This window comes from Pseudomonas sp. (assembly GCF_049300855.1).
Lineage (GTDB): Bacteria > Pseudomonadota > Gammaproteobacteria > Pseudomonadales > Pseudomonadaceae > Aquipseudomonas.
Genome location: NZ_JBAQKH010000016.1, coordinates 115,344 through 173,014, shown reverse-complemented (window position 1 = coordinate 173,014; position 57,671 = coordinate 115,344). Strand labels below are relative to the sequence as shown.

44 protein-coding genes and 4 pseudogenes (1 of these 48 only partly in view) are annotated in these 57,671 nt (G+C 60.6%); 12 read left to right on the top strand and 36 right to left on the bottom strand.

What is annotated here, in order from left to right; genetic code table 11:
* Nucleotides 1-10: 10 nt before the first annotated feature.
* A complete protein-coding gene (locus WA225_RS05885; RefSeq protein ID WP_007909445.1) occupies nt 11-913 on the top strand; it encodes a LysR family transcriptional regulator in 903 nt (300 codons plus the stop codon).
* A 103-nt stretch (nt 914-1,016) separates the two neighbouring features.
* Here the strand turns inward: WA225_RS05885 and WA225_RS05880 are convergent, their stop codons facing one another.
* From WA225_RS05880 to WA225_RS05775, 22 genes are all read right to left on the bottom strand, one after another.
* Nucleotides 1,017-1,454, bottom strand: coding sequence for an excinuclease (locus tag WA225_RS05880; RefSeq protein ID WP_422607217.1), 438 nt, complete (start codon nt 1,452-1,454; stop codon nt 1,017-1,019).
* Between the two features lie 160 nt (nt 1,455-1,614).
* Nucleotides 1,615-2,058, bottom strand: coding sequence for an excinuclease (locus WA225_RS05875; protein WP_422607216.1), 444 nt, complete (start codon nt 2,056-2,058; stop codon nt 1,615-1,617).
* Between the two features lie 20 nt (nt 2,059-2,078).
* Complete coding sequence (locus tag WA225_RS05870) at nt 2,079-3,314, bottom strand: beta-ketoacyl-ACP synthase (protein WP_422607215.1); 1,236 nt, start codon at nt 3,312-3,314, stop codon at nt 2,079-2,081.
* Nucleotides 3,314-4,042, bottom strand: coding sequence for a 3-oxoacyl-ACP reductase FabG (gene fabG, locus WA225_RS05865; protein ID WP_422607214.1), 729 nt, complete (start codon nt 4,040-4,042; stop codon nt 3,314-3,316). The genes WA225_RS05870 and fabG overlap by 1 nt, the downstream gene beginning before the upstream one ends.
* Nucleotides 4,035-4,499: a hotdog family protein gene (locus tag WA225_RS05860; protein ID WP_422607213.1), complete on the bottom strand. Its 465-nt coding sequence runs from the start codon at nt 4,497-4,499 to the stop codon at nt 4,035-4,037. The genes fabG and WA225_RS05860 overlap by 8 nt, the downstream gene beginning before the upstream one ends.
* Nucleotides 4,496-5,692: a beta-ketoacyl-[acyl-carrier-protein] synthase family protein gene (locus WA225_RS05855; RefSeq protein WP_422607212.1), complete on the bottom strand. Its 1,197-nt coding sequence runs from the start codon at nt 5,690-5,692 to the stop codon at nt 4,496-4,498. The genes WA225_RS05860 and WA225_RS05855 overlap by 4 nt, the downstream gene beginning before the upstream one ends.
* Nucleotides 5,689-6,156 carry a hypothetical protein gene (locus WA225_RS05850; RefSeq protein ID WP_422607211.1) on the bottom strand — a complete coding sequence of 156 codons (468 nt, stop codon included), beginning with the start codon at nt 6,154-6,156 and terminating at the stop codon, nt 5,689-5,691. The genes WA225_RS05855 and WA225_RS05850 overlap by 4 nt, the downstream gene beginning before the upstream one ends.
* Before the next feature lie 140 nt (nt 6,157-6,296).
* Nucleotides 6,297-7,022, bottom strand: a complete 726-nt coding sequence (locus WA225_RS05845; RefSeq protein ID WP_422607210.1) for a class I SAM-dependent methyltransferase — start codon at nt 7,020-7,022, stop codon at nt 6,297-6,299.
* Entirely contained in the window at nt 7,019-8,266 is a 1,248-nt protein-coding gene (locus WA225_RS05840) for an NAD(P)/FAD-dependent oxidoreductase (protein WP_422607209.1), read from the bottom strand. Before WA225_RS05840 ends, WA225_RS05845 begins: the two co-directional genes overlap by 4 nt.
* Entirely contained in the window at nt 8,253-9,416 is a 1,164-nt protein-coding gene (locus WA225_RS05835) for a sodium:proton antiporter (protein ID WP_422607208.1), read from the bottom strand. The genes WA225_RS05840 and WA225_RS05835 overlap by 14 nt, the downstream gene beginning before the upstream one ends.
* On the bottom strand, nt 9,413-11,752 hold the full coding sequence (locus tag WA225_RS05830) for an MMPL family transporter (RefSeq protein ID WP_422607207.1): 2,340 nt from the start codon (nt 11,750-11,752) through the stop codon (nt 9,413-9,415). Before WA225_RS05830 ends, WA225_RS05835 begins: the two co-directional genes overlap by 4 nt.
* On the bottom strand, nt 11,736-12,338 hold the full coding sequence (locus tag WA225_RS05825) for an outer membrane lipoprotein carrier protein LolA (protein WP_422607206.1): 603 nt from the start codon (nt 12,336-12,338) through the stop codon (nt 11,736-11,738). Before WA225_RS05825 ends, WA225_RS05830 begins: the two co-directional genes overlap by 17 nt.
* On the bottom strand, nt 12,335-12,760 hold the full coding sequence (locus WA225_RS05820) for an acyl-CoA thioesterase (protein WP_016983876.1): 426 nt from the start codon (nt 12,758-12,760) through the stop codon (nt 12,335-12,337). The genes WA225_RS05825 and WA225_RS05820 overlap by 4 nt, the downstream gene beginning before the upstream one ends.
* Entirely contained in the window at nt 12,753-14,297 is a 1,545-nt protein-coding gene (locus WA225_RS05815; RefSeq protein ID WP_422607205.1) for an HAL/PAL/TAL family ammonia-lyase, read from the bottom strand. The genes WA225_RS05820 and WA225_RS05815 overlap by 8 nt, the downstream gene beginning before the upstream one ends.
* Nucleotides 14,278-15,225, bottom strand: coding sequence for a glycosyl transferase (locus tag WA225_RS05810; protein ID WP_422607204.1), 948 nt, complete (start codon nt 15,223-15,225; stop codon nt 14,278-14,280). The genes WA225_RS05815 and WA225_RS05810 overlap by 20 nt, the downstream gene beginning before the upstream one ends.
* A complete protein-coding gene (locus WA225_RS05805) occupies nt 15,222-15,956 on the bottom strand; it encodes a glycosyltransferase family 2 protein (protein WP_422607203.1) in 735 nt (244 codons plus the stop codon). The genes WA225_RS05810 and WA225_RS05805 overlap by 4 nt, the downstream gene beginning before the upstream one ends.
* Before the next feature lie 59 nt (nt 15,957-16,015).
* Entirely contained in the window at nt 16,016-17,695 is a 1,680-nt protein-coding gene (locus tag WA225_RS05800) for an AMP-binding protein (RefSeq protein WP_422607202.1), read from the bottom strand.
* Complete coding sequence (locus tag WA225_RS05795) at nt 17,692-18,237, bottom strand: hypothetical protein (protein WP_422607201.1); 546 nt, start codon at nt 18,235-18,237, stop codon at nt 17,692-17,694. The genes WA225_RS05800 and WA225_RS05795 overlap by 4 nt, the downstream gene beginning before the upstream one ends.
* A complete protein-coding gene (locus tag WA225_RS05790) occupies nt 18,234-18,488 on the bottom strand; it encodes an acyl carrier protein (RefSeq protein WP_064388843.1) in 255 nt (84 codons plus the stop codon). The genes WA225_RS05795 and WA225_RS05790 overlap by 4 nt, the downstream gene beginning before the upstream one ends.
* A gap of 9 nt (nt 18,489-18,497) precedes the next feature.
* Nucleotides 18,498-18,773 carry a phosphopantetheine-binding protein gene (locus WA225_RS05785; protein WP_422607200.1) on the bottom strand — a complete coding sequence of 92 codons (276 nt, stop codon included), beginning with the start codon at nt 18,771-18,773 and terminating at the stop codon, nt 18,498-18,500.
* Complete coding sequence (locus tag WA225_RS05780) at nt 18,751-19,563, bottom strand: lysophospholipid acyltransferase family protein (RefSeq protein WP_422607199.1); 813 nt, start codon at nt 19,561-19,563, stop codon at nt 18,751-18,753. The genes WA225_RS05785 and WA225_RS05780 overlap by 23 nt, the downstream gene beginning before the upstream one ends.
* Complete coding sequence (locus WA225_RS05775) at nt 19,539-20,264, bottom strand: beta-ketoacyl synthase chain length factor (RefSeq protein WP_422607198.1); 726 nt, start codon at nt 20,262-20,264, stop codon at nt 19,539-19,541. The genes WA225_RS05780 and WA225_RS05775 overlap by 25 nt, the downstream gene beginning before the upstream one ends.
* 356 nt (nt 20,265-20,620) lie before the next feature.
* Between WA225_RS05775 and WA225_RS05770 the strand changes: the two genes are divergently transcribed.
* Nucleotides 20,621-21,391: a ParA family protein gene (locus WA225_RS05770; protein WP_038360142.1), complete on the top strand. Its 771-nt coding sequence runs from the start codon at nt 20,621-20,623 to the stop codon at nt 21,389-21,391.
* Between the two features lie 131 nt (nt 21,392-21,522).
* On the opposite strand, the gene trxC is transcribed toward WA225_RS05770, so the two are convergent.
* The gene (gene trxC, locus WA225_RS05765) at nt 21,523-21,957 is read right to left on the bottom strand and encodes a thioredoxin TrxC (protein ID WP_422607197.1); all 435 of its coding nucleotides are present in this window, start codon (nt 21,955-21,957) and stop codon (nt 21,523-21,525) included.
* Nucleotides 21,958-22,168: 211 nt separating this feature from the next.
* Here trxC and WA225_RS05760 point away from each other — a divergent pair.
* Nucleotides 22,169-22,357, top strand: a pseudogene (locus tag WA225_RS05760) (helix-turn-helix domain-containing protein); the annotation flags it as partial.
* 6 nt (nt 22,358-22,363) lie between these two features.
* Here the strand turns inward: WA225_RS05760 and selO are convergent.
* The 5 genes and pseudogenes from selO to WA225_RS05735 form a co-directional block, all read right to left on the bottom strand.
* Entirely contained in the window at nt 22,364-23,827 is a 1,464-nt protein-coding gene (gene selO, locus WA225_RS05755; protein ID WP_422607196.1) for a protein adenylyltransferase SelO, read from the bottom strand.
* A gap of 48 nt (nt 23,828-23,875) precedes the next feature.
* Nucleotides 23,876-27,229 carry a mechanosensitive channel MscK gene (gene mscK, locus WA225_RS05750; RefSeq protein ID WP_422607195.1) on the bottom strand — a complete coding sequence of 1,118 codons (3,354 nt, stop codon included), beginning with the start codon at nt 27,227-27,229 and terminating at the stop codon, nt 23,876-23,878.
* A 34-nt stretch (nt 27,230-27,263) separates the two neighbouring features.
* Entirely contained in the window at nt 27,264-29,006 is a 1,743-nt protein-coding gene (locus WA225_RS05745) for a potassium/proton antiporter (protein WP_422607194.1), read from the bottom strand.
* Between the two features lie 544 nt (nt 29,007-29,550).
* Nucleotides 29,551-30,150, bottom strand: a pseudogene (locus WA225_RS05740) (methyl-accepting chemotaxis protein); the annotation flags it as partial.
* A gap of 303 nt (nt 30,151-30,453) precedes the next feature.
* Nucleotides 30,454-31,110, bottom strand: a pseudogene (locus tag WA225_RS05735) (MCP four helix bundle domain-containing protein); the annotation flags it as partial.
* A 345-nt stretch (nt 31,111-31,455) separates the two neighbouring features.
* Between WA225_RS05735 and WA225_RS05730 the strand changes: the two are divergent.
* From WA225_RS05730 to WA225_RS05715, 4 genes and pseudogenes are all read left to right on the top strand, one after another.
* Nucleotides 31,456-31,686 carry a hypothetical protein gene (locus WA225_RS05730; protein ID WP_016987570.1) on the top strand — a complete coding sequence of 77 codons (231 nt, stop codon included), beginning with the start codon at nt 31,456-31,458 and terminating at the stop codon, nt 31,684-31,686.
* Nucleotides 31,683-31,985, top strand: a complete 303-nt coding sequence (locus WA225_RS05725) for a cell division protein ZapA (protein WP_064117128.1) — start codon at nt 31,683-31,685, stop codon at nt 31,983-31,985. The genes WA225_RS05730 and WA225_RS05725 overlap by 4 nt, the downstream gene beginning before the upstream one ends.
* Nucleotides 31,986-32,084: 99 nt before the next feature.
* A pseudogene (locus WA225_RS05720) lies at nt 32,085-33,155 on the top strand (HAMP domain-containing protein); the annotation flags it as partial.
* Between the two features lie 21 nt (nt 33,156-33,176).
* Nucleotides 33,177-34,022 (top strand): methyl-accepting chemotaxis protein, encoded by an 846-nt coding sequence (locus tag WA225_RS05715; protein ID WP_422607436.1) that lies wholly within the window; start codon nt 33,177-33,179, stop codon nt 34,020-34,022.
* Nucleotides 34,023-34,223: 201 nt separating this feature from the next.
* Here WA225_RS05715 and WA225_RS05710 read toward each other — a convergent pair whose 3' ends face one another.
* A complete protein-coding gene (locus tag WA225_RS05710; RefSeq protein ID WP_422607193.1) occupies nt 34,224-36,026 on the bottom strand; it encodes an acyl-CoA dehydrogenase in 1,803 nt (600 codons plus the stop codon).
* A 258-nt stretch (nt 36,027-36,284) separates the two neighbouring features.
* Entirely contained in the window at nt 36,285-40,238 is a 3,954-nt protein-coding gene (gene putA / locus WA225_RS05705) for a trifunctional transcriptional regulator/proline dehydrogenase/L-glutamate gamma-semialdehyde dehydrogenase (protein WP_422607192.1), read from the bottom strand.
* A 458-nt stretch (nt 40,239-40,696) separates the two neighbouring features.
* On the opposite strand from putA, the gene putP reads away from it, so the two are divergent.
* From putP to WA225_RS05685, 4 genes are all read left to right on the top strand, one after another.
* Nucleotides 40,697-42,181, top strand: a complete 1,485-nt coding sequence (gene putP, locus WA225_RS05700) for a sodium/proline symporter PutP (RefSeq protein ID WP_422607191.1) — start codon at nt 40,697-40,699, stop codon at nt 42,179-42,181.
* Nucleotides 42,182-42,533: 352 nt separating this feature from the next.
* Nucleotides 42,534-44,549 (top strand): type VI secretion system tip protein VgrG, encoded by a 2,016-nt coding sequence (locus WA225_RS05695; RefSeq protein WP_422607190.1) that lies wholly within the window; start codon nt 42,534-42,536, stop codon nt 44,547-44,549.
* Nucleotides 44,539-45,249: a DUF4123 domain-containing protein gene (locus WA225_RS05690; RefSeq protein WP_422607189.1), complete on the top strand. Its 711-nt coding sequence runs from the start codon at nt 44,539-44,541 to the stop codon at nt 45,247-45,249. Before WA225_RS05695 ends, WA225_RS05690 begins: the two co-directional genes overlap by 11 nt.
* 332 nt (nt 45,250-45,581) lie before the next feature.
* Nucleotides 45,582-45,902: a hypothetical protein gene (locus WA225_RS05685; protein ID WP_422607188.1), complete on the top strand. Its 321-nt coding sequence runs from the start codon at nt 45,582-45,584 to the stop codon at nt 45,900-45,902.
* A gap of 54 nt (nt 45,903-45,956) precedes the next feature.
* Here WA225_RS05685 and WA225_RS05680 read toward each other — a convergent pair whose 3' ends face one another.
* Nucleotides 45,957-46,412 carry a hypothetical protein gene (locus tag WA225_RS05680; protein ID WP_422607187.1) on the bottom strand — a complete coding sequence of 152 codons (456 nt, stop codon included), beginning with the start codon at nt 46,410-46,412 and terminating at the stop codon, nt 45,957-45,959.
* 419 nt (nt 46,413-46,831) lie between these two features.
* Here WA225_RS05680 and WA225_RS05675 point away from each other — a divergent pair, with 419 nt between their 5' ends.
* Nucleotides 46,832-47,671, top strand: coding sequence for a 23S rRNA (adenine(2030)-N(6))-methyltransferase RlmJ (locus tag WA225_RS05675; RefSeq protein WP_422607186.1), 840 nt, complete (start codon nt 46,832-46,834; stop codon nt 47,669-47,671).
* 50 nt (nt 47,672-47,721) lie between these two features.
* Here WA225_RS05675 and msrA read toward each other — a convergent pair whose 3' ends face one another.
* The 5 genes from msrA to aceE form a co-directional block, all read right to left on the bottom strand.
* On the bottom strand, nt 47,722-48,387 hold the full coding sequence (msrA, locus tag WA225_RS05670) for a peptide-methionine (S)-S-oxide reductase MsrA (RefSeq protein ID WP_422607185.1): 666 nt from the start codon (nt 48,385-48,387) through the stop codon (nt 47,722-47,724).
* Nucleotides 48,388-48,540: 153 nt separating this feature from the next.
* Entirely contained in the window at nt 48,541-51,237 is a 2,697-nt protein-coding gene (locus tag WA225_RS05665) for a putative bifunctional diguanylate cyclase/phosphodiesterase (RefSeq protein ID WP_422607184.1), read from the bottom strand.
* 243 nt (nt 51,238-51,480) lie between these two features.
* Nucleotides 51,481-52,878, bottom strand: a complete 1,398-nt coding sequence (locus WA225_RS05660) for an alkaline phosphatase D family protein (RefSeq protein ID WP_422607183.1) — start codon at nt 52,876-52,878, stop codon at nt 51,481-51,483.
* 278 nt (nt 52,879-53,156) lie between these two features.
* Complete coding sequence (gene aceF, locus WA225_RS05655) at nt 53,157-55,121, bottom strand: dihydrolipoyllysine-residue acetyltransferase (protein ID WP_422607182.1); 1,965 nt, start codon at nt 55,119-55,121, stop codon at nt 53,157-53,159.
* Between the two features lie 11 nt (nt 55,122-55,132).
* Nucleotides 55,133-57,671, bottom strand: the 3' portion of a protein-coding gene (gene aceE, locus WA225_RS05650; RefSeq protein WP_007915682.1) for a pyruvate dehydrogenase (acetyl-transferring), homodimeric type. 107 nt of this gene lie beyond the right edge of the window; only the last 2,539 of its 2,646 coding nucleotides appear in the window; its start codon lies beyond the right edge, outside the window; the stop codon is at nt 55,133-55,135.

Here is a 57,671-nt window from a genome sequence, read left to right as displayed (position 1 = left end):
TGGGGTTTCCATGGAATTGCGTCATCTGCGCTACTTCATCGCCGTCGCCGAAGAACTGCACTTCGGCCGCGCCGCACAGGTGCTGGGCATTTCTCAGCCGCCGCTGAGTCAGCAGATTCAGGCGCTGGAGCAAGAGGTTGGTGCGCGGTTATTCGAACGGACCAATCGTCGGGTCGAGCTGAGTGAGGCCGGTCGATTGTTTCTCGAAGAGGCGCGATTGGTGCTGGCGCAGGTTGATAAAGCGGCGGATGTGGCCAGGCGTGCGCAACTCGGGGAGTTGGGGGAGTTGAAGATTGGTTTCACCTCGTCGGCGCCTTTCAATTCGACCATTCCGCAGGCGATCTTTTCCTTTCGTCAGCGCTTTCCGGCGGTGCACCTCAACCTGCGTGAGATGAGCAGCACGCAAGTCGCCGAAGGTCTGGTGGATGAGTCGATCGAGGTCGGTATCATGCGTCCGCTGGGCCTGCCGGATTCGTTGAGTGTGGTGGAGTTGATGCGTGAGCCATTGGTCGCGGTGCTCGGTTCCAAGCATCCGCTGGCGCAGGGCAGTGAAGAAGGGTTGTTCCTCTCGGCGCTGGCGCTGGAGCCGTTCGTGTTCTTTCCGCGCAGTTACGGCAGCGGGTTGTATGCGCAATTGCTCAGTCTGGCGCGCGACGCAGGGTTCAGCCCGCACTTCGCCCAGGAGGCGGGCGAGGCGATGACCATCATCGGTCTGGTCGCAGCGGGGTTGGGGGTTTCGGTGTTGCCGGCGTCCTATCAAAGAATGCGCATCGACGGCGTGGTCTATCGACCGCTGCTCGATCCGGAGGCGGTGTCGGCGGTATGGCTGGTGCAGCGCAAGGATCAGAAATCACCGATGGCCAAGGCGTTTGTCGAATTGCTCACGCGCAAGGTGGAACCTTCAAAGGTGTGATGGCTGCGCAATCAATTCGCGAGCAGGCTCGCTCCCATAGGGGGAACGCATTCCAGGGTGGGAGCGAGCCTGCTCGAAGGCGTCCGCTCAAACACCACCGCCCTCAGGGCAACCGCACCAGATCCCCCTTCAACACCACCCGCGTGACAAAAATCCCCGCCCGGCACTCATACGTATTCAAATCCTTGCGTACATGCTGGTCGTAATAACTGACGATATTGACCACCGCATTCGCCCCGACCCGCTTGGCATCGGCCTGCAACTTGATCAGATTTGACTGCAATACCCATTCGCAGGAATCGTGATCGCTCTTGTTGAAACCGTTGGTACTCAGATCGCTAATCACATCCCGGCGCAGCAACTGCTGAGTGCCCTGGGGCCCATTGCCGAGCAGATAAAACTTCACACTGCCATCCAGTCGGCCGGCGCGAATCGCGTCTGACAGCACGTTTTCGAATGGCATGTACATGAGGTTGGTGGCATGGCTGGCGCTCGGCAACAGAGCGAAAAGCGCGGCGGCGATCAGGGCTTTCACTTGCATGGTCATCTCCTTGACGGTGAAAGGGAACCGCGAGTGCTCGACCGATTGGGCTCGCTGTTCTGGCAGGCGGCGTGTGATGGCCGGCTCCAACGAGTGTAGATGCTGCTTGATCACCACAAATAAAAAGGGCGCCGAATGGCGCCCTTGTCTTTTCTGGCGGTTACTGAACCTTGGCCAGATCACCCTTCAACGCAACACCGGCCATGATCGCGCCCGCGTGGCATTCGTAGGTCTGCGCATCCTTGCGCTCGTTGCTCTTGTAGAAGCTGACGATGTTGGTCACGGCGTTGGCGCCGGTGTTTTTTGCCGCTTGGTGGAGGCTGATGATGGCCGACTGAACGACCCATTCGCAGGCCTCTGTGTCGGACTTGTTGAAGGCGTTGGTTTTCTTGTTGGTCACGGCGCCGGGGCTGACCACGGTGACTTTGCCGGCCGGGGTGTTGCCGGCCAGGTAGAACTTCACGCTGCCATCGATTTTGCCCGAGCGGGTCGCTTCGGCAACGGCTTTGTCGAACGGCAGGTAAACCGCCGTGTCACGGGCCTGGCTGACCGCAGGCAGGGCGCAGAGCAGCAGGGTGGCGACAGCGAGTTTTTTGAAGTGCATGGAGGTCTCCTTGACCTGGATTAATTCGGTTGCGGCCAGCGGCGGAAAATCAACGAGGTGTTGACGCCACCAAAGGCGAAATTGTTGTTCATCACGTAGTCGTGGTGCATCTGGCGGAATTCGCCGCGCAGGTAATCGAGTGGGCCGCAGTGCGGGTCGACCTCGTCGAGGTTGAAGGTGTGCACGTACAGGTCGCGGTTCATCATCTCGATGCTGAACCACGACTCCAGCGCACCGCAGGCACCCAATGTGTGGCCGAGGAAACTCTTCTGCGAGCTGATCGGCATGCGGGCACCGAACAGGCTGCTGGTGGCCAGGGTTTCGGCGATGTCGCCTTGTTCGGTCGCGGTGCCGTGGCCGTTCACATAGCCAATCGCGTCAGGCGTGAGCCCGGCGTCTTCCAGCGCCAGTTCCATTGCGCGGCGCATGGTGACTTGCTCCGGGCGGGTGGTGTGCTGGCCGTCGGCGTTGCTGCCGAAACCGACGATCTCGGCGTGGATGTGCGCGCCGCGTGTCAGCGCATGCTCCAGCTCTTCAAGCACCAGCATGCCGCCGCCTTCACCGATCACCAGACCGTCGCGGCCCTTGTCGTACGGACGTGGACTGGTCTGCGGCGCATCGTTTTTCAGGCTGGTGGCATAGAGCGCATCGAAGACCATGGCCTCGGTCGGACAGAGCTCTTCGGCGCCGCCGGCGAGCATCAATGGCAGACGACCGAACTTGATTGCCTCGTAGGCGTAACCGATGCCCTGGCTGCCGCTGGTGCAGGCGCTGGACGTCGGGATCAAGCGCCCGGTGAGGCCGAAGAAGATGCTGATATTGGCGGCGGTCGTATGCGGCATCATCCGCACGTAGGAGTTGGCGTTCAGCCCTTCGGCCACCGAGTTAAGCAGCATGTTGCCGAACGCCTTGATCTCGTCGGTGCTGCCGGTGGACGAGCCGCAGGCCACGCCCATGCGGCCATCCTTGATCGATGGATCGCCGAGCAGGCCGGCGTCGGCGAGGGCCTGTTCCGCCGCACCAACGGCAAGACGCGACACCCGGCCCATGCTGCGCAGTTGCTTGCGCGTCCAGTGCGCCGGGACGACGAAATCATCGATTGGGCCGGCCAGGCGCGTGTTGAGTTCGCTGAAGCGATCCCACTCGTCCATCCGGCGAATGCCGCTGCGGTTGGCCGCGAAGTTGCCGGCGATGGTCTGCCAGTCGCTGCCCAGCGAGGTGATGCCGGCCATGCCGGTGACGACGACGCGCTTCATCAGCACAAGCCTCCGTTGACCGCCAGGACCTGGCGGGTGATGTACGAGGCTTCCGCCGACATCAGGAAATTCACCGCACTGGCCACCTCTTCAGGCGTGCCCATGCGTTGCGCGGGGATCATCTTCATCAATTCCTCCACCGGCACGTTTTCATCGAGCATCGCCGTGTCGATCAGGCCCGGCGCGACGCAGTTCACCGTGATTTTGCGCTTGCCCAGCTCGATCGCCAACGCCTTTGCCGCGCCGATCACCCCGGCCTTCGAAGCGCTGTAATTGACCTGGCCGCGATTGCCGATCAATCCCGACACCGAAGTGATGCAGACAATGCGACCAGCGGCGCGGCGGCGGATCATCGGCATCATCACCGGGTGCAGGACGTTGTAGAAACCATCGAGATTGGTACGCAACACCACGTCCCAATCGTCGTCGCTCAGCGCGGGGAACGCGCCGTCGCGGGTCAGCCCGGCGTTCAACACCACGCCGTAATAGGCGCCGTGGCTTTCAACGTCGGCTTCGAGAATGGTTTTGCAGGCTTCGCGGTCGGCGACGTCGAATTGCAGAATGCGCGCCTTGCGCCCCAACGCTTCGATTTCAACCTGAACGCTTTGCGCTTCGGCTACGCCGCTGCGGCAATGCAGGACGATGTCATGCCCGGCCTGAGCCAGACGCAAGGCAATGGCGCGGCCGATGCCTCGGCTGGAGCCGGTGACCAGTACCGATTCAGTCATCCTTCGACTCCTTTTTTTGCACAAGATAATCAGCCGCTGCAGGCGGCCGGAACACATTCAACCGGGCAGTCGCTTCGATGCCGGGGGCGTTGATATGGCATTCGAAAACGCCCATGCCATTGTCATCTTCCAGCGAGCGAATGCCATGAATGGTCAGTTCGCTGCCGGCGGGAAACGCGTCGACGTTGCACTGGAATTTGCGCGTGCCGAGCAGGAACCCCAACGCCACCGGATTGCCCTGCTGTCGCGCGTGACAACCGGCAAACGCGGCGACGCTCTGCGCCATCAGCTCAACGCCGACCCAGGCTGGCAAGCTGCCGTCGGGCAGATTGAACAGGCCATCAGGCTTGACCGTGAGACGCGTGTAAATCTGCTCATCGTCGAAACTGAGGACGTTGTCGATCAGGATCATGTCGCCCGCGTGGGGCAGCAGTTCGGCGAGCGGCCAGGTAGTCATGGGGCGTCTCCGATAATCAGGCTGACGTTGTTGCCGCCGAAGGCAAACGAGTTGCTCATCAGGTAGCGGGGTGCAATGGACGTCAGGCGTTCGCCGGTGGTCACCCATTTCAGCAGCGGCAGGGCGGGGTCGGCCTGGCCATCCCAGAGGTGCGGTGGCAAGGCGTGAGCTCGGTTGGCGGCGCTCAGACTCAACCAGCAAAACGCCGCTTCCAGCGCGCCGGCCGCGCCGAGGGTGTGGCCGGTCATGGGTTTGGTCGACGAGCAGGCCACGCCCTCGGGGAACAGCGTGGCAACGGCCAGACTTTCCATGGCGTCGTTGTGTTGGGTCGCGGTGCCGTGCAGGTTCAGATAATGGATTTGCGCGGCTTGCAGTTGTGCACGGCTCAAGGCTTTGCGCATCGCTTGCAGGGCGCCACGACCGCTGGGTTCCGGCGCGGAGATGTGGTGCGCGTCGGAGCTGGCACCCGCCCCGAGCAGAGCGATGGCCGGGCCTTCACCTGGCTGCTTGCTCATCACGAACAACACCGCCGCTTCGCCGATGTTGATGCCGTTGCGGTTGGCTGAAAAAGGGTTGCAGCGTTCGTTCGACACGGCTTCCAGCGAGGAAAACCCATTGAGTGTCAGCTTGCACAGACTGTCGACACCGCCACACAGCACGGCATCGCACAGGCCCAGGTCGAGCAGGCGTTGCGCGCTCATCAGGGCGCGGGCGCTGGACGTGCAGGCCGTGGAAATCACATAGGCCGGGCCGCTCAGTTGCAGCCAGTCGGCGAGGAAATTCGCTGGCGCACCGAGCTCTTGCTGACGGTAATCGTATTGCGCCGGAAACCGCTGGTCACGAATGTAGTGCGCCAGGCCTCGGCTGGCCTCGTCGATACCCGAAGTGCTGGTGCCGAGCACCACGCCGATGCGTTCGCGGCCGTAGGTGCGGATCGCTTGATAGATGTCGTCGCGAATCTGCAACGCGGCTTCGAGCAACAGCTGGTTGTTGCGGCTGCTTTGCTCGGCGAGCTCGGCGGGAATCGGCGCCAGATCACCGCGTACGGCCGCTACCGGGATTTCACGTTCCGCCACCCAGCCGGACTCGCGGCGCATGCCCGAACAGTCGCCGGCGAACAGGTTTTGCGCGACTTCTGATTTGTCGCGGCCCAGCGAGCAGATCACGCCGAGGGCATTCAGGTAAGCAGTCATGGCGTCGGCTCACCGAGCGGGGAAACGCGATAGTGCGGGCCTTGGGGCAGGTTCAATTCGAAGCTCAACGGTTGTGCATAGTGGATTTCCCAACGCGCCGGCAGGGAGCGTTGCCCGGCCTGTTGTTGCGCGCCGGGATAGTTGCGCAGCAATTCGCCGGCCGGGGTCAGGGCGAACAACAGCGCGGCGAACAGTTCCCGCGCCTCCGGATTCGGTGGCAGCAGGCCATCGGCTTGCCAACGGCCGTCGATCAATTGTTGGCGGGCCTGCGGGATGCCCAGCGGGTCCATCATCGACCAGCGGATGCCGGGGCCTTCGCGTTGAATCACCAGTAGCCAGTCCTGACGTTGGTCGGCTTGCTGGCGTTCGATGTGCAGTTGCAGCGGCAGCGGGAGTGTTGGATTGCCCGCCGGCAACGGCGCCTGGCTGGCGCATGCGCTCAGGAGGACAAATACCACCAACATTAGCCACGTCACAAACCTTGTGGGAGCTGGCTTGCCAGCGATGGCGTCGGCACATCGAGCATTTTTGTTGACTGACACACCGCTATCGCTGGCAAGCCAGCTCCCACAGGGTTTCGGGTGTGCAGGTCGATCGCTGTGCATCAGAAAGTACCTTGCAGCGGTTTGCGCGCGACCACGTTGACCAGCGTTTCCTCACGCTGCCCGAACGGTTTCGGCTTGCGCAACCCGAACCGCTCCAGCAACCCAAAATCCTTCGAGCGGCTCCACCACAGATACGGGTAGGAGACATTCTTCTCGGCGAACTCAAACCCCTGCCCGCGAATCATCTCAAGATACTGCCCCGCACTCTTCTGCACATGCATCGGATGACGGAACAGCCAGCGGATCACCCAGGTATCAATGTATGCCTCGGTGGACTCGGCGAACAGCAGATAACCACCCGGTTTCAGCACCCGATAAAACTCGGCCAGGGCCTTTTCCTGCTCGACCAGATGATGAAAGGTCTGATGACAGAACAGCAGATCAACGCTGGCGTCCGGCACATTGAGCGTCGCGCAATCACTGCCGATCAGTTCCACATCGAGGCCCAGACGCGCCGCTTCCTCGGCACTGAGTTCAAGGCTGTGCGGGTCGGCATCAACACCAATCAGGTGCTGCGGGGCGAAGGTCTGGCGCAGATGAGCGAACGACTTGCCCTGACCGCAGCCGGCATCCAGCAGCACCGGGTTTTGCGGCAACGACTCGCTGAACAGCCCGCGCAAATCATTGATTGCCACGCGCAATACATGGTGCTGCCAGGTGTGGCTGCGCAGGAACCAGAAACCGAAACGGGTCTCCTCGACATAGCTGTCGCTCAAGTAATTCATGGGGCGTCCTGTGCACAGAGTTCGGAAATCATCTTCAAGCGGCGACGCGCTTCGCTGACGAACGGGTTGCGTTCATCCCAGGCGTAACCGGCGAGGATCGAGCAGATCATCCGACGGATTTCCGCCTGGCTGTCTTCGTAGAAAATCACGTCCTGAAAGGTGCCGGCGTACCAGCCCTCGACGTAGCAACGGAAGGTGTCGACCCCGCGCTTCAATGGCTCGGCGAATTCGCTTTGCCAGTCGACCGTTTCACCCTGCAACTGACGGTGCAGCACTGCCGCGGCCATGCTCGCCGAGCGCATGGCGATGGTCACGCCGGAGGAAAACACCGGGTCGAGAAATTCCGCCGCGTTACCCAGCAGCGCGAAGCCTGGGCCGTGCAGGGTTTTCACATTGGCCGCGTAGCCGCCGAGGGTGCGCGCCGGGGTGTCCCACACAGCATTGTTCAGCACGCCGGCAAGGCTTGGGGTCTCGGCGATAAAGCTGCGCAGGCAGGCATCCAGATCGCTGTCACGGCCGTTGAAATGTTCCTCGGCGGCGACCACTCCCACCGAGCAGCGACCGTTGCTGAACGGGATCGTCCAGAACCAGATGTCGCGATGTTCCGGATGGGTAGTGACGAGAATTTTTTCGCGGTCGAATGCCGGGTTGTTGATGTGATCTTCGACGTGGGTGAACACCGCCTGACGCACCGGGAAATTCGATGGCGCTTCCAGATCCAGCAAGCGTGACAGCACACGACCGTAGCCGCTGGCATCGAGGACGAAATCCGCTTCGACGCGATACTCGCTGCCATCCTCGCTGCGCACATCCAACTGCGGTTTCGTCCGCTCGAAATCGACGCTGACGATGGCATCGCCGTAGCGGATTTCAGCACCTTGCAATGTCGCTTGATCGGCCAGCAGTTTGTCGAAGTCGGCGCGTTGCACCTGGAACGTGGTCGGCTTGCCGCCGGTAAAGGTGTCACCGAAATCGAAGGCGCTGTAACGCTCGCCCCAGGCGAATGCGGCGCCGGTCTTGCGCTGGAAGCCGGCGGCGTTGACGGCGTCGAGCATGCCGGCTTCTTCGACGAAATCCAGGCAATGGCTGAGCAGGCTTTCACCGATGGAAAAGCGCGGAAAATGCTGACGCTCGATCACCAGCACATCGTGGCCCTTGCGCTTGAGCAGCGCGGCGGCGATGGCGCCGGACGGACCGGCACCGATGATCACGACCTGACGGGATTCCATTTCAACGATTGGCACGTGAACTCCGGGGCAAAGGATGTTGCAGATTCAAAGGTGCGCGATGCAGGCCGATCAGGGCCGGTAGCAGCGTCGCGATCAGGCCCATCAACATCAGCGCGAAGTACAGCGCCGGGGTGATGAGTTGTTGTTGCAAGAGCAGATTGAGAAAGACGATTTCGCTGAGGCCACGAATGTTCAGCAACACGCTTTCGCGCCAGCGGCTGGCGCCCTCGAACGAGGCGCCAGCCCAGCCGAGACCGAGCCAGTTGCCGAGCAGTTTACTGGCAATCGGCAACAGCAACAGCGCCGCCCATTGCGCCGCGCCGAGGCTGGCGAGTGCGCTGTGCACATCGATCTGGACGATGCCGAACGTGAGGATCAGCGGAATGGCGATCCACGTTTGCAAGCGGCTCATCCAGCGCGCCGGCAGCGGCAGCATCAGCGGCACTTTCAGCGCGGCCATGCACAGCAGATAACCGATGCCGAAGATCAGCGCGTTGAGTTTGTAATGCTCGGCCATCACCAGCAGCGCGAAGAAACTGAGGCTGTAGGTCAGCGGTCGGCGCACACGCAACAGATGCAGCAACACTGGCACACAGGCGAGGCCCAGCGGCAACAGCAAACTGCTCAAGTGCAGGCTGCCCTGCGCCAGACCGAACAGCGTCCAGCAGGTCAGATCGATCAGGATCGCGGTTTGCACCAGACGCCGGGTGGCGGCGGGCGGGTAATCGATGTGGCGCAAATACAGGTACAGCACCGGGATCGCAGTGATCGCGAACACCAGGCCTATGGCCAGCGAGTTGAGCCACGGTTGCGTTGGCAGTAGCCAGTAAGCCGCCGCCAAGCCGCAAGTGAACGGCACGGCGAAACTCGGCACGGCGATTTTCACACTCTGCCGATCCAGTTTCAGATCGATCACATCGCTGAGAATATGCCCGAGCAGCAAGGCGAAACTCAGGCTGTAGAGGTTTTTCAGCCAGTCTGGCGCGATCAGTTCAGCGCCGCTGAGCTGCCAGCCCGGTTCGACCCAGAAGTACATCAGCAGCGGCAAACCGAAGCTCGCCAGCAGCAATTGGCTGACAATCGGGATCAGGCCGAAGTGGCGACCGACGCGTGTGGCCACGGCGAACAATGCCAGCGCCATCAGCCAGAAGGCGACGACCATCATGCTGCCGGCTCCGCAACTGTCGCACGGTGTTCGTGGCGCCCGGCCCACGGTGCGAGCATGAAGCTGAACGCGAGGCCGAGGCTCACCGACAGGCCGAAATTACTCACCGCCGGTGTGCTGGACACCGCCAGCAACCCAAACGACAACCACGTCGTCACAGCCGCGAGCAAGGTGCCGAGCAGGCTCACCGCCGCGCCGCCAACCTGTTCACGCATGAGAATCGCGTAATCGACGCTGATCGCCGTCACCAGCAGCAGGCCGAACAGGCTGAACAGCGTCAGCGGTTGACCGAGCCAGCCCAGACTGGCGAGGCTGCACAACGCGGCGAGCAACGGCAGGGCGACGATGCGCAGCGCACCGCCGAGACCGAACGGCAGCATCAGCACCAGTACGATCAACGCGCAGGAAGCGAGTTTCAGTTCAGCGGCGCTGATCTGCGTCGCGGCGAAAACCTCGTTCAATTCACCGAGACGATCGACCAGCATTACCCCCGGCAAGTCCAGCGCTTGCACGCGCAACAGCGCCGGGTTGTTCAGGCCTTGCAGACTGGTCATTGCTGCCACGCCGTCTTCGGTGGCGCCGAGCCAGAGCGTGCGATACGGCTCGCCGAGTGGACCGGCCAATGCTGCGTCGATGTCTTCGGCGGGCACGGTCTGCAACTGTTGCAGTTCGCTTTGCAGGGCGGCGAGTGGCACGCCGAGGTCGAGCAGTGGCTGCCAGTACTGCGGCAGTTTGTTCAGCGCCTGCCGCACCTGTTCTTGCTGATTCGGTGGGCTGACCAGTTGATCGAGGGCCAGATAGCCCTGCAACTTGTCGAGGTTGACCAGTTGCTGCAGACGCTCGCTCAGCGCGGCCTGACGCTCCAGCAATTGTTGCTGATTGTCGGCACGCACGAGGAAGAACTGACTGGTCGGCTGATAGCCGGTGATACGCGCGATGGTTTGCGCTTCATCGGTCAGATGCTGCGGCGCACCGACCCATTGGCGAATATCGTTTTTGCTTTGCAGTTGCACCAGGCCGCCCGCGCAGAAGGCGATCAGCAGCGCCAGCAATACCGGCGTGCGTACGCGTTCCAGAAGTTTTTCGCGCAGGTTGACCAAGCGTTCGGCCAGACGCAACGGCCATTGCGCCGGCCGCAGTTCAAGGTTGTTCAGCAGTGCCGGCAACAGGCACACGGCCGACAGATAGGCACCGAGCAACCCGGCGGCGGAGAACACGGCGATTTGCGTCAGTGCCGGAAACGGCGTCCACGCCAGCGCCAGATAACCGATGGCGCTGGTGATCAGGCTCAGGGTCAGCCCGGACACGGTCAGGCGCAAGGCTGGCCAACTGCGCCACGGTTTGAGGCTCCAGCTCTTCGACAGATAGTGCAGCGGGTAATCCACGGCCACGCCGATCAGGCTGGAACCGAGCACCAGCGTCATCACATGCATGTGGCCGAACAGCGCCACGCACGCCACCGCGCCGAATAACATGCCGACCAGCACCGGCACGAACGCCAGCAACACGCGCCAGCGGCGAAACGCCAACAGCAGTAACAGCAGAATGCCGACGGTGGCGCCACCACCGACCCAGGTCATCTCGCGAGTCGCTTGCTGCTGACCGTTGGCCGCGTACAGCAAACCGCTGGCAGCCAGCAACTGTACGTCGGATTTTGCCGCTTGCTCACGGCTATGCTGAAGAAGGTCCGCCACTTGCAGCGGCAGGTTCATATCGAAGGCATTGCCGGTGGTGCGTGCCCGCAGCAACACCCAACTCTTGCCGTCGGCATCGGCGATCAACGCGCCGCTGCCGATGTCCAGTTGTACCGAACCGTGCTGCGGCTGACTGTTCTGGATACGCCCGGTCAGGCCCAGCCAGTCGTCCTGGCTCGGCACCAGGCTGAATCCGGTGAACGGGTCAAACAAGGCTTGCACGCGTTGTTGGATGAACGCGTCGGGATGCTCGACCAACAGTTGCCGATCATCGGCTGACAACATCGCCAGTCGCCCTTGCAGCAGTTGCGTGCGCAGGGCGGGGAGGTCCGCTTGCAGGTTCCACTGGACTTTTTCGAACAGGCCGCTGGCCTGCCATTGCTCGCCCAGCGTCTGCGCCATGGCCACGGCTTGCTGGCGCTCGGCATGACCGACCAGTACCAGCATTTCGCGGTTGAGCGGCTCCTGCATGCGCTGTTCGGCGCGCTGTTCGAGGGCATCCGGGTGAGTACCTGGGACCAGCTCCATCAAGTTCGCCGACAGCGGTGCACCGTCGCGCCATTGCCAACCGGCCAGCGCGCCGACGGCCAGCAGCAGAATCAAGAACAGCCAGGGCAGCCTGCGTTCACTCGGCAAAGTCATGTTGCTCCGCGTCACTCAACGGTTGGCCAGCGGTGCTGTCCTGCATGCGCAGCACAGTGCTGTCGCCCTGGGTTTCCAGCAGTTCGATGGTTTGCACCAGCGTGCCGCCGTCGATGTTGATCTGATTGAACACCTGCTTGAGCAGCAGCGAACGCGGGGTCAGGGTCAGTTTCCACTGTTGTGCATCGCCGCTCAGGGCCAGTTCGAAATCGCGCTGCAAGCCACTGCTGTCACCTTGCAACACGGCGAGGAACAAACGGTTTTGCTCGGCACCGGCACTCTTGTTTGGCAGCAATTGCCAGCCGTTGTCGTTACGCCGGGCGATGCCTTTGGCGGTGATGCGGTAATCCTGCTTCAGCGGCGTTTTCAGCAGCCAGAGCAGGCCATGGTTTTTCGCGAGAACGAAACTGCCCTTGCTGAGCAGCGGCTGCGGCAGGGCGCGCAGGTGTTTTTCCTGGATGAACTGGCCGTGAATCACGTCCGGTTTCGCCAGTTGTGCGCTGAGCTGTTGCAGGTCGAAGGCGTTGGCCAGCGCTGACATCGTCAGCAGCGCCAATACGCTCAGGCTTTTAAGCAAAACATTCATCGCAGCATCCTTTCCACGGCATCGGTGAAGACCTTCGGCGAAGCCAGTTGCATCTCACGGCTGCTGACTTCGACGGCGACTTGCACTGAGCTGGCGCGGGTCAGCCGCTCGCCGCTGTGCAGGTCGGTGATCAGGTAATTGATCTTCAGACGGTTTTCCCACTCGACCAGACTGGCGCGCACATTCAGGCGCTGACCGAACACCGCGCCGCGCACGTAACGCAGTTGCAGATCGATGATCGGCCAGGCGAAACCGGACTCGACCATGTGCGTGTAGTTGTGGCCGATCTTGTCGAGCAGCGCGCAACGCGCCACTTCCAGGTATTTGACGTAATGGCCGTGCCAAACCACGTGCATGGTGTCGACGTCGAAAAACGGCACGAGGATTTCCGTGTCAGCGTGAAGCACTCCGGCGCTACGCATGCAGCCTCCAGTGTTGCGCGGCGATGCGTTGCAGGCACAGGCGCAGTTCGCCTTCGAGCGCGCGATCTTCGATGACCGGCGGGAAATCTGTGGCCAGCTCTGCGTGCATTGCCGCCAGCGATGGCGGCAACGGCCGGGCATCTTCGGCCTGAGCACGCAGCCACACGCCTTGGTTGGCGGCGAGCAGGGTAGCGGCGGCGACCTGTTCGGTCAGCTCCAGCACACGGATCGCATCGCGAGCAGCGATGGTGCCCATGCTCACTTTGTCCTGGTTATGGCATTCGGTGGAGCGCGAGAACACGCTGGCCGGCATGGTGTTTTTCAGGGCTTCGGCGGTCCAGGCACTGGTGCCGATCTGCACGGCTTTAAAGCCATGGTTGATCATCGCCCGATCCGCCGGGGCGCCGGACAGATTGCTCGGCAAACCGTGGTTGTAGCGCTCATCCACCAGCAAGGCGAGTTGCCGGTCGAGCAGGTCGGCGACGTTGGCCACGAGGTTTTTCAGGCTGTCCATGGCGAACGCGATGTGGCCGCCGTAGAAGTGCCCGCCGTGCAGCACGCGTTCGGCTTCAGCGTCGATGATCGGGTTGTCGTTGGCGCTGTTCAGTTCGGTCTCGATGAACGAACGCAGCCAGTTCAGGCTATCAGCCAACACGCCGAGCACGTGCGGCGCGCAGCGCAGTGAATAGCGATCCTGCAAGCGATGCAGCGGCGCGGTTGGCGCGTCGATGGCCAGATCCTTGCGCAGCCACGCGGCGACCTGGATTTGCCCCGGGTGCGGTTTGGTGGCGAACAGGCGTTCGTCGAAGTGCTCCGGATTGCCTTGCAGCGCGACGACGTTGAGCGCGGTGATGCGTGTGGCCAGTTGCAGAAGGTAATCAGCGCGAGCGAAAGCGAGGCAGGCGAGACCGGTCATCACGGCTGTGCCGTTCATCAACGCCAAGGCTTCTTTCGGGCGCAGCACCAGCGGTGTCCAGCCGAGTTCGCGATGCACATCGGCTGACTGACGACGTTCACCTCGGAACATCACTTCACGCTCACCGGACAGTGTTGCGGCGACGTAGGACAGCGGCGTCAGATCGCCGCTGGCGCCGACCGAACCTTCTTCGGGAATCAACGGCAGAATGTCGTATTCGAGAAATGCGTGCAGACGCTCGAGCAGTTCCACGCGCACCCCGGAGACGCCGTGGCACAGCGACTGCAAACGTGCCGCCAGCACCGCGCGGGTCGCTTGTGCGTCGAGCAGTTTGCCGAGGCCGCAACCGTGGAAGGTGTAGAGGTGACGCGGCAGCGCCTCTACGTGATGCAGCGGCACCGCGACCACGCAGGAGTCGCCGTAACCGGTGGTCACGCCGTAGATCACGCCTTCCTTGTCCAGCAACGAATCGAGGAACCGCGCGCCTTTGGCAATACGCTCGCGATAGTCGGCGTCGCTCTGCAATTGCACGGGCGCCTGACGGTTGGCCAGGGCCAGCACGTCTTCGATGCGCAAAGGGCGTTCGCCGAAGGTTACCGGCTCATGGGTTGGCGTCGTCATCGGTCTTCCAGAAAGGGTAAAAGTTGAACCATTGCTGCGGCGCTTCGAGGCAATAGTGACTCAGGCGCTGCGCATAGCGGGTGGCCCACTGATGAATGACCTGCTCACGCTCGCGGCGTGTCCACACCACGGCGTCAGCGAAGGGTTCGAGGGTCAGGCGATAGTGGCCGTCCGGCTGTTTCAGGCACATCAGCAGATTGACCGGGCATTTGAGCAAACCGGCGAGCAGCCACGGACCTTGCGGGAACGGCGCCGGGTGGCCGAGAAAGTCCACGGTCACGCTACGTCCGCCGTGCAGCGGCACGCGGTCGCCGGCAATCGCCAGCCACTCGCCGCGCTCAAGGCGTTCGTGCAGTTGCAGCATGATCACCGGGTCGAGTTCGCTGACCTGAATCAGGCGCAGATTGGTCGCCCCGGCTTCACCGAGCAAGCGGTTGAATTGCTCGGCGTGCTTGGTGTGCACCAGCACGTTCATGGTGACCTTTTCGCCGATCTCGGCCAGTGCGCGGCAGACTTCGAGATTGCCCAGGTGCGCGCCGACCAGCAATTGCCCGCGACTGCCGCGCAACTGATTGCGCAGCAGCGCCGGGTCAATGATTTCGATCTGCTCGATGCGCAGCTTGCCGTTCCACACGTCGAGCTTGTCGAGCATCGAATCGGCGAATGCCATGAACTGACCGAACACCCGCCAATGAGTAGGGCGCAACGCATCGCGCTGACTCCATGCGGCCAGGCGCTGCTGGTATTGCCAGGCACTGCGCCGTGCGGTGCGGCCGAACAGGAAAAAGTACAGGACGATGCCGTACAGCAACGGGCTGAGCAGGCGTCGGCCGAGGACTTTGGCGGCGAGTGCGGTGAATTTCATCAGCAGGAAACTGCCGCGTTCCTCGCGGTCGGCCCAGTGCTTCTTGTCGGTCTCGCCGGTCATGCGCGCCACCGCCGCCAGAGGATCGCCGGGAAGCGCAGCAACATGCCGAAGAACAGCCGCGTGTGCATGCTGGAAATCAGCGCATTGTCGTGGAACAGGCGGAAGTGCGACACGCCGTCGAGCGGGTAATGCACGCTGGTTTGCAGCCAGCGCATCGGCTGGTTGCGCCACGCCAGACGCACGAGAATGTCCGAATCGAAGTCCATGCGTTTGCCGATTTTTGCCGAATCGATGAGCGCCAGCGTCGGGGCCAGCGGATAGACGCGAAAACCGCACATCGAGTCGCGGATCTGCAACGACAGCGTGTTGATCCAGACCATCACGTGGGTCAGGTAGCGCGCGTACAGACGGCCTTTCGGCACGCTCTCGTCGAACAGCGGATAACCGCAGACCATCGCCTCGGGATGCGCGCGGGATTCGGCGACAAAACGCGCCACATCGTGCAAGTCGTGCTGACCGTCGGCATCGACCTGCAACGCATGGGTGAAGCCCAATAGCGAAGCTTCGCGCAGACCGGTCATCACCGCGCCGCCCTTGCCCTGATTGGCGGTGAGACGCACCAGATGCACGTCATCACGCTCGGCCAGTGCGTCGAGGACCTTGGCGCAGGACGGTTCACTCGCATCGTCCACCAGAATGCACGGCAGGTGTTGCGCAAGCAGGGCGTCAACCACGGTGCCGATCGCGGTTTCGTGGTTGTAGACCGGGATCACTGCACAAGGATTATGCATGCCGGTAATTCCTGTGGGAGCGAGCCTGCTCGCGATTGAGTGCGCAGCACTCACCAAGGTCAATCATGCTCTACATCCAAAAGGATTCGGCCGCTGGAACAGGTTGCCGTGTCATTGCGATAGGCAAAGTAGAGCTTGCTGCGCTCCGGATCGAAACGCAGGTGCAACTGGATTTCATCGCCGGGCCGCACCAGTTGCTGAAACTTCAGCACTTCCATCCCGGCAAACGGCCCGTTCAGATTCAGCAACTGCCGCCCAAGATTCAGCGCCCATTCCACCTGCACCACGCCCGGCAATACCGGCGCTTTGGGAAAGTGACCACTGAAATAAGCCAGATCCGCCGGCACGCTCAATTGCAAGCTCCATTCACCCTCAGTCTCGACCTGCGACAGCACTTCCGGCGCTTTCGGACGCGGCGCCAGCAGCAGCGCTTCAACAGTGGCCTGAGGCAGTTTGCCCTGACTGTTCAACGGCAATTGCCGGACCAGACGCCAGCGCCGTGGCAAAGCCAATGCCTCGCAATGCTGACGCAGGTGCTGGCGCAGGGTTTCAGTCAGGCTGCGGCGGCCGTGCTCACGCAAGGCAAACAACCCCGATTCGCTGAGCACCAGCAGAGCACCGAGCGAGGCACGGTTTTCCTGCACCACGCCCAAGCGCGCTTCAGCAACCCAGTCGTGGGCAATCAAGGCTTGTTCAAGCATGGGCAGAGAGATGCGTTTTTCTTCGAGTTTGACGATCCGGTCCAGACGCCCGAGCAGTTCGAAGCGCCCGTCGGCGGCAATGCGCGCAGCATCGGCGGTGTGTTCGACATGGCCGGCGGGCAGGTAGGGCGAGGCGATCAATAGCGCACCGTCGCTGTCCTGATTCAGTTCGACACCGGCGAACGGTTGCCACAGGGGTTCGCCCTGACGCCAGGCGATGCCGCCGGTTTCCGAGCTGCCGAGAATTTCCGTCGGCCATTGCTGCAAGCGTTGTTGCAGGCTCTGCGCGGCTTCAAGCGGCAACGCGCCGCCGGAGGAAAACACCCGGCGCACAGCGCTCAGCGCCGGCCAGTCGAGGTTGTCGCCCATGCGTTTGAGCAGCGCCGGGCTGGCAACCCAGGCGTAAGCCGGATGCTCGCGGCTGGCGCGCTGCAAATCTTCCGGGAAGGCCAGTTGCTTGCTTACAAACGAGCGTCCGGCGCACAACGGCCATAGCACGCGAAACAGCAAACCGTAGATATGCTGGGTGGCGACGCTGCCGATGATGCAGGCCTCACCGAGATCCGCGCCCCACAACTGCTCCAGCGCCTCGACTTCATTGGCCAGTTGGCGCAGGGTCTTGTCGATGCGCTTGGGCTCGCCGCTGGAGCCAGACGTGCACAGGCTCAATTGGCACTGATCGAGATCCAGTTCGGCGGCGAGTAATGGCGACAGCCGAAGGTCGTTCAGTTGAGTGTCATCGGTTTGATCCGTCAGCCACAGGTCGACTTCAGCCGACCAGCGCTGGCGGGTTTGCACTTGCAAGTCCGAGGGCAACAACACACTGACGCCCGCGCGCCATGCACCCAGCAGCGCGATGGCCAGCGCAGTGGCATCTTCCAGGTGCACAGCCACACGCTTCACGCCTCGCGCTTGCAGGCCGGCGGCAACACTCAATGCCTGTGCGCACAGTTGCGCGTGATCGAGTGCCGGTGCAGCGCAGATCGTCCGTGCCGGCACAGCCTTGAGCAACAGCTGCTCAAGTTTTATCCAATTCATGTACGGCCTCTTACCCGTTGTCGTATCAGCCATTCAATGGCAAACATCAGGCCGATCAATCCATAGGAGATCAGGCCGGTGTACAACATCCACCAATTCAGCGGCGCCCACAGGGTCAGGAGGGCGGCGCACAAACCGTTGCAGAAGAAAAACACGCTCCAGGCCACGGTGACCTTTCGCGTATAGCGAACCGCAATGTCCGGCAGCTCCGGCTCACGCAAGCGCGCCAGGCGCTCGACCATCGGCGGGCCGTATTTCAGGCTCAGGCTGAACAGCGCCAGCATGAAGCCGCTGATCAGCACCGGGTACCAGCGCAGCAACAGCGGGCTGTCGAACAGCGCCAGCAACAGACAGAACGCGATCGCCACGCACGCCATCCACAGGCTGCCGGGCTTGCGCTCGCCGGTCAGCGCCCGCGCCAGCCACAAACTGCCCAACAGCAGACCGAACTGCCATGGAGCGAAGTGCTCCATGCCGAAATACACCGCAAAGGGGTACAGCAGACCGGCCAGCAGCAGGCCGAGGCCGATCAATCGGCTCATGCGGCCGGTTGAACCAGACGGTAGACCGCCTCGACCACGTCACCGACGGTGCGCACCGATTTGAACTCCTCGGCGGCGATTTTCTTGCCGGTCTGGCGTTTGATGTGATCGATCAGGTCGACGGCGTCGATGCTGTCGATTTCCAGATCCTGATACAGGTTGGAATCCAGGCTCACACGGGCCGGATCCAGTTCGAACAGCTCGACCAGGGCATCGCGCAGGGTGTTGAAAATGTCGTCACGAGTTTGCATGGTCCGGTCTCAAGCTGCCTGTTTTGCCGTGACGAAAGCCGCAAGGCTCGCCACGTTGGTGAAATGGTTACGGGTGTCTTTGGCGTCGGCATCGATCTTGACGCCGTATTTTTTCTGGATCGCCAGACCCAGTTCCAGCGCGTCGACGGAATCCAGGCCGAGGCCTTCGCCGAACAGCGTCTGCTCGTCGCCGATGTCGTCGGCGCTGATGTCTTCGAGGCCGAGGGCGTCGATGATCAGCAGTTTGATGTCATGCATCAGGCTATGAGTGTTCAGATCGCTCATCTTCGGCGAGCTCCTTAATAAAGTAAGAGTGCAAATAATCGTTTAGCTTGCGCGAGGCTTGCGGGGCGGGCCCCAGCGCGGCAAAGGTCTGTGGGTCTATATCGGCCCCAACGCGAAAACTGAAGTGCACGCGGCGGCTCGGGATCCGATACCACGGCTCGGCCTTGGTCAATGTGGTCGGGCTGACCTTGATAATCACCGGCGTGAGGATTTTCGCACCACGCAGGGCAATCGCCGCAGCCCCCCGATGAAAGGCCGGCGCCTGGCCCGGCTGGGTGCGGGTGCCTTCGGGGAAAATGATCAATGTCTGGCCGTTTTGCAGGGACTGCGCGGCGGCATCGAGCATGTCCATGCTGCCGTCGTTGCTGATGTACTCGGTGCTGCGCAACGGGCCGCGCGTGAAGGGGTTTTCCCACAGGCTTTTCTTCACCACGCAATTGGCCTGGCGCACCAGGCCGATCAGAAACACCACGTCGATCAGCGACGGGTGGTTGGCGATGATCATCTGCCCCGGTCGGCCCAGGCGTTCAGCGCCCTGAATGTCATAGGTCAACACGCCGGTGCGGGCCATGAACCGCACGAAAAACCAGAACAGCCGACTGACGGTCTGCCGCGCGCGCTGACGATGCACGAGGGCGTCACCGGGCAGGCAACTCAGCAGCGGAAACACCAGCACGCGCAGGCACAACCCGCCAAGCCCGAACAGGGCGAAGCTTGCGGCGGTGGCCAGCAAGCGCCAGTAATGGGCGTCGCGGTTTTTCTCGGTCACGGGTTGCGTTGCCAGGTCCATACACGATTTTTCCAGGCATGTTGGCAAAGGGGTTGCTGGCCGAGCAGGGTGCGCAACAGATTCAGCGCGTGGGGCCAGTGCGCTTTTGACCGTGTTTGTGTGGTGCTGTTCAGGGTCAGCCGCCAGTCGGTACCCGGGGTGAGCAACAGGCCGAGCGCGTAAGGAAACGGCACGTCGTCGATCCACGCCGAGTACGCTGCGGGCGGCTGCTCTTCGGTGATCACCAGCAACACTGCCGGCGCGCCTTCATTGAGCAGGGCCGCGGCTTCGAGCATGCCGTTTTCGAGACCGTCGCCGGCGGCGGCAATGGCGGTCATTTCACTGGTTTCGCCGCGCATGATCGACCACAGGCCGATGATTGCGTTGTGCACCGACAGGCTGAACTGCGTCGGTGACAGCGGTTGTTCGTTGGCCAGATCGCTGAGGATCTCGTAGGTGCGCGGGGTTTCGCCGTGGCGCGAGACAAACACCAATGGCAGATTGTCCCGTCCGTCGGCGAGCGGCCAGCCAACGCTGAATGCCATGCGCGCCAGGCGGCTGAGGCGGCGCCGCTGCATGGCCGGCAAAAACGACACATCGGGCGCGGCATCACTGCTCTGGAGCACGACCGGTTGTCGGCTCCAGGCCTGCCAGGCGTCCACGCTGTCGAGCCCCGGGGCCCACGCGCGCCATTGGGCGATGTTGAAGTTGATCACGGACATTCATCCCGCCCCTGCGGGCATTTGTTGACGCGGTGAACCGCCAAAGCCGCGGCAGGCTTGACGTGACGCTTGGCGCCGGGTGGCGCGCATTATCCCGGTGCGAGGAGTGTGTAGCAAATGCTGGTTACATTTTGTGCAATGAAATGTACCGACTGGTTCGCCGGGAAACTGTCACTTGGCCATTATCCAGATTATCAGCGGGCTGTCTGTCGGCTATCTCGGCGATTAGCGGCGGTTTTTGCAGCGGCTGTCCGTGGATATTTGCACCTGACTCTGTAGTCCATGTCCATGAAGGTAGCGAAGCGAGGCTGAGCGCATCTACACTCGGTCATTCTTTGATACACGGAGGTTTGGTCATGCGGCGCGTGGTGTTCAATCAGAAAGGTGGCGTAGGCAAATCCAGCATTGCCTGCAATCTGGCAGCGGTCAGTGCCAGCGAGGGTTATCGCACGTTGTTGGTGGATCTCGATGCCCAGGCTAATTCCACTCAATATCTGACGGGGCTCACCGGCAACGACATCCCGATGGGCATTGCCGACTTCTTCAAGCAGACGCTGTCGTCGGGGCCGTTCTCGAAGAAGAATCAGGCGGATATCTACGAAACCCCCTTCGACAATCTCCACATCATCACGGCGACCGCTGAACTGGCCGACTTGCAGCCCAAGCTCGAGGCCAAGCACAAGATCAACAAGCTGCGAAAGTTGCTGGATGAGCTGTCCGAAGATTACGACCGGATTTACCTTGATACACCACCGGCGCTGAATTTCTATGCGGTGTCGGCGCTGATTGCCGCTGATCGCGTGTTGATCCCCTTCGATTGCGACAGTTTCTCCCGTCAGGCCCTGTACGGCCTGATCGCGGAAATCGAAGAGCTGAAGGACGACCACAACGAAGGCCTGGAAGTCGAAGGCATTGTGGTCAACCAGTTCCAGGCCAGGGCCAGCTTGCCGCAGCAGATTCTCGATGAGTTGATCGCCGAAGGTTTGCCGGTGCTGCCGGTGTACCTGACCAGTTCAGTGCGCATGCGCGAATCGCACCAGGCCAGCATGCCGCTGATCCACCTCGACCCGCGCCACAAGCTGACCCAGCAGTTCGTCGAATTGCATAACTTGCTCGAAGATCACTGATCTCTTGAGCTATCCATGAACACCTGTGGGAGCGAGCTTGCTCGCGAATGCGTCAGTTCAGTCGACATCTTCGTTAACTGATCCACCGCTTTCGCGAGCAAGCTCGCTCCCACAGGGGGTTTTGGGGTGTGTCAGATGCCCTGGCTACGCAACCACGCCATCAACTGCGGCAGCGGAAATGCACCACTCTGCCGCGCCACTTCCTTTCCGTTCTTGAACAGAATCAGACTCGGAATCGAGCGAATCCCCAACTGCGCCGACAACTGCTGATTCGCTTCACTATCAAGCTTGGCCAAGCGGCACTTGCCCGCCAACTGCGCCGCCGCTTGCTCGAACACCGGCGCAAATGACTTGCACGGCCCACACCACTGCGCCCAGACATCCACCAGCAATGGCAGATCACCCTTGATCTGACTGGCGTAATCGCCTTGCTTGAGTTCGAAAGGCTTGTTCAGCAGCACGGCGGATTTGCAGCGTCCGCACTTGGGCTGGTCGGCGAGGCGCTCGGCCGGGATGCGGTTGAGGCCGTTGCAGGAAGGGCAGGGGATGAGGAGTGGGTCGGTCATGATGGGCTCTCAGGCAGGAAGTCTATGAGACTGATCTGGAGGCAAAGTCGCGATTATCAAGGAATTGATCTGTAGGTCATTACCTTCCTCAGTTGAGGAAAGGGCCTACGCACGTCTGCGCGGAGGCTGACTATCTGTATTTCATCTAATCGGTCATCTTGTGCAGACCTGAGCGAAATGCCATTCCTATGACCGCCAAGACAGTTAAACGCCCCAGGCAAGTGGCGAAGAGGTTCTCGGTTACATGATGCGTGAGCACGTCCTGACCCAGAGCGATTTACCAGGTGTTGGTACTCAATCGGTTGTCTCGGAGATTTTGAGCGGCAAGCGCAAGCTCAACTTGCGCCAAATTCGCTGGTTGGCCGAACGTTTCAATGTGCCGATCGACGTGTTTACCTGACCTTACTCAGGAAGAACAACTGATCTCCAAATGCTTGCCCCACTCCGGCGGCCGCTCGGCATAACCGTCCATCCCCGGCTGTTCCTCAAACGGTTTGCTCAGTACCGCATGCAGTCGGCGCACCTCTGAGTAATCCCCTTGCTCAGCCGCATCGATGGCTTTTTGCGCCAGATAGTTGCGCAGGATGTATAGCGGATTGACCGCATGCATCCGCGCTCGGCGCTGTGCCTGATCGCCATCACCATCGCGGGCAACCCGGGCGACATAGCGTTCGCCCCAGGCGTCGAAACCCTTGATGTCGACGAAATCGTCACGCAAACGGGCGACGGCTTGTTCGGCGGATTCTTCACCGAGTCGGCGGAAGAACAGCGTGTAATCGACGCCGCTGTTCTGCATCAGTTGCAACAGGTCTTCCAGCAGCTTCTGGTCATCGTCCTCGGCCGTGGTGAAGCCGAAGCGGCGGCGCATCAGGTCGAGGTAATGCGCCTGGAACAGGGGCAGGTACAAGCCAAGGGTTTCGCGCAAGGCTTCAACGCTGATGAACGGCGTCAACGCCTGGGCCAGCGCGCTGAGGTTCCACTGGCCAACCGGCACCTGATTGCTGAACGAGTAACGACCCTGATCATCGGAGTGGTTACAGATGAAGTTGGCGTCAAAATCGTCGAGGAAGGCGAACGGGCCGAAGTCGAAGGTGATGCCGAGGATCGACATGTTGTCGGTGTTCATCACGCCGTGGCAGAAACCATAGGCCTGCCACTTGGCGATCAGTTCGGCGTTGCGCTCGACGATTTCGCGGAACATCGCCAGATACGGCTCCGGCTGCTCCAGACATTCAGGGAAGTGCATCGCCAGCACGTGCTCGCCGAGCTGCTTTTGCTGCTCGGGGCGCTTGGTGTAATAGAAATACTCGAAATGACCGAAGCGGATGTGGCTCGGCGCCAGACGCAGGACCATCGCCGCGCGTTCCTGCTTTTCGCGCCAGACCGGGGTGTCGGAACCGATCACGCACGCCGCGCGCGACGAAGGAATGTTCAGCGCGAACAAGGCTTCGGAGGCGAGGAATTCGCGGATCGACGAACGGAGTACCGCGCGGCCGTCACCCATGCGCGAAAACGGCGTCTGCCCGGCACCCTTCAGGTGCAAGTCCCAGTGCTCGCCGGCAGTGTTGTAGACCTCGCCGAGCAGCAGCCCGCGACCATCGCCGAGTTGCGGCGTGTAACCGCCGAACTGATGCCCGGAATAGACCATCGCTCGCGGCTCGGCATCGGCCCACAACTTGTGGCCGCCAAACAATTCGGCAAATTCTTGAGTTTCGGCTGTGGCCGGATCGAGATCGAGCAGGGCCAAGGCTGCCGGACTGGCGACGACCAGACGCGGATTGTCGATCGGCTCGGGCAGCACGTGGGCGCAGAACGCGTCGCCCAGGCGGGCGAAGCGATTGTCGAAGGTCAGTTCGTCGAGGGCTTTCAAGGGCCGGCTCCAGCAGAATGTCCGAGCATTCTGCTGGGAATAGACCGGTTAGTCGAGTTTGGCCGGCGGCGGCTCTTGCAGTGGTTTCTGGTCGTCGGCGATCGGCACGATGGTTTTCGTTTCCGGTTCGATCGGCACCATCTTGTATTCCTGGCCCTGGAGGTTCTTCAGATAAACCTCCATCTGGCGAAACGAGATGTTGATGTGCTGCTTCTTGAACTCGCGGTTGATGAAGCGGTTGACCTCATCGAGCACCGGGTTGCGGTCACCGAGGTCGCGCACGTGCATGCGCAACTCGTGGTCGAGGGTGCTTTCGCCGAAGTTGAGGAAGTACACGTGCGGCTCGGGTTCTTTCAGCACACGCGGATTCTCGCGGGCAGCCTTGAGCAGCAACTCCTTGACCAGATCCAGATCGGAACCGTAATCCACACCCAGTTTCAGCGTGACGCGGGTGATGGTGTCGGTCAGCGACCAGTTGATCAATTGCCCGGTGATGAACGTCTTGTTCGGGACAATGATGTCCTTGCGGTCGAAGTCGGTGATGGTCGTGGCGCGGATGCGGATCTTGCTCACCGTGCCCGACAGGTTACCGATGGTGATGGTGTCACCGATCCGCACCGGGCGTTCGAAGAGGATCATGATGCCGGAGATGAAGTTGGCAAAGATCTCCTGCATGCCGAAACCGAGACCGACCGACAGCGCCGCCACCAGCCATTGCAACTTGTCCCAGCTGACGCCGAGGGTCGACAGGGTCGAGACGAAACCGACACCGGCGATCACGTACGACAGCAACGTGGTGGTCGCGTAGGCACTGCCCTGCGCCAGATTCAGTTTCGACAGCACGAACACTTCGAGCAGGCCGGGCAGGTTGCGCGCGAGGGCGAAGGTGATGCCGATGATGATCAGCGCGCCGAGCATGTCGCCGATGCTGATCGGCACCATGCTCATGTTGGCGCCGGTGCCGCTGGTGTATTCGTAGAGGGTGATGTTGTCGAGGTACGAGAACACTGAAATCAGGTCCGACCAGACCCAGTACAGCGCGGCGATGAAGCCGCCGAGCAGGGCCAGACGGATCAGGCGCAGGGACTGTTCGTTGACCTTTTCGATGTCCAGGGTCGGCTCTTCGATCACCGCCTCGCCATCGCCAGCCTCTTTCGCTGCCTGCCGTTTGGCCAGGGCGCGCTGGTAGGCCAGACGACGCGCGGCAACACTCAGACCACGGACGAACGTCGCTTCGATCACCAGCCAGAACATCAGCAGATAAAGCGTGTTGATCAGGCGGTCGCTGAGTTTCAGTGCGGTGTAGTAGTAGCCGAAGCACACGGCGACGAACAGCGCGATCGGCAGCAACGTGAACATCACCCCGACGGCTTTGCGGAACAGCGAGGTGTTCTCGTGGGCCGGGCTGCTGATCAGCAAGCGGCTGAGCAGCCACGCCATCAAGGCGTAGCAGGTCAGCACCACCGGCATGCCGAGCACGTCGTCGGCCAATGCTGCCGGTTGCAGTTCGGCCACGGCGACAATGGTCACCAGCGCCATCACCACCAGACCGAGCCGACGGATCCAGCCCTGGAGGAATTCGACCTGCGGCTTTTCCCAGCGGAAGTGCAATTCCGCCACGCCGCCCGGCGCGAGAATCCGGTAAGCGGTGTAGAACACCAGCCATGCCTGACCCATTTGCAGCAACGCCGCGCCCATGTTGGCGTTCTGCCCGCGCGCATCGATCTGCAACGCCAGGCCACACAAGGCCAGGCCCAGGGCCACCGGCATCGCCAGCAGAATATTGATCAGAATCGCCTGCGGTGTGTGCCACTGGCTGTCACGCTTGAAGTGACCGATGTCCTGGTGAACCTTGTTCAGCCTGCCGTACAGACTCTTGCGCCGCCATAACAGCGCGCCGATCAACAGCGCCAGCGGCAGGAACAGCAACGGACGCTGGATCAGGCCGTCGGTCAGCTCACTGAGGCTGGAGGCCCATGGCAGGGTGTCGACCTGACGCTTCAGGCGCTCCGGTACCGCGCGCATCCATTCCAGATCCAGCGGCTTGTTGCTCGGGATCCAGAACATCTGCTCATCCAGCGTTGCGCGCAGGCTCTGCGCGGTGCTCAGCAGTTGTTTCTGGTTGAGTTGCAGGGTGATCGACTCGTTGAGCATGGCGCTCAGTTCGCGGTTCAACCGCTCCAGCAGATCGGCGCGGGTGTTGGCCAGATCCAGCAGGTTTTTGCGCAATTGCGGTGTGACCTGCTCCGGCGGCTGCGTGGAGAGCAGGTTGTCGACATAGGCGGCCGGATTGCTCAGTTGCTCACGCTGCTGGCTGACGTCGAATTGCCACAGGCGAATGTCGGCGATCTGATCCGCCAGATCGCGGTCGACCTTGAGCCGCGGCAGGGCTTGTTTCTGCTTATAGAGAATTTTCGACAGCAGCAGGCTGCCCTTGAGCACGCTGATCTGCTCGTCCAGCGCCGAATCGCTTTGGGTCAGGCTGTCGAGTTGTTGCTTGGTCTGCAGATTCTGCTGGGTGACTTCATTGAGGCGGTCGGTGCTTTTGAGCAGGTAGTCGGAAAGCTTGAGGTTCGCTGTGCTTTCGATGGCCAGCAGACTGCTGCTCCCGGCCTTCTGCGCTTCGATCGACTGCTGCGTTACGGTTTCCTGTGACTGCGCCAGACGCTTCTGGTTGATCAGGGTTTGCAGTTCCTGGATCTCGCGGTCGAGGCGGTCGGATTTCTCCGAGAGCAAGTCGTGCTGAGCATTGCCCAGATCCTGCAACTGGCTGTTGCCGGCCAGCTCCTGGCGACGCAACGGGATCAGCGCATTGAGCGCCGCCAGTTCGGCGTTCAACTGATCGCGCTGCTCGGCGGTGACGGTTTTACCCGCGTCCTTGCCGGACTTGAGGATGTTGTTGATCTGCTGGATGCGCGTCTGGCTGGCGGAAATCTCTGCCTGAGCACGCTCCGGGCGGGTCTGCGCAGTGATGATCAGGCTGTTGGCGTCGGCGAGGGCTTTTTGCAGGTCACTTTGCTGGGTCGAGCGATCGGTGAGGATTTGCTCAAGTTGCTGAATCGACTCCTTGGGAAAACGCTGCGCCACCGGCACCACGGCGTTGGCCTTGAGGCGCGTCAATTCGCGGGTGTTCTCAATGGTCTGCTTGGGCGCAGTCGCCAGTTGCTGCTTGAGATCGATCAGCTTCTGCTCGTAATCACGCTGATTGTTCAGCTGATTGAGCGTGTTCTGCAGGACCGTTTGCAGGCTCTTCTTATCGGCATCCGGCAGTTTGCTGTCGGCGAGTTTGTCCAGGCTGGCCTGCACGGCATCGCTGGACGGCGGTTCGGCGGCGTACAGCGGGCCGACAGTAAGACTCAGGCCCAGCAGGGCCGCGGCGAAAAAGGAGCGCAGGGTAGGCATAGAGACCGGTCAAGCAAGTGAGAGTGGACGCAGTTTAGAGGAAGAGCCCGGGGCCCGGGCGACTTCCTTCGGGGAATCTGACGCCCACTTTGCCGATCTTGTTCCCGTCCATGACCGCAACCGTCCAGTGGGTGTTGTTCCATTCCACCTGGTCGCCGACGATGGGCGCACCGCCAACTTTGTGGGCGATGAAGGCGCCCAGGGTCATGTCCGGGTCGATGCCCTCGGCTGGCAAGCCATAGAGTGCCGCAACCGCTTTAAGCTGGGCGTCTCCTTCCAGCACGAAATCACCGAAGAAGCGCAGATCGAGACCCCGTTGCGGCGCCTGGCTGAAGAGTTTTCCGAGGGCGCCGAGGTTGTGTTCATGGCCGATAACACACAGTAAATCATCGACTTCCAGCACCGTACTACCCGACGGATGGAGCAGTTGCTGGCCACGAAACAGGGCCGCGATGCGTGTGCCTTCGGGCATTTTCAGTTCGCGCAGGGGTGAACCGATGCACCATTTCTCCGCGCCAAGCTTGTAAACGAACAACTCCCATTCACTGGTGACGTGGACTTCCAGCGCCGCGCGGGAAATCGGCGCAGGCTCCGGCGGTACGGTCACCTTCAACAGCTTGGCGACCCACGGCAGGCTCGTGCCCTGCACCAGCAGCGACACCAGCACGATGAAGAATGCGAGGTTGAAGTACAGCTGCGCATTCGGCAGCCCGGCCATCAGCGGGAACACCGCCAGAATGATCGGTACCGCGCCGCGCAGGCCGACCCAGGAAATAAACGCTTTCTCGCGGCCATGGAAGGCCTTGAACGGCAGCAGGCCGACCATCACCGACAATGGCCGCGCAAACAGAATCATCCACAGCGCCAAGCCGAGAGCGGGCAGGGCGATCGGCAGCAAATCATGTGGCGTTACCAGCAGACCCAGCACCAGGAACATGCCGATCTGCGCCAGCCACGCCATGCCGTCGAGCATGTGCAAAATGCCGTGGCGACTGCGCACCGGACGGTTGCCGATGACCAGACCGCACAGATAAACCGCGAGGAAGCCGCTGCCGTGCAAGGCGTTGGTCAGGGCGAACACCACCAGACCGCCGGCGATCACCAGAATCGGATAGAGGCCGTTGGCCAGATTGATTCGGTTGACCAGTTGCAGCATGACCCAACCGCCGCCAAGACCGATCACGCCGCCGATGCCGAACTCGCGGATCAGATGGGTCAGCAGGCTCCAGTGCAGGCCGGTCTGGCCGCTGGCAAGCATGTCGATCAGGGTCACGGTGAGAAACACCGCCATCGGGTCGTTGCTGCCGGATTCGATCTCCAGGCTGGCGGTGACCCGTTCGTTCAGGCCTTTGCCGCCGAGCAGCGAGAACACCGCCGCAGCGTCCGTCGAGCCGACGATGGCGCCAATCAACAGGCCTTGAATCAGATTAAGGTCGAACAGCCAGGCAGCGGCCATGCCGGTCAGCCCGGTGGTGATCAACACGCCAACCGTGGCCAGCGACAGTGCCGGCCATAACGCCACGCGGAAACTGGACACTCGCGTGCGCAAGCCGCCGTCGAGGAGGATCACCGCGAGGGCGAGGTTGCCGACCAGATAGGCCGTCGGGTAGTTATCGAAAATGATCCCGCCGCCATCGACCCCGGCGGCCATGCCGACCGCGAGGATGATGACCAGAATCGGAATGCCGAGACGGGAGGAGAGGGAGCTGACGAGAATGCTTGCACCTACCAGCAACGCGCCGATCAAGAACAGGCTGTTGATGGTCGTCGCATTCAAAGGCAGTACTCCAGAAGCGTAAAGACGGGCACAAACTGACCATGCAGTCTGCGTGCCAGCGATTCTAACCTGTTGAAATGTGATGCTGTCAAAAAGGTTTTTACGCTGGCGTGTTCGGGATTTTGGTTCGGCTGAAGATTGCTGCCCTCACCCTAGCCCTCTCCCGGAGGGAGAGGGGACCGATCGCGGTGTTTGTGCGAGGTACGCCGACCTGAAATTGCGAGTCGAACTCAGGTTTTGAACAGCGCGCAAATCTGCTCCCTTTCCCCCTCTCCTGGGAGGAGAGGGGACCGATCGAGGTGTTTGTTCAAGTTACACCGACCTGAAATATCGCGCCGAACTCAGGTTTTGAAAAACACGAAGATCTGCTCCCTTTCCCCTCTCTTGGGAGGAGAGGGGACCGATCGAGGTGTTTGTGCGAGGTACGCCGACCTGAAATTCCGAGTCGAACTCAGGTTTTGAAAACACGAAAATCTGCCCCCTTTCCCCCTCTCCCTCTGGGAGAGGGCTGGGGTGAGGGTGCTTTTGATCTTGATCTACTGAATCACAGGCTAAACCGCCCAACCATGTTGTTCAGGTCCAGCGCCAACCGCGACAGCTCATTACTCGCCGCACTGGTCTGATTCGCCCCGGTCGCCGATTGCACCGACAAATCACGAATATTCACCAGATTGCGATCGACTTCCCGCGCCACCTGCGCCTGCTCTTCGGCGGCGCTGGCGATCACCAGGTTGCGCTCGTTGATCTCGACGATCGCGGTGTTGATGGTGTCCAGCGACATACCCGCACCACGGGCGATGTTCAGGGTCGACTCGGCACGCTCGGTGCTGTTGCGCATCGAATCCACGGCGTGTTCGGTGCCGCTCTGAATGCTGCCGATCATCCGCTCGATTTCGCTGGTCGACTGTTGAGTGCGGTGCGCCAAGGCACGGACTTCATCCGCCACCACGGCAAAACCACGACCGGCTTCACCGGCACGCGCCGCTTCAATGGCCGCGTTCAATGCCAGCAGGTTGGTTTGATCGGCCAGACCACGAATCACGTCGAGCACCTTGCCGATATCACGGGATTCATTCGCCAGATCACCGATCAGCGAAGCAGTGCTCTGCACATCAGCGCTCATGCGTTCGATGGCGCTGACGGTCTCCTGCACCAGATCACGCCCGTCACCGGCCGAGGTGGTGGCGTTCTTCGAAGCTTCCGAAGTGCTCACGGCGTTGCGTGCGACTTCTTCCACGGCGCTGGTCATTTCGTTGACCGCAGTGGCCGCCTGTTCGATCTCGTTGTTTTGCTGGGTCAGGCCACGCGCGCTTTCGTCGGTGACGCTGTTCAGCTCTTCAGCCGCCGAAGCCAACTGAGTGGCCGAGCCGGAAATGCGCTGCAAGGTGTCGCGCAGTTTCGATTGCATCTTCGCCATCGCTGCCAGCAGACGTCCTGCCTCGTCTTCACCGTCAACGTGGATCGGTTGGGTCAGGTTGCCTTCGGCGATGGTTTCCGCAGCGTCCAGTGCTTTGGAAATCGGCTTGGTGATGCTGGCGGTCAGCAGCCAGGCGAAGAGCAACGTCAAGCCAGTGGCGATCACCAACAACGTGACCACAAGGTTGAAAGACATCGAAAACTGATCGCTCGCGCCTTTATCCGTCTCGGCGATTTGCTGGGTGTTGATCTCCAGCAGGCGCGCCAGTGCAGTGTTCACCGCTTCCGAGTTGCTCAGCAAATCCGAGTTGAGCATCTGCCGCAGTTCATCGATCTGATTGTTGCGCGACAGGGTTTTCATCCGGTCTTCGAGTTGACGGTATTGACCCAGGAGCTGCACGTACTGGTCGTAGGCTGCACGTTCTTGCGGGCCGTCGATCAACGGTTCGTAGGTACGTTGAGCGTCGGCGATCTGCCGATTGCGCAACTCGAACAGCTCGATGGTTTTTTGCTGCACGTCGGGTTCGCGGTTGATCAGCAACCGGTACGACAGCACCCGCAGGCGCAGCGTCAATTGAGTGAATTCATCGAGGGCCTTGATCGACGGCACGCTTTGAGTAGCGATGTCTTCGCCCGCTGCGCGGATTTTGCTCATCTGGTTCAGGGCGAACACGCCGAGAATCAGCATCAGGCCGCCGATCAGGGCGAAGCCGGTAAACGCCCGTGGGGCGATATTCATATTGCGAAGGGACATGGGGCGGATACCAAGAGAGGGCCGCTTCCATGCGGGCTGAGACTGCGATATGGATGACTTATCGGTCATACGACTAAAGTCTTGAGGCACTGTGCGGATTTGTCGCATAAGGCCTGGGGCGACGAAGTGCAGGAACCAGATCGGCAGATCACAGTCTTTAAAACTCGCAGGAACGGTCCGCCACCAGGAAAATCAAGGCCTTGCGCCGGTTTAACCCTGGCATCCGTGGTGACTTTTCTTTATCGTACGCGCCCTTTGAAAAACGCTTGGAAGATCAAAATGTTGGAAGCATCCCTCAGCCAATTGGAACAGCTCGTCAGCGACCTGGTGCAACAGAACCAGAGCCTTGCGCAAACCAACCAGACCCTGTCCACGGAACTGGCCCAGGCCAAGGATGAAAACGAAAGCCTGCAACTGAACCTGATGGAGCAGGAAGAAAAGCACGGCGCCACCGCTGCCCGCATACAAGCGCTGGTTGATCGCGTCAACGCAGGTCCTGTCAGCGCATGAACCACCACACAGCAGGGGTAAAAGTCGTCTCCATTCTCGGGGAGGACTATTCGATCAAGGCACCGGCCGGGGAAGAACAGACCCTGCTGGACGCGGCCATGATGCTCAAGGCAGCGCTGGATGACACCAAGCGCAAATACCCGACACTGATCGGTGACCGCTTGCTGGTGCTGGCGGCGATGAATCTGTGCTCGCAGCAGATCGAAATGAAGAAACAGCACAAAGAAGAGCTCGACCGTTACCAAGAGCAAGTCAGCGCCACGGTCGACACCATCGCCAAGACCATCAACCAGGGTTGATGGAGCTGCGCACAACCAAAGAATAGATTGTCGACTTGGTTGTATACAATCGGCACGGCTGTTGCATTGTTTCGGCCACTTATTCTTTGGGGGTGCTCCATGCAGTTGTGGCGACGCAGTATTCAATGGCAGCTGATTCTCAGCATGGGCACCGCCCTGCTGGTCAGCATCCTGATCGTGGTTGGCATTTATACCCTGGTGGTCAACCGCCTCGCCCAGAGCTATCTGGTCGAACAAGCACTGCCGTCGAGCATCGAAGCGACGCGCAACGATATCGAACGGATCCTCGTGCAACCGCTGACGGCGGCCAAGGATATTGCCAGCAACACAATGGTCCGCGACTGGCTCGCTACTGGCGAAGACAGCAGCAAAACGGCGGGCTTCGCGCAGTATCTGGAAGGCATCCGCGCCGAACACAAGGCGTTTACCGCTTTAATCATCGGCACCGAATCCAATCACTACATCACCGAAAAAGGTCTGGATCGCACCCTCAATCGCGCCAAACCGGCGGATGCCTGGTTCTACTCTTTTCTCGACAGCAATCAGCCGCGCACCCTGAACATCGACAACGACGGGGCGACCGGAGAATTGGCGCTGTTCATCGATTTGAAGGTCGAACAGGCCGGCAAAGTGGTCGGCGTGGCGGGGCTCGGTTTGAGCATGAAAGAGCTGTCGGAGCTGATCCACAACTTCAGCTTTGGTGAGCGCGGCAAGGTCTATCTGGTGCGTTCCGACGGTTTGATTCAGGTGCATCCCGAGGCGCAGTTCAGCGGTAAACGCACCTTGAGCGAGCAGATTGGCGCCAATGCGGCGCAAGCGGTCCTCGGTCAAAAAACTGCCGTCAGCAGCAATTTCCAACGAGATGGCGAAGACTTTCTCGCTTTCAGCCTGCCTCTGCGTGATCTTGGCTGGACTTTGGTGGCCGAAGTGCCGCAATCGCAGATCTATGCCGAGGCGCGCAAAGCCATGTGGATGAGCGGCGGTATCGGTCTGGCGGTGGCGCTGGTGTGCCTCGCCTTGGTGGTATGGCTGGCGCAAGGTCTGGTGCGGCCGATTCGGCAAGTAACAGCCGCACTGGTAGCAATCGGTAGCGGTGGGGGAGATTTGACCCACCGGTTAGATTCCAGCCGTGCTGATGAGCTGGGCGACCTCGCTCGCGGCTTCAATCGTTTCCTCGACAGCCAGCGCGGGATGATCGGCGAGGTGCTGACCACCAGCGAACGTCTGCGCACGGCCGTGGGGCAGGTGGCGAAGGTAGTGGAGAACACTGCTGAGCGTTCTGGCCGTCAGCAGGAAATGACCGATATGGTTGCGACGGCGGTTCACGAGATGGGCCTGACCGTGCAGGAGATTGCGCAAAACGCCGGTAATGCGGCACTGGCCTCGCAAACCGCGCGGGATGAGGCGATGCAGGCGCGGGAAGTGGTCGGTGGCTCGATCAAGCATATTGAAAGCATGTCGGATGAGATTGGCGTAGCGGCGGGCGCGGTGGCTGAGCTGGCGCATCAAGTGGCGTCGATTGATTCGGTGTTGGCGGTGATTCGCGGGGTGTCCGAGCAGACTAACTTGCTGGCGCTCAATGCTGCGATTGAAGCTGCGCGGGCCGGGGATATGGGGCGTGGTTTTGCGGTTGTTGCTGATGAAGTACGTACTTTGGCGCGCAGGACCCAGGCGTCCACCGACGAAATCCAGCAGATGATCGGCAGCCTCAAGCAAGGCGCGGAAAACGCTGTGTCGTCGATGCGCACCGGTCAGGCAGCGACCGGCACCGGGGTGGAGTCGAGCCAGCGTACCGGGGCGTCGTTGACGGCGATTACCGGGCAGGTCGAACGCATCAGTGACATGAACCATCAGGTGGCAACGGCGACCGAGGAGCAGTCGGCGGTGACTGAAGAGATCAACCGTAATGTGCAGGGGATTTCCGATCTGGCGCGGGCGACGGCGGGGGAGGTTCGGGCCTGTCGCGAAGATTGTCAGATGTTGCAGAAACTGGCGGATGATCTGGCGCGGCAGATGGGTGGGTTCAAGTTGAGCTGAGTGTTGAAGCAGAAAAGCCCCTCACCCTAACCCTCTCCCAGAGGGAGAGGGGACTGACCGAGGTGTCTTACGCTATACATCGACCTGAAAACGACAGTCGATTATGGATTCGGTGAACCTCTTTCATGTCGACGGAGTACTCAGGCATCCCCCGGTCGGCCCCCTCTCCCTCTGGGAGAGGGCTGGGGTGAGGGTAGCGTTTCAGAACCACGCATCCTGCATCGCCAGACACGTATCATCCCGCGCCTCCAGCAACGCCAGTTCATGGTGACAACCCGGCACTTCCCACGTCAGGAAATACCGCGCCGCCTGCAACTTGCCCTTATAGAAGTCAGCATCCGCCGCGTTACCCTTGGCCAAGCCTTCCTCGGCACGAATCGCCTGCTCCAGCCAGCGCCAGCCAATCACCGTGTGGCCGAACACCTTCAGGTACAACGCTGAATTCGCCAGGCTGCTGTTGACCTTGCCCTGTGCCAGATCGGTCAGCAGGCCGATGGTTACCGTTTGCAGACGCGCGACCAGTTTTTCCAGTGGTTCACGCAGGGCGGTCAGCGATTCATATGCCGTCGCGCGTTCAGCGGTGTTGGCGATCAGACGAATCAGTTGTTTGAGCCCCGCGCCACCGTTCTGCGCCAATTTGCGCCCGAGCAAGTCCAGCGACTGAATACCATGAGTGCCCTCGTGGATCGGGTTCAAACGGTTGTCGCGGTAATACTGCTCCACCGGATACTCACGGGTATAACCGTGGCCGCCAAGAATCTGGATCGCCAGTTCGTTGGCCTTGAGGCAGAACTCCGATGGCCAGGATTTAACGATCGGCGTCAGCAAATCGAGCAACTCATGCGCCTGTTTGCGCTCGATTTCGGACTCAAGCGTCGTGGTGTCATCGAACAAACGCGCCGCGTACAGGCCAAGGTCGAATGCACCTTCGACGTAGGACTTTTGCGTCAACAGCATGCGTCTTACATCCGCGTGCTGAATGATCGCCACCGGTGCCGTCGTCGGATCCTTGCTGTCCGGCACGCGGCCCTGCGGACGCTCGCGGGCGTATTCCAGTGAATACAGATACCCGGCATAACCGAGCATCACCGCGCCCATACCGACGCCGATCCGCGCTTCGTTCATCATCTGGAACATGTAGCTCAAGCCGCGATGCGGCTCGCCCACCAGATATCCGACGCACTCGCCGTTATCGCCGAAGTTAAGCGCCGTGGACGTGGTGCCGCGCCAGCCCATCTTGTGGAACAGTCCGGCCAGCAGCACGTCATTACGTGAGCCAAGGCTGCCGTCATCGTTGACCAGAAACTTCGGCACGATGAACAGCGAAATGCCTTTAACGCCCGCAGGTGCATCCGGCAGCTTGGCCAGGACCATGTGCACGATGTTTTCCGAGAGCGGGTGATCGCCGCCGGAAATAAAGATCTTGTTGCCCTTGAGGCGATAGGTGCCGTCGGACGCAGGCTCGGCGCGCGTACGAATATCCGCCAGCGATGAACCGGCGTGGGGCTCGGTCAGCGCCATGGTGCCGAAGAAGCGCCCGTCGATCATCGGTTGCAGAAAGCGCTGTTTCTGCTCGTCGGTACCAAAGCTCTCGATCAGGTTCGCCGCGCCCATGGTCAGGAACGGGTAGGACGTCGAAGCCGCGTTGGCCGACTGGAAATGCGCGAAGCAGGCTTGCGACAGCAATGTAGGCAGTTGCATGCCGCCGGCGTCGAAACTTCTCGCGGCGTTGAGGAATCCGGCTTCAAGGAAGGCATCCACCGCCGGTTTCACTTCGGGAATCAGAATCGCCTTGCCGTCTTCGTAGCGTGGCTCGTTCTCGTCACCCTTGCGGTTGTGCGGGGCGAAGTACTTTTCGGCGATGTTGCGCGCGGTGCCGATGGCGGCGTCGAAGGTCTCGCGGTTGTGCTCGGCAAAGCGCTCACGCCGGGTCAGGCCCTCGGCATCGAGGACTTCATACAGCTCGAAAGCCAGATTGCGGGAACTGAGCAGCGTCTCGGACATGGCGGCCTACCTGAAATTGGGGTTGGGCCGAGTCTAGGCGTGCTGATAAAGACTGAACAGGATGATTGATAAGCGTGATGTTGGAGCCGCGCAGCAACTTTGCAAACACCACAAACCACTGTGGGAGCGAGCTTGCTCGCGAAGAGCTCGGCACATTCAACAGATGAGTTGACTGGCAAACCGCTTTCGCGAGCAAGCTCGCTCCCACAGGGATTGTTGCTATGCCGGGCACCTATGCAGGTGCCCGGTTTATCGGGTTTAGCCGATAGTCATCAAGCTCGCATTACCACCCGCCGCAGCGGTGTTAACGCTCAACGCGCGCTCGATCACCAGACGCTCCAGGGCAATGTTGGTCTCGCCCTGGGACAGGCCCTGAACCCCAACGATCGCGCCGGCACGCTTGGCAATTTGCTGGCAAACGCCGCGTAACTGGTCGGAATGGCCGTGATGCAGAACCGCATCAAACACCACTTCGTCTTTGTTCCAGTCGGCAACCAACTTGATCCGCGCCTGAATCTCCTTCGGCAGGCGTGCGAACAATGCCTTGCTGATGTCGGACTCTGGCCATACCGCCGAACCGCCTACGGCCAATACCGCAGCCAGTTGCGTCAGCAGATCACCTTCAACCTCGGCCAGGCACAGTACGTGCTCGCGCGGCAGGATCGCGTAGCTGTTTTTCTCGCCGGTCGGGCCAGCCAGTACGCGGGTGATGCCGCTCTGCGATTGCGCAGCGTACTGCACGCACAGGCTGCTCAGCTCGGCAAACTTGTTGCTTTCGGCCCAGGCTTTCAGGGCGTTCAGCGGTTTGCTCATGGCGTCGCGCAAACGAACGTCCGGGGCGATAACGGCATCACCGCGAGCGAAGGATTGTTCGATGGCATCGGTAGGACGGGTCGCCAGCAAGCGGTACAGGTACAGCGGGCCACCGGCCTTCGGACCCGTACCCGACAGGCCTTCGCCGCCGAATGGCTGTACGCCGACCACGGCCCCAACGATGTTACGGTTAACGTAGACGTTACCGGCGTTGACGTTGTCGATCACCTTGGCGATGGTTTCGTCGATGCGCGTGTGCACGCCCAAGGTCAGGCCATAACCGGAAGCGTTGATCTGGCCGATCAGTTGGTCGATCTCTTTGCGCTTGTAGCGCACCACGTGCAGCACCGGACCGAAGATCTCGCGTTGCAGCTCGTCGAAGCTTTCCAGTTCGATCAGGGTCGGCATGACGAAGGTGCCGCGTTTGACTTCTTCGGTGTCGGCGATCGCCACCTGGTAGACGTTGCGACCTTTGTCGCGCATGCCCTGTATGTGCTTGTCGATGCCAGCCTTGGCTTCGGCATCGATCACCGGGCCGATGTCCACGGACAGGCGCTCCGGGTTGCCGAGACGGCTTTCTGCCATCGCGCCTTTGAGCATTTCGATGACGCGATCGGCGGAATCTTCCTGCAGGCACAGTACGCGCAGGGCCGAGCAGCGCTGACCGGCGCTGTCGAAGGCCGAGGACACCACGTCGATCACGACTTGTTCGGTCAGCGCCGAAGAGTCGACGATCATCGCGTTCTGGCCACCGGTTTCGGCGATCAGCGGAATCGGACGGCCCTGGCTGTCGAGACGGCCAGCGATGTTGCGTTGCAGCAGACGCGCGACTTCGGTGGAACCAGTGAACATCACACCTTTGACGCGCTCATCGCCGACCAGACCGGCACCGACGGTTTCACCGCGACCCGGCAGCAGTTGCAGCACGCCTTCCGGGATCCCGGCTTCGAGCAGCAAGCGCACGGCTTGCGCGGCAACCAGCGGCGTTTGCTCGGCCGGTTTGGCCAATACCGGGTTACCGGCAGCCAATGCCGCAGCGACTTGACCGCTGAAGATCGCCAGCGGGAAGTTCCACGGGCTGATGCACACCACCGGACCCAGTGGGCGGTGGGCGTCATTGCTGAAATCGTTGCGCGCCTGCACTGCGTAATAACGCAGGAAGTCGACCGCTTCACGGACTTCGGCAATGGCGTTGGCGAAAGTCTTGCCGGCTTCGCGAGCCAGCAGGCCCATCAGCGGCTGGATCTCGCCTTCCATCAAGTCAGCGGCACGTTCCAGAATCGCCGCACGTTCGGCGGGCGGGGTGGCCTGCCAGATCGGTGCTGCGTTCAACGCGCATTGAATGGCGTTGTCGACGTCTTCGACGGTGGCTTCCTGAACGTGACCGACCACATCGCGGTGATCCGCCGGGTTCAGCACCGGTGCAGGAGCTTCAGTGCTGGAGGCGCAACCGAGCATCGGCGCGGCTTTCCAGTCGTTGTGCGCAGTGGCGAGCAATGCGCAGGACAACGAAGCCAGACGATGTTCGTTGGCCATGTCGATGCCGCTGGAGTTGGCACGCTCAGAACCGTACAAGTCACGCGGCAGCGGAATACGCGGATGCGGCAAGCCGAAACCACCTTCCACGGTCGCCATCTGCTCGATCTGCGCCACCGGGTCGGCCACCAATTCCTGAATCGAAATCGACTGGTCGGCGATGCGGTTGACGAACGAGGTGTTCGCGCCGTTTTCCAGCAGACGACGTACGAGGTACGCCAGCAGGGTTTCGTGGGTACCGACCGGGGCGTACACGCGGCACGGACGGTTCAGCTTGCCGTCGGAAACCTTGCCTACCACTTGTTCGTAAAGCGGTTCGCCCATGCCGTGCAGGCACTGGAATTCGTACTGGCCGGGGTAATAGTTCTGACCGGCAATGTGGTAAATCGCCGACAGGGTGTGGGCGTTGTGCGTGGCGAACTGCGGGTAGATGACTTCCGGTACCGACAGCAGTTTGCGTGCGCAAGCGATGTAGGACACGTCGGTGTACACCTTGCGGGTGTAGACCGGATAGCCTTCCAGGCCTTCGACCTGGGCGCGTTTGATTTCGCTGTCCCAGTACGCGCCTTTTACCAGGCGGATCATCAAGCGATGACGGCTGCGACGGGCCAGATCGATCACGTAGTCGATCACGTACGGGCAACGTTTCTGGTAAGCCTGAATGACGAAGCCGATGCCGTTCCAGCCGGTCAGTTGCGGCTCGAAACACAGGCGCTCGAGCAGATCCAGCGACAGTTCTAGACGGTCGGCTTCTTCGGCGTCGATGTTCAGGCCGATGTCGTATTGCTTGGCCAGCAGAGTCAGCGACAGCAGGCGCGGGTACAGCTCGTCCATCACACGCTCGTACTGCGCACGGCTGTAACGCGGGTGCAATGCCGAGAGCTTGATGGAAATGCCCGGGCCTTCATAAATCCCACGACCGTGGGAGGCTTTGCCGATCGAGTGAATGGCTTGTTCGTACGAGGCCAGGTACTTCTGTGCGTCGTGCTCGGTCAGTGCGGCTTCGCCGAGCATGTCGTAGGAATAACGGAAACCCTTGGCTTCGAACTTGCTCGCGTTGGCCAGCGCTTCGGCGATGGTTTCGCCGGTGACGAACTGCTCGCCCATCAGGCGCATGGCCATGTCGACGCCCTTGCGGATCATCGGCTCGCCGCTCTTGCCGATGATGCGGCTCAAGGACGAAGTCAGGCCGGCTTCGTTGTGCGTCGAGACCAGTTTACCGGTCAGCAGCAAGCCCCAGGTGGCGGCGTTGACGAACAGCGACGGGCTGTTGCCCAAATGCGGATGCCAGTTGCCGGTGCTGATCTTGTCGCGGATCAGTGCATCGCGAGTGCCTTTGTCCGGGATGCGCAGCAGCGCTTCGGCCAGGCACATCAGCGCTACGCCTTCCTGGGACGACAGGGAAAATTCCTGCAGCAGACCCTGAACAATGCCTGCACGACCGCCGGCACTTTTCTGGTTACGCAGTTTTTCCGCGATGGAGGCCGCGAGTTTGTTGGTGGCTTCCGCCATGGCGACCGGCAGACGAGCCTGCTCGATCAACATCGGCACGACTTCCGGCTCAGGGCGACGGTAGGCAGCGGTGATCGAGGCGCGCAGAACGGACTGCGGCAGGATGCTTTCAGCGAATTCGAGGAAGCATTGGTGGGCGTGATCGGTGTGTACTTCGCCTGCCTCATCGGCGTCCTTGGCGGTCAAACCGTTCAGCTCGGTCAGGGTTGCACCACCCTCGAGTTTTTCCAGGTAATTGAAAATTGCCTGCTTGATCAGCCAGTGCGGCGTGCGATCAATCGAGGTTGCGGCGGCCTTCAGGCGTTCGCGGGTCGGGTCATCGAGTTTGACCCCAAGGGTGGTGGTAGCCATATTTTTATCCTCATGGTTGCCACAGTTGCGTGGCATCAGCTGGCGGCAAGATTAGCCGTGCGCCGAAAGAGGTGCAACCGGGTGCAACCCTTTTTTTGTCGGAATAATAGGCAGCTCGTCAGGAATTATTTTCTGGTACGAAAGTGCTGCTCCTGCTTGGTGCTTTTGCTTCTAGCAAAGGGCCATGACTGCCACAAAAGGGAGCAAAAACGGGGTGATTGTCGATAATTCCGACTAGGTGCAACTAATTCTCGCGAAACTGGTTGCACCTTATTTGATTTGTTGCATAGCATTCGCGCCCTAGGTGCAACCGGGAATAACCCGGTGTACCGGCTGATGGCTTTCCTGGGGAAACATCAGTCCTAAATGCGCGGGATCCCGGATCGTCTGCCAAACGTCGTCGTTTGCGTGCGGTTCACCACCGCCGCTACATAAAAACAAAGCCAGGGCGTAACTCAATGAGCGTAAGCAATCCAACCCTGATCACGTTCGTGATCTACATCGCAGCAATGGTGCTGATCGGCTTGATGGCCTATCGCTCCACCAACAACCTTTCTGACTATATTCTCGGTGGTCGCAGCCTCGGCAGCGTCGTCACCGCGCTGTCTGCCGGTGCGTCCGACATGAGCGGCTGGTTGTTGATGGGCCTGCCGGGCGCCATCTACATGTCCGGTCTGTCCGAAAGCTGGATCGCCATCGGTCTGATCATCGGTGCCTACCTGAACTGGCTGTTCGTTGCCGGCCGTCTGCGCGTGCAGACCGAGCACAACGGCGACGCCCTGACCCTGCCGGACTACTTCGCCAGCCGTTTTGAAGACAAAAGCGGCCTGCTGCGGATTATCTCGGCGATCGTGATTCTGGTGTTCTTCACCATCTACTGCGCTTCCGGCATCGTGGCCGGTGCCCGTCTGTTCGAAAGCACCTTCGGCATGTCTTACGAGACCGCGCTGTGGGCCGGTGCTGCGGCGACAATTGCCTACACCTTTATCGGTGGTTTCCTGGCCGTGAGCTGGACCGACACCGTACAAGCCACCCTGATGATTTTCGCGCTGATCCTTACGCCGATCATCGTGCTGCTGGCCACCGGCGGCGTCGACACCACGTTCCTGGCCATCGAAGCGCAAGATCCAAGCAACTTCGACATGCTTAAAGGCACTACCTTCATCGGCATCATCTCGCTGATGGGCTGGGGGCTGGGCTACTTCGGTCAGCCGCACATCCTCGCGCGTTTCATGGCCGCAGATTCGGTGAAATCGATCGCCAAGGCGCGTCGCATCTCCATGACCTGGATGATCCTGTGCCTGGGCGGCACCGTGGCTGTGGGCTTCTTTGGTATCGCTTACTTCTCGGCGCACCCGGAATTGGCGGGTCCCGTGACCGAGAACCACGAGCGTGTGTTCATCGAGCTGGCCAAAATCCTCTTCAACCCATGGATTGCCGGTGTGTTGCTGTCGGCCATTCTGGCTGCTGTGATGAGCACCCTGAGCTGCCAGTTGCTGGTGTGCTCGAGCGCCCTGACCGAAGACTTCTACAAAACCTTCCTGCGTAAATCCGCTTCGCAAGTCGAGCTGGTATGGGTCGGCCGCGCCATGGTGCTGCTGGTTGCCCTGATCGCGATCGCGATGGCTGCCAACCCGGAAAACCGCGTACTGGGCCTGGTGTCCTACGCCTGGGCCGGTTTCGGTGCTGCGTTCGGTCCGGTTGTGCTGATCTCGGTAGTCTGGAAAGGCATGACTCGCAACGGCGCACTCGCCGGTATCCTCGTCGGCGCGATCACCGTTGTGGCCTGGAAACACTGGGAAGTGATGGGTCTGTACGAAATCATCCCGGGCTTCATCTTCGCCAGCATCGCCATCTACATCGTCAGCATGCTCGGCAATCCGACTGCCGGCATGGTGCAGCGCTTCGAAGCGGCGGAAAAAGATTTCCACCTGAACAAGTAATGCACTGAGCTTCGGCTCACAAAGAAACGGCCCGTTTCCTACAGGAGACGGGCCGTTTTTTATTGCCTGTGATTTCTTGCGGACACTGGAGAGACCTGTGGGAGCTGGCTTGCCAGCGATGAGGTCGACACATCCAACACATTGGGTGACTGACGCACCGCCATCGCTGGCAAGCCAGCTCCCACAGGGGTTGGTGGTGACGTTGGGGGATTTGTCTGTAGTCGAAGGCGCCGGTTTTTGCAGGGGCTTTCAGCAATGAAAGTAGGGCAAATCTGATTTTCCCGTCACCCACTCATCACCCCTTGCCCCTCATGCAGAATCGCCCGCCCTCATTCCCGCAGAGAGACATCGGATGTTCGCGCCTGCCAATCAACCGCGTTTCACGTTGACCCTCGAAGGCGCCCAGCATGAACTCAAGGTCCTTGAGTTCACGGGCAAGGAAGCCATCAGCCAACCGTATCGTTTCGAGCTGGAACTGGTCAGTGAGCGACCGGATCTGGACCTCGAAAGTCTGCTGCACTGTCAGGCGTTTCTGAGTTTTGATGCCAAGGGTTCCGGCGTTCACGGTCAGATTTATCAGGTCGGGCAGGGTGATTCCGGGAAACGTCTGACGCGCTACAACGTCAGTCTGGTCCCGCGTCTGACGTACCTCGGGCATCGAATCAACCAGCGGATTTTTCAGCATCTGAGCGTGCCGCAGATCGTTGCGCAGATCCTCAAGGATCACGCGATCCTGCGCGATGCCTTCGATTTTCGCCTCGGCAGCGAATACCCGCTGCGAGAGTACTGCGTGCAGTACGCCGAGAGTGATCTGGCGTTCATTCAACGGTTGTGTGCCGAGGTCGGCATTCATTACCACTTTCAGCACAGCCCGGATGGCCATGTGTTGGTGTTCGGTGATGATCAGACGGTGTTTCCGCGCCTGGCCGAATCGACGTTGTATCTGCCCGGTAGCGGCATGGCGGGCGGAGCGCCGGCGATCCAGCGCTTTAATGTTCGCCTGGCAACCCGCACCAGCGTGGTCACCCGCCGCGACTACAACTTTGAAAAACCGCGTTTGCAACTGCAAGGCCGTATCGATGCCGAGCAGCATCCGGTGCTGGAGGATTACCACTTTCCCGGCCAATTCAACGATCGTGAAACCGGCAAGCACCTGGCCCAGCGGGCACTTGAGCGACATGTCGCCGATTACCGTCAGGCCGAAGGCATCAGCGACGAATCCGCACTGGTTTGCGGACATTTCCTGCAACTGACCGAGCATCCGCGCCAGGACTGGAATGACCTGTGGCTGGTCACGGGCATCGAACACCATGGCCGACAGCCGCAGGTGCTGGAGGAATCGGTGACCAGCGATGGTGAAGCTTTCCAGGGTTACCGTAATACTTTTCTCGCCACGCCGTGGGACGTGTTCTTCCGCCCTGCGCTGGGGCCAGAAAAGCCACGGGTGCCGGGCTATCAACCCGCTGTGGTCACCGGGCCGCAAGACAGCGAAATCCATTGTGATGAGTACGGCCGGGTCAAAGTGCAACTGGCCTGGGACCGCGATGGCGAGTTGAACGAACATGCCAGTTGCTGGCTGCGAGTCGCCAGTGGTTGGGCTCACGATCGTTACGGCAGTGTGCTGATTCCCCGAGTCGGTATGGAGGTGCTGGTCGGCTTTATCGATGCCGATGCCGACAAGCCGTTGGTGGTGGGGTGTTTGCCCAACGCTGCGACCCCGGTGCCGCTTGATCTGCCGGCGGACAAGACCCGCAGCATTTTCCGCAGCCAGAGCAGTCCCGGCGGTGGCGGCTATAACGAGCTGCGCATCGAGGACAAAAAGGGCGCCGAGGAGATCTACCTGCGCGCCCAGCGCAACTGGACGCAGCACGTATTGAACGACCAACAGGTGCAGGTCGACAACCAGCGCAGCATTGTCGTCAACGGTATCGCGAAGCACGAGTTGAAGGCGGACGAACAGCGCATCACGCACGGTCAGCGCCAGGCCGAAGTGAAGCAGGACGATCACCTGACCGTCATCGGCAGCCGGCATATCCAGGTTGCCAGTCAGGCGACCAGCGCCAGCCAGCACATCCACGTCAGCGCCGGCCAGCAAGTGGTGATCGACGGTGGCGCCAGCGCGACGATTCAGGCGGGCGGGCAGTGGATCAACATTGGTCCCGGCGGGATTTTCAGCAGCGTGCCCATTCAGGTCGGTGGCGCGCCGATGGCGGCGATGAGCGCTGCGCCAAGTGTCCCGGGATTGCCGGAGCAACTCCAGGCCGCGCCGGCGGCCATGCTCACCGCTGCACAAATCATGAGCTTTAAAGGTGATGCGCCATTCTGCGAAGAGTGTGAGCGTTGCAAGGATGGTGTCTGTGCAGCCTGAGTTTCTACAACCAGCAGATTGGCTGGCGCGCGAGCCGCTGCAACCCTCGGAGCAACTGTTCGCGATTTTCAGTCATGCCAGTGATGTCGAGCCGTTCAAGGCCTGGCCGGTGGCGCCGACGCCGATTTGGGCGGACACAATCTACGCCGAGTGGGATGCGGTGATGCCCTTCGTGGGAATTGTCGCTGTCGACAGTGAGTTTCTGCATTGGGTGGCGACCACTGAGTCCCGCGATTGGGGTTGGCTGGCGGTGTCTTCGGCGGGCCTCGAGGTGCTGGTCGAGCATCTGCGCAGTTTGACGCAGGTGTTGATGCCGGACGGTAAAGCGGTGTTTTTCCGCTTTTGGGATGGGCGGTTTTTGCTACCCATTTTGCAATCCGGGCAGGTGGAAACGGCGCAATTGTTCCCAGTGATCGGACGCGGCTTGATCAATGGTCAGGCGGTTACGGTCGGGGGCAGGGCGCTGGTGTCGGGGCGGGTGTTTCCTTGGTGGCACGTTCCTGAAGCGCTGGCGCTAGGAGGTGAAGAAACGCGGCTCGGCAATGTCGTGCAGTGGCTGAGCGAGGAGCATCCGGCGTTGTTCGAAGCGTTTCCCGAGCCGGTGTTGCGCTGCAAGGTCAGGCAGTTTTTTCAGGTTTCAATGTCGGAAGAATCGTCGTTATCGGCGTTGTTGGCGTATTTGCTGGCAGAGTCAGGGTGAGTTTTCGGGGCGAAGGTCTCGGACGATTCCTTCGAGTTGCGGCGGATTGCATGAACTGGTGGGCGATGGGTTGCAGGGATAGTCTTTTCGTTGTCGCTGCGAGAGTGGTGACAGGGTGTAGGAACCCTCGCTTTCATGGCGTTACAGTTCGTTGGCTTTTTGCGGCACTTGATTCAAGTTCGTAAAATCGTTCGCGGCGGCTGTGCGCGGGACACGCTTCGGCGTGACCGAGGTCCATGATTGCTCGGTTCCTACTCTTGCGCACAGCTGCCACCCAAACCTGTAGGACGGTGCGTTGGCGGCTCACGTTTATCAATCATGGAGATAATGAAATGACGACTTTGCATCCCGATCCACCCTACGTAAAACACATCCCCCATCCCGACAACCGCTACATGGCATTGACCAGCAACTGCAACGACATGCCCACCCTGTTCGTCGACACCCACGCCCCCTCCGACGTCCTGATGGACGCCGCCAACTTCCGCATCCGTGCGGTGGTTCAAGTGCTGGAAAACCTGTGCATGCGTGGCTCGATCGAGTGCGACTCGATCATCCTCAGCGACTTCGCCCAGCTCTGCGCCATCCCCTTGCGCGACGGCTGTGATTTGCTCGACGTCATCGGTCGACGCTTGGGCGCCACGCCTTCCTGATACCGCAAGATCAAAAGATCGCAGCCTTCGGCAGCTCCTACACGAGATTGGTGCTCACCCTGTTGGAGCTGCCGAAGGCTGCGATCTTTTGACTTTGATGGATGGAATGTACGCATCCTGCGTTTTGATAAAGCGGCTGAAGGCCTCGGAGTTGTAGACCTTCAGGCATGCAAGGAACACTACTTTTTCGTTCGAGTATTTGCTGTTTGAAGGTATCTGCTCGTAAGCCGCCAACACGTAGTTTCGGGTTTCTTTGTAGGGATCGTGCAGCACCTGCAGCGTGTCTTCATTTTGCAGAATGGTATGCATGCCTTTGCCCGTGAACGAATAGGCATTGGCGGACAGTGCAATGTCTTTTTCCAGCAAGGAGTGTTCGTTGAATGGCTTTAGGATGCAGTGGCTCAGGCCGTAGTTCTTTAGTGTCTGGCGTGCCTGTTCAATGTGGGTTTCGTCGGCAAGGGCGAGGTATGGGCTAAGCAGGCTGAATAAGCAAATGATCAGATATCGCATGAGTTTTTGACTTCCTGTCGCTTATGTTTTGCCAGTGTAATGCCATAAAAGCAAAGCCCCTCACCCTAACCCTCTCCCAGAGGGAGAGGGGACTGACCGAGTTGTCTGGGTGATGTACGCCGACCTGCGACTTCAGTGGTGAACTTGGCTTGGACAAGCCTGGATGGTGGTGTTTTTTCGGGGGGGACTGACCGAGTTGTCTGGGCGATGTGCGCCGACTTCTGCGCTGATCTTCGCTTGGCCAAGCCTGAGATCACGCGGATCTTTCAGGTCGATGTCACTCGCAAGATCACCACCGTTAGTCCCCTCTCCCTCCGGGAGAGGGCTAGGGTGAGGGAAAGGCTTTTGCCCGCTCAGCCGCCAACCCCTGACTTGCCGCCCGGTAAAAGGTAAACTTTGCGCCCTTCGCAGGAGCAGCCATGAATTATCGTCACGCCTTCCATGCCGGCAATCACGCCGATGTGTTCAAACACCTGACCTTGACCCGCCTCATCGCCCTGATGTCGCGCAAGGAGCAGCCGTTTGCCTATCTCGACACGCACGCCGGCATCGGTCTGTATGACTTGCAGGGCGATCAGGCTAACCGTACCGGCGAATACCTGGAAGGCATCGCGCGGTTGTGGGAGCAGCCGGATCTGCCGGCGCTGACCGCCGACTACATGAAGGTGCTGCACGAGATGAATCCGGACGGCCAGTTGCGCTATTACCCGGGGTCGCCGGAGCTGGCGCGGCGCCTGACCCGTGCGCAGGATCGGGTGATGCTCAACGAGAAACACCCGGAAGACGGCGTGTTGCTCAAGGACAACATGGCCGGCGATCGTCGGGTCAAGGTGCATCTGGGCGAGGGCTGGCATGTTGCACGGGCAATGCTGCCGGTGCAGGAGAAGCGCGCGGTGATGTTGATCGACCCGCCGTTCGAACAGCTCGACGAGATGCAGCGTTGCGCGGCGTCGTTGAAAGAGGCGATTGGCCGGATGCGCCAGACCGTGGCGGCGATCTGGTATCCGGTGAAGGACCAGCGCGCGTTGCGCCGTTTCTATCAGGATCTGGCCGGCACCGGTGCGCCGAAGTTGCTGCGCGTGGAGTTGCTGGTGCATCCGCTGGATACGCCGAACAGCCTGAACGGTTCGGGCATGGCGATTGCCAATCCGCCGTGGGGGCTGGAGGAAGAGTTGCGTGAGCTGCTGCCGTGGTTGTCGAAAAAGCTTGGGCAGACCCAGGGTGGCTGGCAGATGGATTGGCTGATTGCCGAGAGCTGATCACTGACTGATCGTTCCCACGCAGAGCGTGGGAACGATCGGCGGCGGGATTAGTTACCCGCCAGGCTCGCTGGCATGCACACGCCGGTGCCGCCGATCCCGCAGTACCCTTCAGGATTTTTCGCCAGATACTGCTGGTGATACGCCTCGGCGAAGTACACGGTCGGCGCCTGTTCGATCTCGGTGCTGATCTCACCCAGACCTGCCTTCGACAGCTCGGCCTGATAGGTCGCCTTGCTTTTCAGCGCCGCGTCCAGATGCTCAGGCGAGGTCGCGTAGATCACCGAGCGGTACTGCGTGCCGATGTCGTTGCCCTGACGCATGCCCTGCGTCGGGTTGTGCAGTTCCCAGAACATCGCCAGCAGCTCTTCGTAGCTGACTTTATCTTTGTCGTACACCACCAGCACCACTTCGGCGTGGCCGGTCAGGCCCGAGCAGACTTCTTCGTAGGTCGGGTTCGGCGTGAAACCGCCGGCGTAACCGACGACCGTGCTGACCACGCCTTCACGCTGCCAGAAGCGGCGCTCGGCGCCCCAGAAGCAGCCCAGCCCGAAGATCGCAAAATCGACGTCCTGGAAAAACGGGCCGAGCAGCGGAGTTTCTTCGAAGACGAAGTGCTTTTCAGGTAGGGTCATCGCGGTTTCGCGGCCGGGCAGAGCTTGTTCTTTTGTCGGGAGCACGTTTTTGTTCACCAGAATTTCCGAGCGCAGAACCATGATCGTTCCTCTCAGTCAGGATGGGATGTAAAAAGTCAGACCGCCAGTGTGCCCAATGATGCCCGGTTAATCACTACCCAAAGTGTGCGGGTACTCGACTGCTCTTTGTAGGCCTTCGCGAGCAGGCGAGGGCCTACAAGGGATTTGCGGTGTTTACAGGCAGAGCGGGCCGCGTGGGTAGCGTTTCAGCGCCTGGATCAGCTCGCCGCCCGGGATCGGCCGGTCGAATAGGTAGCCCTGGCCGACGTCGCAGCGGTGGCGACGCAGGAACGCCAGTTGCGCGGCAGTCTCGATGCCTTCGGCCACGACCTTGAGTTTCAGGTTGTGCGCCATGGCGATCACCGCCGAGGTGATTTCCATGTCGTCCTGGTTGTCGGGGATTTCATGGATGAAGCTGCGATCGATCTTGATGATGTCGATCGGGAATTTCTTCAAATAGCTCAGCGACGAATAACCGGTGCCGAAGTCGTCCATGGCCAGCGTCAGCCCGAGGCGCTTGAGCTGGTCGAGCTGCAAATGCGTGTCTTCGGTGGCTTCCAGCAGCAGGCCTTCGGTCAGTTCCAGTTCAAGCAGATTGGCCGGCAGCGCTTCTTCCTTGAGGATGTTGGCGATGGAGGCGACCAGGTCCGGGTCAGAGAACTGTTTCGGCGACAGGTTGATCGCTACTTGCAGATTACCCATGCCGGCCGCGGTCAGCGCTTTGCTCATGCGGCAGGCCTGGCGGGCGATCCATTTGCCGATCGGAATGATCAGGCCGGTTTCTTCGGCGACGCTGATGAATTGATCCGGGCGGATCATCCCGCGTTCCGGATGATTCCAGCGCAGAAGCGCTTCCATGCCCAGCAGACGACCGCTGCGCAGACACAGCTTGGGCTGATAGAACACGTCCAGCTCGTTCTGAGTCAGGGCGCGGCGCAGGTTGTTTTCGACGAACAGTTTGTAACTGGCCTCGGCATTCAGCGCCTCGGTGAAGACTTGCACCTGATGTTTGCCGTTGGCCTTGGCCTTGTGCAGCGCGAGCCCGGCGTTACGCATCAGCGTTTGTGGGTCGCGACCGTGCAGCGGCGCGCACGCCAGGCCGACCGAGCCGGTAACGCTGATTAGCTGGTTGTCGACGAACATCGGCTTATCCAGCGTCGCCAACAACTGGTTGGCGATCTGCTGACCGGTCGCAAGATCCGTGTCATCGAGCAACACGGCAAATTCGTTACTGGCGAAACGCGCGAGACTGCCGCTCGGGCTCAGGCTGTTGCGCAGACGACGAGCAAGGCTGATCAGCAGTTTGTCGCCGGTCTGGTGGCCGAGGCTGTCGTTGATCCGCTTGAAGTTGTCGATGTCGACCAGCAGCAGGCTGATCGGCGTGTCGCTATCGCGGGCGAAGCGTTCGTCGAGATTGCGAATGAAGGCCGGTCGGTTGCCGAGGTTGGTCAGGTTGTCGGTGTAGGCCAGGCGCTCGATGCGCTGCTGCGCCAGTTTGGTCTGAGTGATGTCTTCGTAGATGCCGATGTAGTGCGTCAGCTCGCGGTTATCACCGTAAACCTTGGAGATCGACAACTGGCCCCAGTAGGGTTCGAGGTTCTTGCGCCGGCTCTTGAATTCGCCCTGCCAACTGTTGCTCTTGGCCAGCGCGGAAGGCGCGTCGAACAACAATTCGCTGAGGTTCTCCAGTGCCGGCAGCTCGGACAAGCGCTGGCCGTGGACTTCTTCGGTGGTGTACTGGGTGATGGCGGTGAAGCTCGGGTTGACGTACTCGACCACGCCGTCGCAATTGACCAGCAAAAACGCGTTGGCGCTTTGCTCGACCGCACGCTGAAACAGGTGCAGGGCGCTGGTGGCGGTGCGGCGGTTGTGGTTGTTGATGACTTGCGCGAACTGGTCGGCGAGCTCGCCGGCAAAGGCGATTTCGTCCGACTGCCAGGCGCGGGTGACGCCGGTCTGCTCCAGGCACAACACGCCTACCACCTGGCCATCGACACGAATACTGGCGTCGAGCATGGCGTTGACGTCGCGCGGGCGCAGGGCTTCGGCCATCTCGCGGGTGCGCGGGTCGCGCATCGCGTTGTGTGCATCGATGGCGCGGCTACTGTGCAACGCCTCCATGTAATCAGGGAAACTGCTGACGTCGATCACGTCCGGCAGGATGTACTCCTGCGTCGCCCGGTGATACGCGGAGATCGGCACCAGTTGCTGGCCTTCGAGGTTCCACAGGCTGGCGCAGTCGATCTCATAGATATCGCAGGCACAGCGGGTGATCAGTTCGGCGGCTTCCTGCAGCGAGTTGTGCGTGCTGTAGCGCTGGCGCGCGAGCAACAGAATCAAATCCTGTTGGGCGCGCACGCGTTCCAGATGCTGCAGTTGCTCCTGCTGCGCGCGTTGATTGAGTTCAAGGGCGATTTGCAGGCGCGAATTCTGTGTTTCGAGATCGACCGACGGCAGCGCTGGCGCCTCGTCGAACACGTCATCGACCGCCAGCAGGTAGCCGCGCAGCAGATGACGATTGTGTTGTTTATAGGCCTCGCCCAATTCGAGGATGCTCAGCGCCCCGGCAGCGGTGTGCAGGGTGTAGCGCACCAGATAATGCGGGCTGGCACCGAGTTGTTGCTGGATCGCGTCGTGCAGTTGATAACGCGCTTCCGGCTCCATCAGGCTGGCGTAGGGCGAACCGACCAGTGCGCACAGTTCAACGGCGGGTTGACCGAACTGGCGTTCGCAATTCGGATCGAGGAACAGCATCGCCCAGCTGGCCTCATTCAAGCGCTCGAAACGCAGCATGCCGAGCCGCGAGGGCACAGGCAACTGCGTCACTACCTCGACCGCCATACGGCTGGCGGCATCGGGTTGGCTCTTCATGAAGGGAACTCGCTTGGAAATATGCTGAACGCGCCGGGCTCTCGCCCTCTTTACTGTTGCCTGCGGCAAGGTTGCATCATTGCTGCACCGACTGACAAGAGAGATGAAGGCCAAGTGCTATAAGAATATGTCGGCTGCGCTGCACATTTCTCCAGCTTGCACTTGAAAGTAATGCCGTTGAATGCAAGGAACGCCGTTCCAGAGCGGTTTTTGCTGCGCAACGGCGCACTGTTGAAGGACGATTCAGCGTAACGGGATGACGATCGATTGCAGGCGTTTGCCATCGCGGTCGTGGTAATTGACCAAAATCCGTTCAGCCTCGACCACCATATGAGCGAAATTGTCTTCACTCACTACTGTGCTGGTCAACTCATGTCGATAATCGCCCGCCGCCGTGCGCACCAGCGGCTGATCAAGCATGAATGTCGATGCCTTGGCATACGGCAACAGTTTGCTGTTGCACAGCGGCGAGGAGACGACGGTGTGGACTTCGAAGTCCGAGTCTTCGCTGTGACTCAGGCGCGCGGTCAGCGAGCCATGCACGTCCCCCGAAATAAACACAACGTTCTTGATCTGACGGGTGCGCAGGGTTTCCAGCAGGCGCAGGCGCTGCTCGGGAAAGGCTTTCCAGGCGTCATCGCCGTGGAGCTTGCGATCCGGATAGAACATCACGCTGGTCACCACGAACTTGACGCGCGCCGTGCTGTGGATCAGCCATTTGAGCAAGGCCTGTTCCTGCGCTTCGTCGAGGATGCGTCGATCATCGGCTGACAAGTTGCGCCGGGTGCGGCTGTCGGTGACAAACCATTCAATATCGCCGTCGCTGAATTGATACCAGTAGTGCTCCAGTGTCGAACGATCTACTTCACCGTTAGTTGTCAGCGGATGTGCCGGACTATGACTGGCCTGATACAAATCATAGGCGGCCATGGCGTTACGGTATAAATCACCGTCAGACTTGCCAGCGTTGGCGGGCCAGTTATCTTCAATTTCGTGATCGTCGAGAATCATGTAAGTCGAAGTGCCGGACATCAAGCGTTGAATATTCGGTTGGGAAAATGCAGCGCGGTATTTACTGAGAATGTCTTTGTATTCGCGATCGGGTGCGATCAGGTTCAAATCGTCGACGTAGATTTGGTCGCCGGTCATCATTACTGCGCTGATTGGCGGTTGTATGCCTTCGATCACCTGGTTGATGGAGGCAAAGATCCGGTCGCCCAGTTGTGGCAGGGAGGCGATGCCGGCGGTCAGGCGCAGATAGCGGCAGGAGCCGAGGATATAGGCGCGCGGTTGCATGGCTTTGCTGGAGCGGGTGCGCAGGCGGAAGATTTCCCTCGGCCATTGCAGCGGCAACTCGGCGACGCTGTCAGGGGTGTGCACCGGATTCATCGGGCTGAACCAGCCGGTCTGATATTCATATTCGGTGTCGGCACTCAAGTTGTTGAGGGCGAACACGTGCGTCATATCATTCAACTCACTGAGGCGCGCGAAGAGACTGTGTGTCCATAGTTGCGTGTCAGCAACGCGATAACGTATTCCGGCAAATACGGGGGTATCGGTTTGCAGGTTGCCGCGAATAAAGATGCGCGCGTGATTAGTTGTAACGTGGCCGGTAATCGGGCCGATAGTGGGTTTTAACATGTCGAATCCATTCGAATGAGTTTTAAAAAATGTGAAGGCGGGTAAAGTTTGTTTAGTTGGTTTGGCTGCGCCTAGGTTAGTTGTCTATTGAATGGAAAAGATCGTCGCCATGTCGACCAGGGTTGTGGCCGATATCGACGCAGCGTGTGGGAAAAAGGCTAGAGAGGTGTTGCTTCAGGCAAAAAAAAGCCCCGCCAAACTGACGGGGTTGAGGTACGAGCGTGTGGCGCTCGAAAGGGTGCAGCAATCGGCCCTCCGTCGCCGGAGGGCCGATCGAGTTACAGCAGGATCGTGCGAATGTCCGCCAGCAGGCTGCCCAGACGCTGGGTGAAGCGTGCGGCAGCGGCGCCGTTGATCACACGGTGATCGTAGGACAACGACAGCGGCAGCATCAGTTTCGGCTGGAAGGCTTTGCCGTCCCAGACTGGCTGGATGGTTGCCTTGGAAACACCGAGGATCGCCACTTCCGGCGCGTTGACGATCGGCGTGAAGCCGGTGCCGCCAATGTGGCCGAGGCTGGAAATGGTGAAGCAGGCGCCTTGCATGTCGTCAGCGGTGAGCTTCTTGTCGCGGGCTTTGGCGGCCAGCGCAGCGGCTTCGGCTGCCAGTTGCAGCAGGCTCTTCTGGTCGACGTTCTTGATGACCGGTACCAGCAGGCCATCCGGGGTGTCGACGGCGAAGCCGATGTTGATGTACTTCTTGCGGATGATCGCTTTGCCGCTTGGCGCCAGCGAACTGTTGAAGTCCGGCAGCTCCTTGAGCATGTGCGCGCACGACTTGAGCAGCAGCGGCAGGATGGTCAGCTTGACGCCGGCCTTCTCTGCAACGGCTTTCTGCGCCACGCGGAAGGCTTCCAGCTCGGTGATATCAGCCGAATCGAACTGAGTCACGTGCGGGATGTTCAGCCAGCTGCGGTGCAGGCTCGACGCGCCGATCTGCATCAGGCGAGTCATCGGCACTTCTTCAATTTCGCCGAAACGGCTGAAGTCGACGACCGGAATCGGCGGGATGCCCGCGCCACCGGTTGCGCCAGCAGCAGCGGCCGGTGCTTCCTTGGCCTTCTGCATCATCGCTTTGACGTAAACCTGCACGTCTTCTTTCAGGATACGACCGTGCGGGCCGCTGGCGCCGACAGCGTTCAGCTCGACGCCGAACTCACGGGCCAGTTGACGCACGGCTGGGCCGGCGTGAACTTTGGCGCCCGGCTTGGCCGGTGCGGCGGCTGGTGCGGCGGCTGGTGCAGGCGCAGCGGCAGCCGGAGCAGCAGCGGCAGGAGCACTTGGTGCAGCAGCGGCGGCAGCTGGAGCCGGGGCAGCAGCAGGCGCGGCGCCTTTGACTTTCAGCTTGAGGATCAGGTCGCCGGTACCGACTTCGTCATCCAGCTTGATGGAAACACTTTCCACCACGCCAGCGGCAGGCGATGGGATTTCCATGCTTGCCTTGTCGGATTCCAGGGTGATCAGCGACTGGTCGGCTTCAACGCTGTCGCCAGCCTTGACCAACACTTCGATGATCTTGGCTTTGCCCGCCGAACCGATGTCCGGAACGTGGATGTCCTGAACGCTGTCAGCCACTGGAGCAGCCGGGGCTGCTGCAGGAGCAGGCGCAGCGGCAGCGGCCGGTGCAGCAGCCTGAGCCGGAGCGGCAGCAGCAGGGGCCGCAGCACCCGCCACTTCCAGATCCAGAATCAGGTCGCCAGTGCCGACTTCGTCGTTGAGCTTGACGCTGATGGCCTTGACCACGCCAGCGGCAGGCGACGGGATTTCCATGCTCGCCTTGTCGGATTCCAGGGTGATCAAAGATTGATCAGCTTCGACTTTATCGCCGACCTTGACCTGGATCTCGATGATCTGTGCCTTGCCCGAAGAACCGATGTCCGGCACGTGCACTTGCTGCACCGAAGCGGCAGCAGGGGCAGCAGCTGGTGCGGCGGCGGCAGGAGCGGCAGCCGGTTTGGCTTCAGCTTTTGCAGCCGGGGCAGCGGCAGGAGCAGGGGCCGCTTCAGCGGCGCCCTCGACTTCCAGCTCGAGCAGTTCGTCGCCTTCTTTCAGACGGTCGCCCAGCTTTACTTTCAGGCTCTTGATGACGCCGGCTTTCGGGGCTGGCACTTCCATGCTGGCCTTGTCCGATTCCAGGGTCAGGATGCTCTGGTCGGCTTCGATACGGTCGCCGACCTTCACAAACAGTTCAATTACTTCACCTTCACCGCTGCCGATGTCAGGTACGCGAATGAGTTCGCTCACAAAATGTCTCCTCAGCAGTCCAGTGGGTTGCGTTTTTCCGGGTCGATGCCGAACTTGACGATGGCCTCAGCCACCACCTTAGGTTCGATATCACCGCGGTCAGCCAGTGCTTCCAGGGCTGCCAACACCACGAAATGACGGTCAACTTCGAAGAAATGACGCAGTTTCTTGCGGCTGTCGCTGCGGCCAAAACCGTCGGTGCCGAGGACTTTGAATTCCTTGGACGGTACCCACTGACGGATCTGCTCGGCGAACAGCTTCATGTAGTCGGTAGAGGCGATGACCGGACCCTTACGGCCGTTCAGGCACTCTTCGACGTAGCTCAGCTTAGGCTTCTGGCCCGGCTTCAGACGGTTGCTGCGCTCGACAGCGAGGCCGTCGCGACGCAGTTCGTTGAAGCTGGTAACGCTCCACACGTCAGCGCCGACGTTGAACTCTTCACGCAGAATCTTCGCCGCTTCACGGACTTCACGCAGGATGGTGCCGGAGCCCATCAGCTGGACGTGGTGCGCGGCATCGCGGGTGTCTTCTTCGAGCAGGTACATGCCTTTCTTGATGCCTTCTTCGGCACCGGCCGGCATGGCTGGCTGCTGGTACGACTCGTTCATCACGGTGATGTAGTAGAAGATGTCCTGTTGCTCTTCGGTCATCTTCTTCATGCCGTCCTGAATGATCACCGCCAGCTCGTAGCCGTAGGTTGGATCGTAGGTGCGGCAGTTCGGGATGGTTGCAGCCAACAGGTGGCTGTGACCGTCTTCGTGTTGCAGACCTTCACCGTTCAGGGTGGTACGGCCGGCGGTGCCGCCGATCAGGAAGCCACGGGTGCGGCTGTCGCCAGCGGCCCAGGCCAGGTCACCAATACGCTGGAAGCCGAACATCGAGTAGAAGATGTAGAACGGCAGCATCGGCTGGTTGTGGCTGGAGTACGAAGTACCGGCAGCGATGAACGAGCTCATGGCGCCTGCTTCGTTGATGCCTTCTTCAAGGATCTGCCCTTTCTGGTCTTCCTTGTAGAACATCACTTGGTCTTTATCGACTGGCTCGTAGAGCTGGCCAACGGACGAGTAGATGCCGAGCTGACGGAACATGCCTTCCATACCGAAGGTACGGGCTTCGTCCGGGATGATCGGAACGATGCGCGGGCCGATTTCCTTGTCCTTGACCAGTTGCGCGAGGATTCGCACGAAAGCCATGGTGGTGGAAATTTCACGGTCGCCGGAACCGTCAAGGATCGCCTTGAGGGTGTCCAGGTCCGGGGTTGGCACGCTGAAGCTTTGTGCGCGGCGCTGAGGGACGAAACCGCCCAGTGCAGTACGACGCTCGCTGAGGTAGCGGGCTTCGGCGCTGTTTGGCTCTGGTTTGAAGAACGGCAGGTTCTCCAGCTCTTCGTCCTTGACCGGGATGTCGAAACGATCGCGGAACAACTTCAGGCTGTCGACGTCGACTTTCTTGGTGTTGTGCGCAGTGTTCTTCGCTTCGCCGGCACCGGTGCCATAACCCTTGATGGTCTTGGCCAGGATAACGGTAGGTTGTTCTTTGTGGTTGACCGCTTCGTGGTAAGCCGCATAGACCTTGTACGGGTCGTGGCCGCCACGGTTGAGTTTCCAGATCTCGTCGTCGGACAGATCAGCAACCATCGCCTTGAGTTCTGGCGTGTTGAAGAAATGCTCACGGACGAACGCGCCGTCTTTGGCTTTGTAGTTCTGGTACTCGCCGTCGATGACTTCGTCCATGCGACGTTGCAGGATGCCGTCGACGTCTTTGGCCAGCAGTGGGTCCCAGAAACGGCCCCAGATGACTTTGGTCACGTTCCACTGAGCACCACGGAACACGCCTTCGAGTTCCTGGATGATCTTGCCGTTGCCGCGAACCGGGCCGTCGAGGCGCTGCAGGTTGCAGTTGATGACGAAGATCAGGTTGTCCAGCTTCTCGCGGCCGGCCAGGGAGATTGCGCCCAGGGATTCCGGCTCGTCGCACTCGCCGTCGCCCAGGAAGCACCAGACTTTCTGTTTGCCCGGCTGGATGAAACCGCGGTGCTCCAGGTACTTCATGAAGCGTGCCTGGTAGATCGCCTGGATCGGGCCCAGACCCATCGATACGGTCGGGAACTGCCAGAAGTCAGGCATCAGCCAAGGGTGCGGGTAGGACGACAGGCCCTGACCGTCGACTTCCTGGCGGAAGTTGTTCATCTGGTCTTCGGTGATGCGGCCTTCCATGAACGCACGGGCGTAAACGCCTGGCGAGGTGTGGCCCTGGAAGTAGATCAGGTCGCCGCCGTGTTCGTCGGTCGGGGCCTGGAAGAAGTAGTTGAAGCCGATGTCATACAGGGTCGCACTGGAAGCGAAGCTGGAGATGTGACCACCCAGGTCAGAATCTTTCAGGTTCGTACGCATTACCATGGCCATCGCGTTCCAGCGTACCAGCGAGCGAATGCGGCGTTCCATGAACAGGTCGCCAGGCATGCGTGCTTCGTGGGTTACCGGGATGGTGTTGCGGTAAGGCGTGGTGATGGCGTAAGGGAGCTGCGAGCCGCTGCGGGTCGCGAGTTCG

Bases quoted from the DNA above. Each gene is read 5' to 3' on its own strand.
- WA225_RS05885 (WP_007909445.1), top strand. From the start codon at position 11: ATGGAATTGCGTCATCTGCGCTACTTCATCGCCGTCGCCGAAGAACTG.
- WA225_RS05880 (WP_422607217.1), bottom strand. From the start codon at position 1,454: ATGCAAGTGAAAGCCCTGATCGCCGCCGCGCTTTTCGCTCTGTTGCCG.
- WA225_RS05875 (WP_422607216.1), bottom strand. From the start codon at position 2,058: ATGCACTTCAAAAAACTCGCTGTCGCCACCCTGCTGCTCTGCGCCCTG.
- WA225_RS05870 (WP_422607215.1), bottom strand. From the start codon at position 3,314: ATGAAGCGCGTCGTCGTCACCGGCATGGCCGGCATCACCTCGCTGGGC.
- fabG (WP_422607214.1), bottom strand. From the start codon at position 4,042: ATGACTGAATCGGTACTGGTCACCGGCTCCAGCCGAGGCATCGGCCGC.
- WA225_RS05860 (WP_422607213.1), bottom strand. From the start codon at position 4,499: ATGACTACCTGGCCGCTCGCCGAACTGCTGCCCCACGCGGGCGACATG.
- WA225_RS05855 (WP_422607212.1), bottom strand. From the start codon at position 5,692: ATGACTGCTTACCTGAATGCCCTCGGCGTGATCTGCTCGCTGGGCCGC.
- WA225_RS05850 (WP_422607211.1), bottom strand. From the start codon at position 6,156: ATGTTGGTGGTATTTGTCCTCCTGAGCGCATGCGCCAGCCAGGCGCCG.
- WA225_RS05845 (WP_422607210.1), bottom strand. From the start codon at position 7,022: ATGAATTACTTGAGCGACAGCTATGTCGAGGAGACCCGTTTCGGTTTC.
- WA225_RS05835 (WP_422607208.1), bottom strand. From the start codon at position 9,416: ATGATGGTCGTCGCCTTCTGGCTGATGGCGCTGGCATTGTTCGCCGTG.
- WA225_RS05830 (WP_422607207.1), bottom strand. From the start codon at position 11,752: ATGACTTTGCCGAGTGAACGCAGGCTGCCCTGGCTGTTCTTGATTCTG.
- WA225_RS05825 (WP_422607206.1), bottom strand. From the start codon at position 12,338: ATGAATGTTTTGCTTAAAAGCCTGAGCGTATTGGCGCTGCTGACGATG.
- WA225_RS05820 (WP_016983876.1), bottom strand. From the start codon at position 12,760: ATGCGTAGCGCCGGAGTGCTTCACGCTGACACGGAAATCCTCGTGCCG.
- WA225_RS05815 (WP_422607205.1), bottom strand. From the start codon at position 14,297: ATGACGACGCCAACCCATGAGCCGGTAACCTTCGGCGAACGCCCTTTG.
- WA225_RS05810 (WP_422607204.1), bottom strand. From the start codon at position 15,225: ATGACCGGCGAGACCGACAAGAAGCACTGGGCCGACCGCGAGGAACGC.
- WA225_RS05805 (WP_422607203.1), bottom strand. From the start codon at position 15,956: ATGCATAATCCTTGTGCAGTGATCCCGGTCTACAACCACGAAACCGCG.
- WA225_RS05800 (WP_422607202.1), bottom strand. From the start codon at position 17,695: ATGAATTGGATAAAACTTGAGCAGCTGTTGCTCAAGGCTGTGCCGGCA.
- WA225_RS05795 (WP_422607201.1), bottom strand. From the start codon at position 18,237: ATGAGCCGATTGATCGGCCTCGGCCTGCTGCTGGCCGGTCTGCTGTAC.
- WA225_RS05790 (WP_064388843.1), bottom strand. From the start codon at position 18,488: ATGCAAACTCGTGACGACATTTTCAACACCCTGCGCGATGCCCTGGTC.
- WA225_RS05785 (WP_422607200.1), bottom strand. From the start codon at position 18,773: ATGAGCGATCTGAACACTCATAGCCTGATGCATGACATCAAACTGCTG.
- WA225_RS05780 (WP_422607199.1), bottom strand. From the start codon at position 19,563: ATGGACCTGGCAACGCAACCCGTGACCGAGAAAAACCGCGACGCCCAT.
- WA225_RS05775 (WP_422607198.1), bottom strand. From the start codon at position 20,264: ATGTCCGTGATCAACTTCAACATCGCCCAATGGCGCGCGTGGGCCCCG.
- WA225_RS05770 (WP_038360142.1), top strand. From the start codon at position 20,621: ATGCGGCGCGTGGTGTTCAATCAGAAAGGTGGCGTAGGCAAATCCAGC.
- trxC (WP_422607197.1), bottom strand. From the start codon at position 21,957: ATGACCGACCCACTCCTCATCCCCTGCCCTTCCTGCAACGGCCTCAAC.
- mscK (WP_422607195.1), bottom strand. From the start codon at position 27,229: ATGCCTACCCTGCGCTCCTTTTTCGCCGCGGCCCTGCTGGGCCTGAGT.
- WA225_RS05730 (WP_016987570.1), top strand. From the start codon at position 31,456: ATGTTGGAAGCATCCCTCAGCCAATTGGAACAGCTCGTCAGCGACCTG.
- WA225_RS05725 (WP_064117128.1), top strand. From the start codon at position 31,683: ATGAACCACCACACAGCAGGGGTAAAAGTCGTCTCCATTCTCGGGGAG.
- WA225_RS05715 (WP_422607436.1), top strand. From the start codon at position 33,177: ATGATCGGCGAGGTGCTGACCACCAGCGAACGTCTGCGCACGGCCGTG.
- WA225_RS05710 (WP_422607193.1), bottom strand. From the start codon at position 36,026: ATGTCCGAGACGCTGCTCAGTTCCCGCAATCTGGCTTTCGAGCTGTAT.
- putA (WP_422607192.1), bottom strand. From the start codon at position 40,238: ATGGCTACCACCACCCTTGGGGTCAAACTCGATGACCCGACCCGCGAA.
- putP (WP_422607191.1), top strand. From the start codon at position 40,697: ATGAGCGTAAGCAATCCAACCCTGATCACGTTCGTGATCTACATCGCA.
- WA225_RS05695 (WP_422607190.1), top strand. From the start codon at position 42,534: ATGTTCGCGCCTGCCAATCAACCGCGTTTCACGTTGACCCTCGAAGGC.
- WA225_RS05685 (WP_422607188.1), top strand. From the start codon at position 45,582: ATGACGACTTTGCATCCCGATCCACCCTACGTAAAACACATCCCCCAT.
- WA225_RS05680 (WP_422607187.1), bottom strand. From the start codon at position 46,412: ATGCGATATCTGATCATTTGCTTATTCAGCCTGCTTAGCCCATACCTC.
- WA225_RS05675 (WP_422607186.1), top strand. From the start codon at position 46,832: ATGAATTATCGTCACGCCTTCCATGCCGGCAATCACGCCGATGTGTTC.
- msrA (WP_422607185.1), bottom strand. From the start codon at position 48,387: ATGGTTCTGCGCTCGGAAATTCTGGTGAACAAAAACGTGCTCCCGACA.
- WA225_RS05665 (WP_422607184.1), bottom strand. From the start codon at position 51,237: ATGAAGAGCCAACCCGATGCCGCCAGCCGTATGGCGGTCGAGGTAGTG.
- WA225_RS05660 (WP_422607183.1), bottom strand. From the start codon at position 52,878: ATGTTAAAACCCACTATCGGCCCGATTACCGGCCACGTTACAACTAAT.